A 57,671-nucleotide genomic window follows, 5' to 3' on the forward strand; every position below is an offset into this window, starting at 1 on the left:
GCCACCGCCTCCACCGCCTCCGCCACCTCCGCCGCCACCGGTTCCGGGGGCGCGGCCGCCGTAGCCTCCCTGGCTGCGGGTGACCGCGCCGCCGACCGATTTGACTGCGCGGGTTGCGCCCATGACCGCGGCGCTGGTCCCGCCGCTCATGGCAGCCATGCCCAGGGCTGCTCCACCCGCAGCCATGCCGGCCAGTGCCATCGGGCTACCGGACGACGCGCTCGAGACGTTCAGTACCCGCAGCAGGGCCGGAAGTGCCACTGCCGCAACGGTGAGCAGGATCAGGCCTTGGAGTTTGGTGACGTCGGAGCTCGGGTCTGCGGCCCAGAACGCGGTGGCCATGATCGCGGCAGATGCGGGCTTGAAGAGGATGAACGCGATCGCCCAGTTGCGCATCTTCTCGTACGACTGCGAACCCATCTCGGTTCCCGACGCCGCTGCGGCGACGGGCAGGACACCGACGATGACCATCAAGAACGCCATACGGACCACCAGCAGCACGACCTGGACCAGTGCGCCGAGCATTCCGAACAGGGCGATCAGCAGAACCCAGCCCGGCCCCCAGGTCGAGGTGTCGTCGATCATCATCGCCTGGACCTTCGCGCCGAGGTCGTTGCCGCCGGATTCGCTGAGCAACCACAAGCTGATGCCGTCCGAGACCTGGATGGCCAGGCCGATGGCAACTCCGAACAGCGTCATCGAAGTGATCGTCCGGACGAAGGTACGCACGAGATCCATCGCCGCGGCGTTCTCGTTTCCGGACTGCGCGAGGGCGACGCGGATGCAGGCGACGAATATCGAAATCACCAGCACTGCACCCTGAATGGGGAGCATGTAGGTCTGCAGCACCGTGAGGTAGTTCGCGTCCGACAACGCCGGCGAGGGGGTGGTGAACCACCAGTTGATCATCGTGCCCCAGCCGTCGGCGACGCCGGCGATGAGGGACTTGACGTTCTTGCCGAACGCGGAGTCCCACATCTTCTGCAGCGCATCGCCGGGATGAGAGACGACGTTGGCGAGCTTGCAGACCTGCTCGCCCGGGTTGGCGAAGATCTTGCGCAGTGCGCCCGAGACGCTGGCCCACGATCCGGTGTCCTGAGTCATCGACTCGCACTGCTCGTCGAACCCGAACGTTCCTTCTCCTGGTGCGCCGTTGCCGATTTCGGGCAGTGCCGGTGCCTGCGGGGCTTCGGTGGGTCCGCCCTCGGGGACGGCGTAGGTCACCGTGGGGCACGACTTCGTCGACTGTCCGCCGCCCAGTGGAACGGTGATGCAGGTCAGCTCGCGTTGGACCATCGTGTAGCCCGGAGGCAACGGCTTCGGTGTCGTCCCTTCGAGACCGCCGAGGGTGATCGATCCTGCGGGCAGGTTGTTCGAAGCCAGATCGTCCGCGCCGACGAGCTCGTAGCCCTGCGGTGCCGCCGGGATCGCGGGGGCGGTGGTGTCCTGCGCGGAGGCAGGCGACGCGAGCGCGCCAACGAAAGAGGCGGTCGCGATGAGGACGACCAGCGCGGCGAGAACCGCATGCACGATTCGTCCGGCGCGTAGCCGCATCGTCACCATGGAGTCCACCCGCTCAGTGACGTTGCGGTGCCGGAGAGGTCACCGAGCTGCTCGGGGAAGGTCAGCTTCCAGTCACCGTCGACCCAGGTGGCAGTCAACCTGGTGGTCAACCACTGGGCGGTGCCGTTGTCCGCTTTCTCTGCGGGACTGGCGGTTTCGATGACGGCGAGATCTTGGTCGTAGTCGAGGATCCGGAAGGCGTCGGATTTGGTTTGGTAGCTCAGGGCGGCGTCGGTGGCCCCGCGATGGAACGGGCCTTCGGCGTCGAGTTGTGCGTACAGCTCGCTACGTTGCGCTGCGGTCATGACGGTCTGGTTGTCGTAGATTCCGCGTGCGGTCTCGTTGTTCGCCGACCCCAGGCGCAGTGCGATCTGCACGGCCGCCAGGGCCGCGCCTTGAGGGGTGTGGGCGAACCCGGTCGCGGTCAGACCTTGCACGGTGGACGGGCCGTCGGAGGTGGAGAACGGGACGATCGCGCCGTCGTTGACTTTCTGCCAGCTCACCCCAGCCGGGGCGGGAACCGGTACGGCCGGGTTGTAGGGGCCGTAGTCGATCGGCGATTGGGGCAGTGCCCACCCGCCGGGCCATTTCGGGATGTCGACCCGTCGGCCGAGGCGGTCGACGGTCGGTGTGCCGAGCCCCTGCATCGCGCCGTCGGTGTTCGGAACGGCCGTGGGGCCGGTGGAGGGAAGCGCTGTCACCGACGGACGGGGCGTCTCGGTAGCCGGCGAGCTGTCGTCGGAGTCACCGCTGAATCGCAGGACGACCGCGACGACGGCGCAGATCACGATGATCGCCACGACGAGCATCGCCGCGCCGGTCACCACCGGGTTGCGTTCCTTGGCGGGCTTGTCGCCCTCGCCCTGTCCGGTGCTCATGATGCCGCCGCGAAGTCGGTGAAACCGGTCGTGTCGGTGAGTGTTTCCGGCTCCGGGATGTCGTCGGGTGCAGGCAGGAGCAGCTTCCAGTCCTCTCCGGACCAGACGAGGGTGTGGGTGGTGGCCACCAGCGCGCCGTCCGGGCGCTCGACGGCCAGCCGGACCGCCGCTCGGGCGTCGGTGAAGTCGGTGACCTCGAAGCCCTGCAGGCGTGCTTCGGTTCCTTCCGGCGCCGGATCGGTGATGGAGACCTGCGCGCGGTTGATGGCGTAGGTGTCGCGGCCGACGCCGGGAGCTGCGACCGCATTGACCACATCGGGCCACGAATTGTCCGGTGCCAGGCGCAGTCTGGTGATTCCCTGCGCTGCGGCCAGGACCGCGCCCTGCGGCGTCGGGGTGTATCCGGTGGCGACGTCGCCGGCCACCTCCAGCGGCCCGTCCGTGCTCGAGGTCGGCAAGGACGCTCCCCGCCAGGTCTCCCACTGCACGTCTGCCGGCGCGGCCGAGGTGTCGACGGCTGCACTCGTCGAGCTCGTTGTGGTGTCGGCTGTGGGTTCGTCGGATCCGCATCCGGCCAGGGCGAGGACCACGGATGCAGTTGCGACGGCGATGAGGTGGCGTTTCATATGAAGGGTCTCCGATTCGGATTGCGTTATGAGAGAGCGAAGCCCGCGAGTGCGCCCGCCGAGCTGGCGGCGATCGCGGCGGCGAGGATCCACAGGATTTTGCGCACGGTCCGGGTGAGGGGTGTCGAGGTGGCGAAGTGCCACCACAACACGCCGCCCGCGGTGATCAGTGATGTCACCAGCACGGCTCCGACGATCCACATCCCGTAGCCGAGGAGCTGGTCGAGCGGTTCGGTGACTTCGGGTGGTAGTGGTTGCGAGGGCGGTGCCGGTTGAGCGAGCACTGTTGCTCTCATGTCATCACCCAGGTGATCCACGACGCTGCGAGCGACATGATCAACGCGCCGATCAGAGCGCCGATGACGATTTTGATGCCTTTACCGGCCATGGCCCCGTTGCCGGCCGCGTGGTCGAACCACATCACGCCGCCGCCGACGATGACTCCCAGGACAGCGCCGCCGGTGAGGATCCAGAGGACGACGCCGACCATGCGCCAGATTCGGTCCCCGCCCGGTGGCACGACGGCATCGGGCTGCGGGACGGCGAGGATCGTGGTGTGGAGTGCGTCGATTGTGTTGATCAGCATGGTGTTTCGCTCTCTAAGGGTTGGTGTGGAGGATCGAGACGATGGTGGTGCGGATGGCTTCGGCGACGTCGGCGACCTCGCGCGGTACGGCTTGGTCGGGTGGTTCTCGTTTGCGGCCGGTGGCGACGGGGTCTCCGGGTGTCCAGAACGGCAGTTCGTCGGGTGTCAGTTCGTTCCAGGCATCGATCCAGGGGATGCGCCAGTGGTGGTCGTCGACGAGCCCGGCAACCACTTCGAGGCGTTGGCGCAGATCGCTTTTGAGCCGACTCGGTGACGCTGCAACGGTGACGAGCCCGACCAGCGTCGCTGCGCCGCCGTATCCGGACAGATGTTGGGTGAGCAGGTCGTGAGCTCGGGTGATTCCCCACGCGGATTCACGGGCGACCACCACCACGAACGGCGATTCCTGCTCGAATCCGGCCGGGAACGCTCCCATCGCGTCGCCGGCGATCGACCATGACGCGGTCAGCATCGAGACCCCGGCACCTCCGTGGCCGCCGACGAGCCACCACGAGGGCACAGCCCGGTCAGCGGGGGCGTAGACCGGCTCGGGCCAGATGTCGATGCGGCGGTGTGGCGGCGGAGGGGTGATCAATCCGTGTGGTCGTCCCGGCTCGCGGGGGTCGTCTGCGGATGCCCACGCTGTGGCGTTCACAGCGTCGGCCCCTCTGCTCGGTTGCTGCTCTGCCATCCGGCGGCGAAGTCGGTGGCCACCAGTTGCGCGAGATCCCGATACGCCGAGCGTGTCGCCGGGAGCAGTCGATCCCAGTGAATTTCCGCGCCCTCGTCCAGATGCGGATCGAACGGAATGGTCACCACTGCGCGGACGCGGTCGCCGAAGTACTCCTGGAGCTGCTGGTCGGTCAATGGTGTCTTCGAGCTGCTCGACATACGCGAGACGACGATCACGCACCGCCGCACCAGATGCGAGTAGTGATGGGCGTCCAACCAATCCAACAGCGCGTTGGTTCTGGTGACCGCCGAGACGTCGAGCTTGGTGGGCGCGATCAGCGAGTCGGTCAGATCGAGTACTCCAGCCATCGCGGGGTGGGTGATGCCGGTGCCGCAATCGGAGAGCAGCACCTGGAAGTGGTCCTGGAGTATCTCGATCACGCGCCGGTAGTCGTCCTCGCTCAGCGCTTCCGAACGCTCCGGATCGTCGTGCGAGGCGAGAACTTGCAGACCGGTCTCGGCTTCGAGGGTGTGTTCACGTACGTCCGCGTAGCGTTCGGTGTGGGGGGCAGCGAGCAGGTCGTAGATCGTCGGTGGATGCTCGGTGCGGGGCGCGATCGCGGCGATGCGTTCGGCGAGGACACCGGCATCGGGGTTGGCATCTATGGCCAACACCCGATCGGTGCGCACGTTCGCGAAGGCGTGGCCCAGCACGACCGACACGGTCGACTTTCCGACCCCGCCCTTGAGTCCTGCCACGGTGATCTTGTGGTCGGTGCGTATCGGTGCGGCGATCTGAGCGTCGAGCGCGCGTGCGCGCTTGTCCGCGGGTGATTCACCGGCGTTGATCGTGCGCAGAGACAACGCGTAGAGGGCGCGTCGCCATCCCGATGCAGGAGCGGCTCGGACACCGTCGATCTCCAACGCGGACGCCGACGGGGGGCGCGGCGACGGCGTTCTGTCGCCGCGCCCCAACATCACCACCGCGGTGGTGTTGCGGTCCAGATCGATCTGCCCGAACGCCGGTCGTGGCCCGACCGGTGTGGACGACGTGTCGACGTCGTCGATGTCGGGACTCGTCCGATCGGCCATCAGGCCGTCTTTCCAGTCGGTGCTCATCGGGTGGTCCTTACCGGGTTCGACATCAGTTGGACGGGGTCAGCCACGAGGAGTCGTCGGGTGCGGCAGCGGGGGCCTGCATCGGGAACGCATCGCCTGCCGGGGCCGCCGAGGTGGTCGCAGTGCTCGTGCCGCCGGCGTCGGTAGCCGGCTGCGGGGTATAGGTCGGAGTCGCCAGCGTCGACGAGGACTCGGCCCAGGGGTCGAAGGCGGTGGCGGTCGTCGACGGCTGTGCGCCGACCTGGAACTGCAGACCGGGAAGGCCTTGGTAGGAGCCCTGCCCGTCGACGGGAACGGTGCGGGCGAAGGCGTCCGTGTCCGCTGCGGGGGCGGTCGATCCGGTCTCGAGGTCCTTGACCAGCGCGGTGATCCAGTCCGATGCGAAGCTCAGCCAGGTTCCGCCCGACGGTGTGACCGCATCACGTTGGTAGGACTCGTGATTGGCGCGCACCGCCCAGTACTTGACGTCGGTGGCCATCTTGATCAGGCCCTTGTTGTCGGTCAGTTCGTTCTGCACGATCTTCGACACGGCCGTGGTGGTCTTGTCGGTGATGTTCGCCGGAACCAGCTGTAGGGCAGCCTCTGTCGCTTTGGCTCCGAGCAGAGCCAGTGCTGCCGGCGGATTGGTCAGGCCGACGGTGGCCAGTTGCGCGATGTTGTCCATGGTGAGGACCTTCTTGGCGAACGTGACCGCGGTGTTGATTCCGATTCCGAGGACTTTGTCGATCGCGGCGAAAGCATCGACCTGGTGTGTCGGGTTGGAGGCGTCGGCGGCGCGGTTGCTCAGGGAATCTCCCGGCCGGTAGTCCAGGCCGCGGGTTGTGCCGTCGCTGCTGGTGATGTCGTTGTTGACGACGTCGACGCCCATCTTGAGAGCTGTGGTGCCCATGACCTGCGCGGCCGACCACAGGACCCCGATGGGGTCTTGGGTGTTGAGGTTCATCTGGCCGCTGACGTTGGTCACCAGACGGGCCAGCGGGGCGTCGGCGGGTGTGTCGCAAGCGATGTCGCCGCTCGCGCATGCCGATGCGACTCGGCCGGTAAGGGTCCCGAAGGAGGCAGGGGTCTGTGCGGCGAGAGGTGCGATTCCGCCGCCGTCGGACGGCGGGGACGGCAGCGTTTCGAGCTTGGTCACTTCTGCGCCGCGAGTGCCGGGAGCGGGTGCGGGGTGTTCCTGGGAGGGCGCGCCGGGGAAGATGCCGTCGCCCTGCTTGCGGGTGGGATCGGAGTAGAGCATTCCCATCGCGACCCGTGCGGGCGGGATCGGGCCTTGGCCTGCGCCGATCAGCCGCAGTACCTCCGAGGCAGCTCCCGCGCCCTGCGAGTACCCCAGCAGCCCGAACTTGGTGTCCGGGCAGCGGGCGGCTTCGTCGGCGATGATCTTCGAGCCGTTCTGCACCCCTCGCGCGGCCGAGTCCTTGTAGGGGGTTCCGGTGAAGCCGTAGTCGGCCGGGTACGGCACGTAGGTGCGGTCGAACTTGTCCGAGGTGGTTCCCCCGAACTCGGCCAGGACCGGAAGGATCGCCGCCGACAGCGTGCCCGAGTCCTGCTTCGGCATGGACCCTTCGGTGGACTCGGTGGTTCCCTGAAAGACGACGACGTGCAGCAGCGCGCACGGGGCAGTGCTCGAATCAGCTGCGGCGGAGGTGGTGTCGGGAGGTGTAGTGGTCGGTTGCGCTGCAGCTTGGGTGCCGGCGCTGACCGTGATCGCGGCGGACCCCAGTACGGCCATGGCGGCGTAGGTGAATCGGTTGGCCTTCATCAGTTCTCCGTTTCGGTGATGTCGACGATCGAGGTGATGAGGGTCCGATCACCGTCGGTTCGTGTTCGTACGATCTGGGTCCACGTCACCGGTTCAGCGCCCGGGACGGCATGGGTGAGGTAGACGGTGTATTCGTCGGGTCCTCTCGGGGTGATGCGCAGGCAGTGCGTGGTCTCGGACGGGAAGGTGTCGATTCCGGCGCTCTGCAACAACTCTGGGCTGCCGACCGCGGCGTCGGGGGTGGTGAACGCACGCGCTGCGGCTCCGCTGCGCGTGACGTAGTAGGCGTAGTCGAATCCGAGGATCGCGTCCGGGCCCGAACCGAATCCGCCCGGCCCGGCACCGGTGACGACGCCACCGGTCCTGGACTCGACACAGGGTGGCGGCGAGGCCAGTGCCGGGGTGGTGGTGGGCGAGGGAGCTGCGGTTGTGGTCGCGGGTGCTGCTGGTGTTGTGAGCATCGACGACATCCCGGCCGCGAACGACGCATCGTTCGCGGAGTCATCGGACAGAGCCAATGTCACGGCACCGATGGCCGCCCCTGCCACCAGGCTGGCCGCTGCGAGGGAGCCCCAGATCGCCAGCCGAGAACGCCGTCCGCGCTTGTTCTGTGGGATCGGACGCGGTACCGGTTTCGGCACCGGCTTCGGTGAGAGACCGGCGACCGCAGCCTCCCGGCTGGTGAGAACCGGTGGGGCTGCGGTCGCCGGCCGCGGAGCGGCGGCAGGGGTACGCGGGTGAGGCGTGCTCGGTGTGTCGGTCAGTGCGGCCCGCTCCCACGGTTTGCTTCCGGGCCGGGAGGTGCCGGGACTGCGATCAGACAGCGATGCCATAGCTGCTGCTCACTCCTTCTGGTCGACGAAATGCTGGTACACCGAGCACGCCCGCTCCTCTAGACGGGCTGGCTGGTGGTCAGGGCCTGCCACGCCGCATTGGCCTGCTCGAGGGCCGGTCCCGCAGCGGCGACTGCGTCCGCGACGGCTGGCTGTTCGACCACCGTCGAGGCGAAGCCCGCCGCCGCGGTAGCGGCCGGTTCGATCCATGTGTTCGCGTCGTTGACGGCCTGTTCGACGACCGGAGCAGCATTCTGAACGGCGGTGTTCGCCTGAGCGAGCAGATCAGCCCCCGCCTCCGTGGCCAGTGGTGCCGGGGTCACCGGAACCGGGCTGGCGGCAGGCGGTGCGGGTGCAGCATCGACTGCGGGGGCGGGAGCGGGTGCCGGCTCCTCGATGGTCGCTGCTTCGCCGCCTGCGGCTGCGCCGCCGATCAGAGCACCGGCTGCAGCACCGACCGCGGTGGTGGCTGCAACGAGCGGTGTCGCGACAGCCGCTCCCACACCAGCTCCAGCGAGTGCCGCTGCGCCGGGTACGAAGATGAAGCCGAGTGGACCGGCCGGCAGGATCGCCGGAGTCAGGGCGGGGGTTGCGGCCACGCCGAGACCGGCACCGATGGCCGCGCCGCCGACGGTGATCGCCGCGCCGGGCACGAGACCGACACCGAGTCCGACCAGGCCGCCCGTCACGGCACCGGCAGCGGTACCGGCGGCGATACGGTCTGCTCGCGGAGCGTCCGCAAGGCCGTTGTCGACGAGCAGGTTTCCGCCGTCAGCCTGGATGGCCTGGAAGGTGTTCGAGACCTGGCGGGCAAGCACACGGTCGACGCCGTCGGGGATTCGATACGGGGTCGCCCCGATCAGGACGGAGTCGTCATCGACCTCGATCGGCACGATCGTCGGCCGCTTGACCGTCGGCACCGGTGCTGGCGGTGGTGCCGGTGCGGGAGTGACGGTTTCGGGACCATCGCTGATAGCCGGGCCTTGGATCGGTGCGGGGCTGCTCTCGTAGACGACCGGTTCGGAGTAGTAGGTGGTGTCGTAGGAGGGCCGCTGTCGACCTGCGTTGTAGTCGTCGACGGTGCGCGTCTCGGAGTAGTCGTAGATCGGGGTGAAACCGGGGACGTACGAGTCCTCGGGAGCGGGCGGGGCGGGTGCCGGAGCTGGCTGGGTCACACCAGGCTGCTGGCCTGGCGCAACAGACACACCCGGCTGACCCGGTGCAGCCTGAGCAACACCGGCGCACGCGATGCACAGTGCAATGGGGATGGCGCACGCAGCAGCGATCCGCGTCGTGGTGCGTCGGCGCCGACCTCCACTACCAGTCGATCTGAACATTTCTTCACCTTTCATTGACGAACAATGCGTTTGGGTTACAGCGGGTAGATCCAAGAAGGAAGCTGGTGCTCTCGGCCCGTCCCCGATTGGTTGTCAACCAATCATGCTGAACAGCAGTGTGATTCAGGTTCTAACCTCGTAGCTCCGCCGACGTGCAATTGGGAGTGCGGGTGATGCCGAAGGTTTGCGGGTCCGATCACCCGCACCCACCAAGTGCACTCGGCTTATGCGAACAAAGACGAGAGGGAGTTCACGAAGAGAATCCACTGAAGGAAGAGCGGCACCTGTCTAAAATCCTTTCTCTGAGAGGGAGTTACGGGGTTCTGTCGATGTCCCGGCGGGGACGCGTAGGTCGGCACACGATGAGGTCGAAGCGTCACCATGCGGCCCTCGCGCCGGTCCATCTGATGAGACGGAGGCGAAAACCCTCAAGTCAGGCAATCGCCGGGCTCCGTCTCACGGCTTTTCAACGGTGGCGGGGAGTCCGATCTGTACGTGAGGTCCGGTTCGGGTTCCCCGCCACTCGCTGTGAACGTGATTGGCCTGCCCTGGGCGGCTGCTTACCGCCGGGAACGGCACCGCCGAATGCCGCCGGGTACGGCACGTACGCGCGGTCGAGTGAGGAACCGATAATCTGAGCTGCCTCGAGCGCCGGGCCGAGGACCGTTCCGAGCATTCCGGTGTCGGCCTTGATCGGCGCATCAGGCGAGGACTGTCCGGTCCCCTGGACCGCGAGTGTGTAGAGGGCGGGGCGGTCGGTGACCAGTTCGTCGAGCAACGGCTGCTCTGGGCTGGCCGAGGCAGTCGGCGGCGTCACCAACAGGTGTGCCGCGGTGACCGACAGCGTGCACGCTGCGACGGCCATCATCGCGGCGATGGATCTGAAACGAGTTCTGTCGGACAATATTTAGACTCCTGTCAAAACCGAGAGAAACTGCGGGATGCGCCGTCGACGACGCCGGAACGTGAAACTTCGGTGCGCTTCCTGGTGGGTGCCAGGTCGGTCGACAAACGTAGGCACCCACCGACATGGTTGAAGACGCGGTCAGCCCAGCAGGCCGAGCCAGTACCAGAGCTGCGAGAAAATCCACGGCATCGGGCGTATTCCTTTCTGTCAGTGGAGGTGTAGGAGTCCGGTGGATGTCCCGGCGGGGTCGCGCAGCGCTGAACATGATGAGATGCGCTCGCTGCGCGACCCTCGCGCCGGTCCACCAAGTAAGGGCTACGCGTCGACCTCAGTGCAGTGAGTCCGCCGCGTAGACCCTCGCGACTGATCGCCTTTTCAGGCGCCAGTCGAGATTGGGGGGATTAGGCCACGTGGCTGAAGAGCGGGGACCGTGAGAGTGGTTCCAGGAACGCCGCATCGGTGTCAGTCCATTCACCGATCGCAGAGCCCGTCTCTTCGCAGATCAGCCTGTGGTGGCTGTGGTGGGGCACGGCTGGGAGCGAACACACGGCCAGGCCCGCAGTACGGTCGTTGACCGAGGTGCAGAGGGCGGTGCCGGGATTGCAGGTGGAGCCCGGATGTAACGTTTGCGGTTGCGCGTCAGATTTCATAGGTGTCTCCGATCCGATTGCGGTCCTGCTAGATCCGCATAGGCTGGGAGAGCCCCTGCGGATACAAGTTGGGCCCGATATTTGGGCTTTGTTCTGTAGGTGGAGGGGACTCCGGATGCGTTTCGGGACGACCAATCACGGCGCATCTGGAGTCTGCTAATTCGAGTTACTCTGTGCCAGTCGGTTTCTCGCTTTCTGTGGCGTATCAGTGATGTGTAGACGCTGCGGTTGATGCGGCGTGCGCCTGTAGGCCGAATCTTGCGCTCTCGACACTCAGGGACGAACCTGTAGGGCATTGTCTAAACAACTGGATCTATACACTAGCATCCAAACATGCTTTATGTGCTACCGAATTGGGACAAGTGGCATCGTGTCCTCTCGTGAGGTTCCATCGGTGAGGCGTCGGTTGCGTGGTTTCGCACCTGACAAGCTGCGGGCACGACGAATTGAACTCAAACTGAGTGGTGCCGAGGTTGCGCGCGTTCTCGGAGTGGCTTTGACGACGTATTCACAGTGGGAGCGAGGCCAGTCCCATCCCCGTATAGACACTCTTGCGCGATGCGCTGAGGAATTTGGGAGCGAGATCAGCGACTTCGTCTCAGTGCCGCAGGACGAGGAATACCTCGGTGATCTGCGAATATCTAGGGGGCTGACCCAGGGGATGCTCGCGAGCGAAATCGGCGTCAGTAGCCAGTACATCGGGGCGCTCGAGCGCGGGCAGAGCAAGTTGAGCGCGCCGGCCGCCCGCCAGATAGCGGACGCGCTGGGGTACCCGACGCAACGGGTCAGCGAGGCATACGAGCGTGTGCGGAAGCGGCCACGGGGCGAACCGGCCTGACTGCGAATTTGACTCTGAGTCGACATTCTGGCTCCAAGACGCATGCTTGTTAGCCACGTGAAATGTGTTCCACGTGGTGCTCAAAGGCTGCGTCTGAGGGCCATGCGGCCGACAGGAAGTCTTCAACTCTTCGGGAGAGTGGAAGATGCCGAGGGCGAAGCTATCACGATCTGTTAGGGAGTGGGAACCTCGAGCGCCTGCTCGGAAGGTTGCAGCGCGGGGAGCACCGCAAGGATCAGACGGTCACCAAGTTGTCCAGGGTAGGGCCGTAGCTCGAGTCGGGTTTGCTGCCACTTCCAGCCGGTCGCGTCGCCGCCGTCGATTGCACGGATGCGTACATCAGCTGACACAGGAGACGTATTGTGGGTCCACTTTTCGAGAGCATCTGACAGTGTCGCCCGGTCGTCGTCGTGTAACACGCCGCAACCGCTTGTGAGATCACGCCATTTCACCCAGGTTGGAGCTTCCGGTAACCACATTGTCAAAATCCCGGTTCGGCCGTCGAATACAGCGATGCGTGTTCCACCGCTCACGAGGCCGCTCGGCATTCCCAGCTCAGCCAATGTCGGTTTGTCGGGTTCCGTTGTGTCTGTCACGTCGTGCCATAGCAGCCTGAGGCCGACGTTGGGAGGGTCAGTTCTCCCTCTGCCCCAGCAGTGCCAACGCATGATTCGGCCATCTGCGTGGAGAACGGACATCGGGTCTTCCCACTTCCGACCGTGTGTAGGGACCAGCGCCTGGGCGAACAACTCCTCGGACCCATCGAATTTGACGGCCTTGGCGTTGTACTCAGCCGGGGTTCGTTCCGGTACGTGATCAGCCGCAGAGACGCCGGACATCATGGAAGCCTCGACTGTCTGCTCGATGACGGTGCGTTCGAGTAGCCAGGCTATTCCGGAAACGGTCCGCACAGGATCGGGTTCGACCTCCGGGTCCCCCACCCAGAGCTGTATGCCGTGGGTTTCCCCTGACGGCCCCAGAACTGGTACTGCGCGAATGCGAGCTTGACGCCTACGGCCTTTGAAGATCACATCTTGCTCGGAGCAAGAACTGCGTGTGAGTTCCAGAAAACCATGCAGATCGAACTCAGGCCCAGGTGACAAACGATCGATTTTGGTCCAATCTCGGACCTTCCCCCCAGTACTGATGACTGTCATCTGTCCTGGAACCAAGGTTTCCACCAGGTGCCAGCTGTTCACGATGTCCACAGGTTCCCCTTCCTGATCGACCTAGACAGACGACGGTACAGTCACGACCGCCGCGAAACAGAAAGTCTGACGCCATGTGGCCTCATTGTCACGGCTTCTCGCACGTCGAGCTGGTAATCGGGGTCTGCTCGAATCTCGTACCGACGAGCGATGGACGCCAACGCAAGCACCGCCTCGTGTAGGGCGAATTGGCGGCCGATACATGCTCGCAGACCGGTGCCCCAAGGCTTGTAGATGCGGCGGTTGGTGTCGCTTGCCTGGCTTGTGGCGAACCGGTTGGGGTCGAAGGTGTGTGCCTCTGGCCCCCATTCCGGTGAGCGGTGCAGCTGTGGCAGGAGAACAAAGACCCATCCCTCGGGTACCTCGTATCCGCCCAGCGAAGTTGCTCCGCGCTCACGTGCCTTGCGGAAGTAACCGGGTGCAGCGGGCCACAGCCGGAGGGTTTCGTCGACGACGTGTCGTGTCCGTCGTAGCTTGGGTACGTTTTCGAACTCGATGTCGGTGCCATCAGGAGCGACGGCGTCGACTTCGGCGCGTATCCGCTGCATCTCATCGGGTCGGGTGCTCAGGAAATGCAGCGCGAAGGCGATAGTTGATGCGGTTGTTTCGTTTCCCGCGATCAGGAAAGTGATGATCTGGTTGCGGATGTTCTCCAGTGTCAGTTTGTCGCCCGTATGGGGGTCTGGCGTGTTGAGCATGTGTTCGAGCAGATCCGGAGCCGTTTTGTTGGAGTCGGGCTGGGCCATCCGCTGTTCGATCAGGGAGTCGACAGTGTGGCGTATGAACTGCAGGTCCTCATCGTGCTGCCTCGTCGCTTTTCGTCCTAGGACAGAGCGGACGATCGGCACATCGTTCGATGACTTGTTGACATATTGAAGGACGCGAGCGATGGCGTCCGCAAAGGGTACGGGCTGGCGAAACGAGCCGAAATCATGCGACAAGGCGCAACGCCCGATCACGTCGAAGGCTAGTTTTGAGCACTCGTCGTATGCGTCTACCGGACCCGATCCGCCGTCCCATGAGGTCAGAAGTTCGTTGACTGATTCCTGCATGGCTTCGTGGTAACCGCGCATGGCCCCTTTGCTGAACGCCGGCCCCAGCACAGCATGCGCGCGATGCCAGTTCGGCTCCGAGTTGAACGCGGTGAACAGACCGTCTTCGCCGATGGCGCGTAGCTTTCGATGTGGCAGTGCAAGAAATTTAGCCCAGTACTTCTCGTCGTTCACCTCCGCGACAAGCTCCGGTTCCGAGACCACGACGAGTCGGTGGCCAAAAATCTTGCGTTCGTAGATCCCCCCGAGCTCAGCGGCCATTGCCATCTCTTTTTGAACAGGCTTGGCGGTATCGAGGCCAACGATGTCTCCGGCAAACGGCAGTCGGTAGCGCGGGTGAGGCAGAGTCTTCGAGATGGTTTGGGCGATCTCCATGCCCGATAGTGTCCCCCACGTCTACAGACACTGGTCGGCGACCATGTCTGACGCACGAGTGAATGCGGTGCGGGCAACGCGTGTCACGTTGATCGAAGACGTCATAACAACCGGCGGAGCCGTCCCAGCCGCCGCTGAAGCGCTGCGTGAGCGGCCCGCCGAGGTAACTACGGTCGTGTGTGCGATCGACCGCAGCAGCAACGAGGGACGACTCGAAGCCGCGGGCGTGTCCGTGCGCTCAGTGCTTACACTTGCCGACCTTGATCGCGCGCACAGGTCATAAAGGGTCGTGTTCATATGTACGTAAACAGCTGTGAGGCAACGGCTTTACTCTTCCCGATTTGTTACCGATAATTTAGATTATGTCGGGTAAAGTGCTGCATGTTGCATCTGATGAATCAGTCAGCTCCGGCAACTAACTGCGACTCCCACCACGACGGCCTCGACCGCATCGATTCCGAAGCCGGCACACCCGTCTTGGCCATCACCACGCCCCAGGGCAACCAGCGTGCATTCTTCGGACCAGTTCTCAGCAACGCCATTGACCGCGATGACGCGATCCTCCTTTGGGAAGCCCTACTGCGCCTGCTGTCAGTTCACGCCTTCCAAGAGCTCAAAGGTTGAGCGTCGCAACGCGCATGCCTGCGTCGGGGCGTGGAGCAATACGACCACTCTTGATATGCCCGGTTACCGGTAACCCGATATTGCACCTAACGCACGAAAATAAGAGAAAATCGCTCCAAAGTTGCGCCGTCAGCTTAGAAATGTAGGCCTAGATGCGGATTAGTTGGCTTGCAGCACCCAAGCGATACCCGAAAAATCGGATATTGTTGCACAGCTCCGTGTTTCGCTTGAGCACGTTCCATTGGCTGCCGCTACGTTGCACGGCTTGATAAAATCTCGGTTGAGATTTTCTCAAATACAGACATCTTGGCTTGGTATGGATGATCGGCTCGTGGCCAATGCGAGACTATGTCAGTGAACCCGATCTCGGACAGTTGTCCGCACGCGTCCCTATACGATTCAAGCGATTCGACCTCTCCCCCGATCCTCGCGCCGGTCACCAGCATGCGCCGCACCTTCGTGGGGTCGCGACCTTCCGCCAGACAGCCCTCGTCGAGTTTGTCGATCTGTCTACGCAGAGCAGGAATTGCAGCGTCGTACTGGGTCAGGTCGCCGTGCCCACCCCAGCCGGTGGTCACCCAGATGTCAGCATGCTTAGCAGCTTCTCGAATGCTTTTTGGACCAGTCGCGGCAACAGCGAGGGGGACAGGCATGTCGCGTTGGACCCCTGGATAGGTATACGCATCGGTGGTGCTAAAGTAGTCCCCCGAGTACGTAGTAACTGGTTGATGCAACAAAAGGCTCGTTAGCTCAACGAACTCCCTGAAACGATTCAAGCTCTCCGTGTTGGATAATTCAGTCTTGCCTAGGATTACATCGTCAGCGCCACCTCTAGCGCCAGAGCCGATGCCGCAAACAATACGGCCTCCAGATATATCGTTCAAAGTCAACATGTCTTTGACTAGAGCGACGGGGTGGCGGACACTAGGACTGGCGACGAGGGTTCCTAAATGTAGAGTCTTAGTGGCCATAGCGGCTGCTGTCAATGTTGGAATAGTCGCATGCCAGGTTTTCTCTTTAAACCAACGCCACACCAAATGATCGTAAGTCCAAGCGTGATGGAATCCAAGCTCCTCGACACGAGTCCACTGCTCTCGTGCCGCAGTCCAGCTATGCTCAGGTAGAACAATGACCCCGTGTCTAAATTCGCTGCACATAATATACCTTTGCTTTCAACGCGCCTTAGCTTTGTGAGGACAGCTGCGTTACGCAAAGAGGGACGCTGAACGCGTCTCTTTAGGCCGCCACTGAATGAACTCTTCGTAGGGAAATGCCCCGTGCATGTCGGCGGCGGACAACGCGAACCAGCCCGAGTCGGCGGCCACCTGGCTTGCATGGCAGCGGAGCGCAGCGTTACGTCGAGTGAAGTCGACGAGGTCCAGGGGCACCCGCGTCGTGATCTGCGCGTCGTCGAATCCATCAGGTCCGAAAGCAATCCCGGATGCGTAGGGATCAACTACTTCACGTTCAGTGCACCTGCGAGATAGTGCCCGGTGCCGCTGCAACGAGAACGCCACCCAAAACACCGCAATGTCGGCCCGCCCTACGATGTCCAACGCTGCCAGCAGCACTACGTGCGAGCGTAGATGATCCGGGTGCGGATCGCGGGCATGCTTAGGACCATAGCCCACGATTACATCGGGCCGTTCTTGCCGAATCACCGCGGCAAGTGCCCGCGCGCTATCCGCAAGTGGGGCATGCGCGAAGGCCCGCGACCCACCGGCGGTCCCATCGGGACCCGAGTCCCCGAACGGTAGACGATGCGTCCTCACATATCCTAAGGTTCTTGCGCTGCATTCCAACTCAGTGCTACGTATGTTTGCCATGTCGATCGGGGACGAAAGATCATAATCAGGGGGTGGGACAAATCGTGGATTCAGCACGCGGCCAGCCGCGCCGTCCGTGCAAGTGACTAGTACGGACTCAATACCCCTCGCGGCATAGTGCGCGATGGTGGCACCGCCACGAGACACCTCGTCGTCGGGGTGCGGGTGTACTGCTAAGAGACGGGCAGTCATCAATGCTTCTTTCGGCGCGCTGGGGATTGGCGGCGCACCCGAACCCCGCGGCGCGATTCGCCAATGTGCTGGATACTCTTCGAAAGGTGTAACGCCACCCAGTCGGAAGTGCTCAAATCCTTGACTCGAGTATGTTCCGAAACTCCAGCCCTACCCGGCCACGAATTGGTGCGGGATACGGCTGCACATGCCTCCCGCACCTGCGCATGACCGGTCGAAAATAGCGCCCGCACCGTTTCCTGATAAATAACCCGGTCTGCCCAAGGCAGCATCGGTCCGCTTAGCGGATCGACAAATAAAGTGGCTGTGTCGGTCGCCGGTGCTGGTTTGAATTTTCGACGCGAGAACTGTTCTCCCAAGGAAAATGAAAACCACGGTGCCCATTGTGCGTTGAAAAGATTCCCTCCCCACCGTCCGCAACGCTTTTCAGCGAACTCGCGCTGTGTTAGCAGAACCATGCCTCGTAGCCGAGTAGGCCCTACCTGTAGGCAGTGCCGCACAATGCTGGTAGAAGAGCCAAAAGGGATGTTGCCGACAAACAATAACGCTCCCAAGGGCATCTGCCAGTCAAGAAAATCGGCAGTATGCACTCGGACGCCAACTAGCTCGCGTTCGGCCAAACGTTTGGCCCACTCGGGGTCGATCTCCACGGCTTCGACACTGCGGCCAGCTGCCGATAAAGCGCTGGTGATCATACCCGAGCCTGCGCCAATTTCAACTACCGTTGCAGTGGAGTCTTCTTGCACTTGCCTGACGAATCGGCAGGCATCGGTTGGTGATCTAAAAAAGTTCTGGCCTAGCGCTTTGCGCCGCTCGACCGCCGGCGCTGTACGGGCCCACTGGGCACTGGGTGGCGGCAAAGATCCGCGCGGGTTAGACATGTACCTCACCTTCCGCTGACGGGTCCGTAGCTCACAGCGTCAAACAACGCCGGTGCCGCACCGTGCCCCACTCTGGCACGCTGGCGCGGGTCGCCCTTCACACAGAATGTTACCGAATGCGTTTGCCACTCTGCCGCGCCGGCGACCTTTACGCATGATCGCCAGAAAGGCAGGGTGCTCCCCTGGTACCCGGGTGCTCTCAGCATCTCTACTCGCTGGCCATTTGAGATCCGCCAGGCTCCCTCGCAGGCGAAGTGAAATCTTCGCCGATCTGCGTCAATGGAGAACGACCGGTTGCCCAATAGCAGCAGACCTGACCCCATCTCGGTTAAGAGGTCGTCAGTGCTACCTTCCCCTGGTTGCAGATCGACATTCGCCATTCGCACCAGCGGCAACGCGGCCCCGTCAGAGCGACTCGCAGAAGACTGAGCTATGCCGGGACTCTGTTCGGAGTCCACGGACTTTGAGGCTCCGATCAGCCCAGTTAGCACCCCCCCGGTTATAAGCGCACCCGAACTGACCGCGTATCCGTCGTCGTCCCAGCCCAGTGTTCCAACACCAAGGCCCGATGCAGATCCAAAGACGTTGACCACAGGCGATCCATATTGCAACCGGCCCACATCAGATGGCTGCACAAAAGAGCCCCCTGCATAGTCTGCTTCTCGTCCGTGGATCCGGTCAATTTCGAGAGGGTGACCAATCGATTCGTGGATCTGCATGGCAAGCTGCGAAGAATCGAGCACTACTGGTCCGACCCCCTCCGGACAATACCGTGCAGCAGCCAAGGCAACCGCCTCATTCGCACACTGGAGCGCGTGCCCAGGCAGATCAAGGTTGATGATGTGCTCCCAACCGCCGGAGGCGGCGGAGCCCGGTCCCGCCGGATAGTTTCGCCACGCTTGCCCGTCACGGCCATCGGCCCGGACACGCAGTACGGCATCGGTGTGCACCAGCTCACGGAACCGGCGACCTCCGCTAGAGCTGAAGAGATCGGTCGTACGACGGTAGACTACTGCTTCGGCGCTGGCGGTTACGCCCGGCACCGATTCGGCCACTGCCACGGCCGCTTGCAGCAGTTCGACACGTTCCGATTGGGAGACATCTGAAGGATCGCATGCCGTAACTGTGCGTTCCGCGCGGTCATCGTCGAAATCAGCAAGGGGGCGCGGTAGCGCACAAGCGCCAGTACCTGGCTCCGCGAGATTGCATGCCCGCTCGGCTAGTCGGCGGGCTCCGGAGACGTCCGATCTTGGTCCCCACGTTGCACCAAAGTTGCCGCGGCGGTCCACCCGCACACCAATCTGATCAGATTCGCGCACGTGGGACTGTGCCCCCGCAGCGGTAACTCTGGTTACCTCCTCGATAGTATTATCCATGTGCACAATCACAGAATCGACCTCGCGGCCCGTCAAAGCGTCAAAAACGCCGGCTCTCAAACCATGAAGACGCTGGGTCATGGTGTCCGCAGATGATCGGGGCGGTGCTGTTCGACCGCGACGGGGTTCTGGTGCGATCCAGGGTAGTTAATGGTCGCCCGGTTCCAGCTAGCGATCCTGTCGCCGCGCTCGACCCTCAAGCCCCTCGCCTGGTAGCCCGTTTGCGCTCGCTTGGTTGGGCAGTCGCGGTGGTGACCAATCAGCCGGATGTCGCCCGAGGGCTTACGACAGCTGAGTACGTTACTGAATGCCACCGAACCCTCGCGAGGAAACTGGCACTCGATCCGGCCGCCTTCTTTGTGTGCTTCCACGATAATGCCGACCGTTGCAGTTGCAGAAAGCCGTTGCCTGCATTGCTGACCGAGGCGGCTTCGTGGTGTGACGTACCGATCACCAACACAGTAATGATCGGCGACCGCTGGCGCGATATTGCCGCCGCTCAGGCAGCTGGTGCAGACTCTGTCTGGATTGATCGCGGATACGACGAACCCGTCCCGGAGCCACCTTTCCGTTGTCGGGTATCTTCCCTGTCCGAGGCTGTCGGGGCAGTGCTCGCTGGCTGAGGTGTGTTGAACACGATAGGTTGCCCAAGTGTCAAAGTATGCGGTCACGCAAAAACGGCCTTCATTACTGAGCCGTCCCGCACAGCGGCTAAGGCCTCTTCAGCACCCGCGTGTTCAAAGCGAGTGACCAGACTGGCCAAGTCGAAGTGGCGGACCATCGCAGGCAGCCGCTCGACATACCGCACTAGGTGGGCACCTGAAAAAGCCCAAGAACCAACAACGTTGAGTTGTCGATAGACGATTTGGTGAGGATTCATGGTGACGTCACCGCTATCGGTGTACTGGCCAACAATCAGGTACGAGCCCGATCGACGCACCATTCGTAGACCTTGGTCAAACGCAGCTGGAACACCGGCACATTCGACAACTAAATCGGCTCCCCGCCCCTGCGTGCGGGCCTGTATCTCTGAGAACGCCCGTTCAAGTGCCTCAGCCTGATCTACTCCGGTTCCGGCGACTTCCAAGTGGTCGTGACCAATACCAGCACGAGCGGCCAGCTCAAGACGTTCGGCGGGCCCCCCGAGCACAACTACGTGACGAGCACCAGACATCTGCGCGAAGGCAGCGGCGGCTAACCCTACGGGTCCACTGCCCTGAACTACTACGGTTTCACCCAACCTGACAGGCCGGCGTTCATATGCATGCACGAGTGTGGGACCAGCGCACGCCAGCGATATGGCCTCATCGTCGGTTACTTCAGCGGGAACTTTAACCACAGTTGTGCCAGCCTGTAGCGCAATGTGTGTGGCCCAGGATCCCGATAGGCCCGACCCCGCCGACAGCGGCCGGTTCACTCCATAGGTGTGTCGCTCATCGCATAACGTTGGCTCACCCCAAAGCCGACACGGTATGCAAATCCCACAAGCGATTGATGACGCCCACATCACCCTGTCACCAACCAAAAGCGGGGTGCCAGCGCTGTCGCACAACGGTTTGTCGCTAACCGACTGAACTCGCCCAAGTCCTTCGTGGCCGAGGACAAGCGGGGTCGGAATCGGCAGATGGCCCGCTTGCAGGTGAACGTCGGTGCCGCAAATGCCGCCCAGTAAGTTGTCGAGTACTACCCCGCCCTCTGGAGGATCGGGAATGGCAATCTCACGTGTCTCAACTGGCTGGCCAAAATGGTTCAGCACCACTGCGTTTGCAGTAGAAGTCATTGTCTGCCTTCCGTCGCATGCAGTAGCGGCCGGTGGTCGATCGCAAGCGCATCCGTGTCGTCGCCGACGAGATAATTTGGCCTAGCGGCACCGTTTGGCTTCGGCAAGTTACGTATATCGTTGTAGGTGATGATAGTCAGCCTGCGGGGATGAGGCGACATGTTACTGGCAGATCCGTGCACTACCTTCGGGTGAAAAAATACGACGCTACCGGCAGCTCCCTTCGGGCTGATCAGCGGATATTTTCCGACCAGTTCAACGAGCTCGTCACGGTCCAAGGTAATGCTGCGTGGGTCAAGATGTCGATGTTGTGCTTGCGCACCTGCTTTCGGTCGACTATCCGATTGATCCGCATGAGATCCGGCTGCGAATACGACCGGGCCATTGAACTCGGTTACATCATCAAGAAACAAGGCAATATTGACCAATCTGGCCTCCGGGAGCCCGTCTTCCAGTTGCCATGCGTGAAAATCTTGATGCCATGAGAATCCGCCGCCCGACAGTGCCGACTTGACGTTGGTTTTAAACTGATATACGTACGCGTCGCTGTTTAGCAGTTTCTGTACAGGTGCGAGTAGGCGTGGTGTGCGCACCAGATTGGCGAACAAGCTCTGCCGATGATGAGAAGCGTAGAGAGCGCGCATCTGATCCGACCCGTCTTCCAGAATGCGCTGTGGACCAGAAATTTTGGCATCGGTAGCCAAAGCGGCACGCATTGCAGCGACCTCATCGGAAGTGAAGAGTTTGTTTTTGCATACAAAACCGTCGCGCCAATAACTGTGGCTTTCAGCGTCCGTCAATTTCACTGAATGTCCCTCCTTCTGGGCTTGCGATAGTCCTGATTTGCCATCCCGCCTCGTGGATCTTCTCAGGATCAAGGCCGCTACATCCGTCGATAATTACGGCTTGCGCTGGTCGTTGCGCGGTCCAATCGAGGTTAATCACCTCGGTGAGAGCGGCCAAGACTAAGACAGCGTCAGCGTCGGTCACTGCTTCGGTCGCAGTGTCTACGCGCTCGACGCAGAGATCGGCCGACAACTGATCGGCAGCCGGATCGAAGACCACCGCGTGTGCGCCGGATTCAGTAAGCCTTTGTACAATGCGTAACGGGAGGGAATCACGCAGCGTTGCGACGCCCGGCTTGTATGTGAGTCCCATTACTGCGATGCGTTTGCCATCTAACCCGCCGACGGCCTCAGCAGTGGCCCTTAGCGACCAAAAAGCGTGCCGCTCGTTAAGATTGAGCACTGCCGCGAACAACTCTGATCGACCCGCACGTTGTCCTAGTGAAGTGAGTGCCAGCAAGTCTCTGCGTAAAGTCGCACCCGAAAAAGCTTCGCCTGGACGCAACGGTGCGTTTGGTGACACTCGAGGGTCAGCTTTAAGTCCTGTCGTCACGACTCGTGGGTTGGCCCCGAGGTGTGCTGCTAGTGCACCCAGCTCGTTCGCGAATGTAATACATAGAGCCAAGTAGGCATTAGTTGCGTGCTTGATTAGCTCTGCTTCGATCGGCAGGACGAGAGTGGGTTGCTGATCAGGAAAGAGCCGATTCACTGCGGCGAGAGCGGGCTGCTCTTCTGTTGCGCCAACGATCAACCGAGTGGGATTGGTGAAGTCGACAAGTGCCGACCCCAACCGAAGATTTTCCGGTACGTAAACGATCGTTCGTCGCTCAGGCAGCGTTGCCGACCACCGCTCATGGGTACCTGCCCGTAGCTGACTCATAACTATCAGCACAGCATCAGGAGGGGAATGGGTGCCGAATTTGTGCACGGCTTGCTCGAGACGCACATCCAGTCCAGCTTCGTCGGGCTGAGTGTCGTAAGCAAGGACGCATAACTTGTGCCCCGCCCAATTCTCAAGTGTTGTAGTGGAGTGCATCTGGTCAGCACCAGCGGCCAGTGCAGCCGAGACTCCTGGCTCCCCGGTCGGCGCGCGGCCATTCAGAGCGGCATTAAGCAGTTGCGAATCCTCGTCAAACAAAGCAAGAGTACAGCCGCGGTTCAAAAGACCCGCGCACACCGCGGTACCTAGGTGCCAGGTACCACATACGGCGATCACATTAGTCATCTGGGGTCGCCTAGCGCTCTCCCAGTAGCCTGCTGATCGCGATACGAACTGACGATTCGCAATCGGTCGGTGCTGCCCAACCCAAGTCCTGAGCTCTTCTGAGATCGTATTGAACTATGGGTACATCACCAGGCCAGCCGCGCTCACCGCCGCTGTGGTCCACATGGACGTCGGCCAGCCCCATGCGCTCTATAACCATCTGGGCAATGCGGTCGACACCGATCGTCCCCTCGTTGCCGAGATTAAGTACTTGGAAGCCAGCGCCGAGACGATCCGAACAGGCTAAAATTCCCGCCACGCATTCCTCTACTAGGAAATAGTTCTTTCGTTGCTTCCCGTCCCCCAGGACGAGCAGACGCGATGAATCTTTATTCAGCTTCTCAATGAAGTCGTATAGCACTCCATGGTTCATGCGACCACCGACAACGTTGCCAAATCGGAATGCATGCGCAGTGAATCCGTACAGGTGACAAAAGGCGCTCAGGATTCCTTCTGCAGCCAGTTTACCTGCACCATACAGCGAAATTGGTGCAGCAGGCCCGACGTTCTCGGGAGTCGGTACTAGTGCCGGTTCTCCATATACGGTTGAGCTTGAAGAAAATATAATTTTTCGGGATTCGCTCGTGCGCATCGCCATCAGCACTGAAAGCGTCCCGTCAGCACACTGCCGAAGGTCCCATTTCGGGTCGTCAAGTCCCTTACGCATGTCAACGCTTGATGCGAGGTGGACGACGACATCGTCCACACCCCAGTCGTTCACTGTAGAGGCGAGGAGATCAGTGTCGAGGACGTCGCCTTCGATGAAAGAGAACCTAGAATCGGCAAATGCCGGTTCTAGCCACTTAGTGTCACTGTTGCTTAGATTGTCAAAGGCAACTACGCGCTTAGTGTTGGGGTCGGCAAGTAACCGCTCAACGAAGTGGGACCCGATGAAGCCCGCGCCACCGGTGATCAGATAGCTCTTTCCCGTCATGATTGCTCCTGCTCGATTAGCTCGCGCACGGCTACGCACACTGCGTGGTGGACTAGGACGTGTAACGATTCGATCAACGGCGTAGCCAGTGGCTCGTCGTACTCAGGAACATTGATGTGCACGTCGGCCAAGTCGGCTAACCGTCCACCGTCAAATCCTGTTACCGCGATCAACGCTGCGCCTCGGTCGCGTGCCATTTCGGCAATACGCGGCAGGTTGGCCGACACCGAGGCATCCCGAGAACCGCCGTGCACGGAAAAGAGCACCACGGAGCTGTCTGAGCTTATCCAGGGCTCAGCCTGCTCGGCGTAAACTGAGGCAAAATCAGCATCATTTGTCCATGCTGTGAGTGCAGAAACGTTGTCGTTAAAGCATATTGTTTTTGCGCGTGGACGACCGGGAACGATGGTCAACTTGGCCAGGTCGGCTACAAAATGTGATGCGGTTGAAGCAGATCCACCGTTGCCGCACGAGATGGTCACCCCGCCCTGCGTGTGAGTGCGATAAATCAGGTTGGCTGCGTCGCTGATCGCCGTTGCGTCTAGTTGACCTAGGCGCAAAGCTGTGCGTTCTAGAAGGTCGTGTCCGATTGGCATGCCTAAGCTCCCTCGCTCGATGTTGTGCTTTGATGATTCGCTTCAGACTTGGCGTTATACACGGTGGCGGAAATGGCCGCGGCGGTGTCAAAGGCTGCTAGTCGAAGTGCGGTTGGCGGCAATGCACACCAACGGTTTTCGATCTCGGCTTGTATTGATTCCAATGCGAGACTATCAAGTAGGCCACTGCTAAAGAGCGGAGTCGATGCCTCGATTTGATCATTTTCGGCTACTGAACGTACTAAGGCGAGTACTTGGCTCTGAAGATCGTCGGCATGTTCCTTGGTCATGGTGCCACCCAACAACCTTCGTCCGCGGCCGAGTAAAGGGCTTCAACAACGGCGACCGCCTGCTTTCCGTCATAGGCAGTCCGGGACGTCGGTATTCGCTTATCGAGAAGGGCTACCATCGCCGCCCATTCATGCGCCCATGACTTGTCGGCACCTCGATATTCGCGTACGTCCGCAGAGAATGGACCGGTGGTCCTGCGCCAAACGGATAACCGCATCGGGCCGTAAGAGCCAGCTAACCCCTCGACCACAGCGGTTGCCTTGCTTCCGCCGACTTCAAGGCGAAAGAGGTTGACCCACTGAGTCAGTGAGGAATGCACGGTGCAGGTGGCACCGCTTTCGTGCAGCAGCAACGCCATAGCGTCGTCTTCCAGCGGAGCCATTGCGGGCCACTGCATAGTTTGACGCGTGCCGGTGACGGCCTTCACCTCACCAAATATCTGGCGCGCGAGGTCAACGACGTGTATACCCTGCTCCATGAGGTGTCCGCCGGCCACTACACTTGCGTCTCCACGCCATTCATCGGTATAGCCGTCCCGGCCACCAATGCCATACACTGCGCGTCCCCACAGTAGTTTACCAAGGTCTCCTTCGTCTGCCAGCCGCAACAGCTCGGCGATTGCGGCGTGATAGCGGTGGTTAAACCCACATATAAGGGGAACACCAGCGGCGTCGGATGCGGAACACATTTGTGCTGCCTCATCAGATGTGAGCCCTAACGGTTTTTCGCAGAGAACTGGTTTACGAGCGGCAAGAGCTGCGATCGTTATCTCGGCGTGGCTGCTTGGCGGGGTGCACACAAAGATGACGTCCACGTCGTCCGCAGCAACTAAAGACTCCCACGTCGCTTCCACTCGTATTCGGTGGCGGGCGGCAAATTTGACCGTAGCTGCATCGTCTACGCCCGCAACGGCGACAATTTTTCCGGAATCATCGTCCTGTAGTGCCGCTGCTCTCCGAGCGGCTTGCAACCCTGTCCCCACTATGCCGACTCGGTAAGCCGATGGCACCTGAGAACTCCCCTCGCCGATTCACGCATCAATGTTTCGTGGTTCAACGGATCCCACCGTAGCAGGAATTTCAACGCTGCCAAGGGAACGGGAGTGCCAGGGGATCCAAAGATTGGGTTCGGACTTACTGAAGCGATGGTCACCGCACTGCCGACGTCTTGACGACGCCTGTTCGGCCGCTGTCGAACAGGAGGCTACGACAGTGCCTGGGTTAGCGAGGGAGCCATCCCCGACATGGATACCTAGTCGAACGTCATGCTCGTGGCTATCCGAAAAGAACGCCCGAACTCCGATGCAGTAGATGTCCCGAACTCCGATGCAGTAGATGTCCAGCGATCCCGACGGTCTTCGATTGACTGCTGCGTTCGTCACCGGTACCGTACGAAATCTAACCGCCGGTTCCGTAAATGCGCCTTCTGCGAAGATCGCATAGACGCTGTTGAAGTCACTAGTCTGAGCGTTTCTCTGCATGATTTCGGTGAGAACCCGCTGGTTGCCGACGTACAGCTCGCTCTAGACTTGGCTGCATGGACTCAGATGCTCTCAGCGCGCCCCGGCCATGCCTTCCAGACCTGTATCGCTTGATCAAAACCGGCGTATTGTCGATGCTGATCGTCACCGTACTGACCTAATTGGCATCGATACCTTGCCTCCAAGATCCGCGCACGGCGAGATGAGCGGGAGCTGCGGAGGCCTGCCCGACTCCTGCACAATAGATGCTATGCCAACAGCCAACGAGATCAAAGCCGTCGACAGCGATGCCCTAGCATTCGTGCTTACAAGATATCGTCGAGAAATTAGTCAATTCCACGCTGAATTTCTCGACGAAACCGGAATAATGCAGATTAACAATTTTCCCGAATGGATTCCGCCCCGGTTTATTGTCAAATCGCTCGTCGACAAGTATCTCAACGTCAGCATTATCGGGTCCCTGTCGGTAATTGAAATTCAGCCGCCCGATAGTTGCCAAATCATTGAGTTTCACCTTTCAGTTGGTGCGCACCATAGGCTTCTAAATTCGCAGAGCCGCGTACCTGAAATGGACGCTCTAGCGTGGGCTGCCGCTATCTTTGGGCCGTGGGCAGAGGAATCGTACTTCGTCGGTCCCGAAGTGGTCACCGCTGCAGGGCTATCGCAGGTTCTTGGTTTCAGTTTATACATCTCTGATAAAGGGCTACCCTGCCATCCCCCCCAGTTGGTAGCGCTGCATCGATTGCTCCAAATAGTAGGGAAGAAAGCAACTTAGAATTTGTTTTGCAACCATCGGTCTCAGGCTGGTCCGAAATCGAATCGGGCTGGACGTCGGCTATTCCTCGATGTCGGTGTAGCATGCGAGACCGACGAAGTCGCCACCGAGCTGCGTCTCCTTTAGTCGGACCACGCTGACAGTGTTGAGGGTAGGTGTGTCAGCGATGAGGCGATGCGTCGCGAAATTGCGTGCGACGTTGGATTCGCTTTCTCTTGAATATCGGACGGCTAGAGATTGGTCAGCTTCTCCCGAGTCATCGTCGGTTGGCACGCCTCGACGGTCGGCAAAGGCACCGCTGTGGTCACCATGAACTGTCCCGGGTTTCTTGCCGCTCCTACGCTTGCAACATCTCCGGGTGGAGAGCCAATTCTTGACCGTAGACCATCTTGAATTCGTCGGGTGTGAGGTAGTCGAGGGTGCTGTGGAGTCGGCGTTGGTTGAACCAATCGACCCCCATAGTGGCGAACTCGACATCGCCGATGGTTCTTCATCGGACCGTTCAGGAATGGGCTACTCTTCGATACCGCCTCGGTCTCGAACAACCCAATTGTGCTCTTCGCCAACGCATTGCCGTAGGCGTCTCCGACACTTCCGATCAATGCTGCAATCCCCTCGAGCACCGGCGTTTCCTCGAATGCGATCGACGTGTTGAATCCGCCCTGGCTGCCGGCGCGCCGCTGTGATGAATGAAGCCCGAGCCGACGCTGCTCTTGCACTGATCCCGACTGCATGGGCGGCGTCCTTGACCGTCACGCCACTGCTATGCAGGTGACGAAAACGTCATCTGAAGCTGATACGGGAAACCCGTGTGAACGACCTCAGGTATCGTCTTTGCAAGCAGCAGTCCCTCGTTATGTTTCGAGATATCGTGCTGAACTCCCGCCATGAAGCATGAATGTGGCGCTAGAGGAGTGCACATTGTGTCTACTGCATACGCATCCGCAGTGCGGACGCGTATGCGGCGTCGGTAGCGACGGCGGTGCGGATCGCATCACTGGCGAGGTCGATCCGGTCCTGTCGGATGTTGCGTTCGAGAGCTTGCATGGCTCGCCAGGCGGCAGTCCAAGCTTCTCCCGGCAGTAAGGTGACGGGCACGTCGATTCCAAGCTTGGCGGCCAGCGTGTGCGTCCCTTGTCGTGCCTGAACGATGAAAGCCAGCTCCTGGCGCAGGCCCAGAAGCAAGTATCGTCCGAAATGGAGATCGCGTTCCTCGTCGGTAGTCGGGTCGGGCTTAGTGGCCAAGTCTGCTAGGTAGGACCAGCCCTGTAGGGCACCAGCCAGTTCCTCTCCTGCCGCCGGTCCAGGATGCATTCGGATTTTCCCAGCTGGCGTGTTCAGGTGGCTGGGAGCGCCTTCCAGGTAGCGATCCAGGCTGTCTCGCAGTTCGTGCTCGGCCGATACGGTGAGTTCGTGTTCGCTGGGTGGTGCTTCGAACAAGATCGATAGCACTCGTCCGCTGCATCCATGCGGATTTTGGTTGGTGTAGATGCCCGCGCGCAGCTCTTCAGTTCTCATCAAGTAGCGACCGGCCCACCAAGATTGTCCTTCGAGGACCTCCCAACTGTCTACGTGCTCGGCAACTGGCACGATTGTGTGTGGCAGTAGGCCCGGATTTGACGTGGCTAGCCATGGGCAGTGGCTGTCCGGCACGAAAAGGATTGAGCCACCAGTACGTAGATCATCATGCAGCACCCCAAACAAATGCTCTGGTTCGATGACCCGATCAGTCACCTGGGCACCGGCTAGGTCCTGCAGGAGGGTTAGCCAGCCTCGGTCATGACCCGATACGGTCAGCTGAGAACGGTCAAGCAACGGAGCCGGAAACTCGCCAGTCTGGCGGACGGTCAAGGTCGCAGCAAATTGGGTCCCAAGGATGTGACTATCTAGCTCGATGCCAGCACGCACCGCTATATTGGCGGCACAGCCGATTTCGCAATGAGTTGAATGCAGTACGGGAGGGGTGGGCGCGTTGGCGTCAGACATATCGAGAACTCCCTTGTTGTCCGCTGTACTCGCCGAGGCAGCCCATCGTGACCCCGGCCGGGTGGCGGTTGGTACCCCATCCGGTGCCACCAATTACCGGCAACTGGCCGAGATTGCCGGCCGTGTTCAATCAGCGATTGTCCAGCTGGGGGTGCGTCATGGTGATCGCGTCGCAATTATAGGCGCGCCGGTGACCGAACATACGATCGCCGCGATTCATGGTGTGCTGGCGGCGGGCGCTATTTGGGTGCCAATCGACCCTGGTTCGCCACCAGCGCGGTGGGCGTCCATCGTGGCCATGGCGGATCCGGCAGCGGTGGTGGCTTACGCCGGTGCCCTTGACTTGTTCACCGCAGTAGCGCCAAACATTCCTGCGGTCGTAATTGATAAACCAGCCAAGAAACTCCTAGATGAGGTGCCCGCGACTGGGAAACGGATCTGGCTTGGTGATATCGGTCCAGCGGAATTGAGACCTCATGGCGGCGATCAGGCTGATATTGCGTATATTTTGCCGACTTCGGGCACCACCGGCGTGCCTAAGGGTGTGGCCCTAAGTCATCAGGCCGGTCTAGCGTTTGCTGATTGGATGGTGTCGCAGTTTGCGGTGTCAGCCGATGATGTTGTAGCTGCGCATGCACCATTACATTTTGACATGTCAGTATTCAGTCTCTTTGGTACCGCCCGGGCTGGGGCATCAATTGTTCCGGTACCGTTGCAGTTGTCATCCTTTCCCGCCGAGCTGGCCGACTGGATTGCTAACCAGCGAATTTCAGTGTGGTTTTCGGTCCCGTATCCCCTGATTCGACTGGCGCGGCTCGGCGTTGACGGCTTGCTCCAAGTACGCAACACACTGCGAACTGTACTTTTTGGCGGTGAAGTATTTGCTCATGAGCAGTTGGCAGTGTTGATGCGTGCACTACCTGATACCCAGTTCGCCAATTTGTTTGGTCCTACCGAGACGAATGCTTGTACGGCCGAAGTATTGACTGAGATACCCAGCGAGCCTGTACCGATTGGCCGCGCTACCGCCGGTGCCCACTGCTGGGTAGAGGATCATCAGGGCAGGGTGCTGACTGCGGATGGTTCTGTTGGTGAGTTGGTTGTCGCCGGTCCGACGGTGGCTAGTGGCTACTGGGGACAAATGGAGGCAGGAGCCGGCGGTTTTCGAGTCGGTCCCGAGCTGTGGGCGGGACGAGGGTTTGCGACCGGCGATTGGGTGGAAATTTACTCAGGACGTCGTTTCTTGTATCGGGGCCGCCGCGACCACATGGTTAAGATTAACGGGCAACGACTCGAACTTGGTGAGGTTGAATCGGTTATTGCCGAACTTCGAGAGGTACGCGGTTGCTGTGTCTTGCCTCTCGGCGGACATGAGGATCCCCGACTGGGGGCTGTGATTGCTAGCGAAGCGCTCGGAGAGGAAGACATCCGCGAGCACTGCAGGGCGCGGCTTCCACGGTGGGCAGTACCGGCTCGGATTGTCCTCGTCGAGGAGTTGCCGCTAGGATCGACTGGGAAATTGGACCGACTCGCGGCGGCGACATTGTTTACGTAGATTGGCAAATTTTGTCATTCGCTTTCGACTCGCACTCCGTGCTCGTCACAGCTGACCATCCACCGTTGCAAACCGAGCTCCGCGGCCGTCGAGCCAACGTTATGTTGCGTGGTGTCAGGTGACGCCACTAACAGATAACCGCCAGCCCCAGCGCCAATTACCTTGGCACCCAACGCCCCCGCTTCCCGTAATTGCTCATACCACCGGTCAAGCTGCAGATTGCTTGTGCTCGGGTTGAAGGCCCGTTTGGCCTGCCAATGCCGATCAAGCAAAGCGCCAATTTTTGGCGTGTTTTGCGCGCAGAATGCCGAATAGAATTCGTCCACCAGCGACGTCACGCCACCAAATGCGCGGCCCCCACTCAAAATGCTTGCCTGAGCGTTGAGTGGTGCGGCCGACGAACGAGTGATTGGGGTGCGCAACAACATCAGCGCGCCCTGTTCGAGCAAGCTGTCGATGGCTGCCTGTAAGGCAGGTAGGCTTCGGGTGCGGGCAACGCCTGCTGGATCAATGACGAGTTCAAGCGCCCCGCCAATTGCAGCCGCCCAATGATCTTGCTGACCTACTGGCCGACCGCATTGGATTCGCTCTAAAATAAACGCGGTGCGCGCAGCTTGTGCGGCAGCGACCCGCTCTCCCAGGCCAGCGGCGAGCGCGGTTACTAAAGCAACGAGCATCGCGCTTGAACCTCCGAGGCCGCTACCTCCGCTGACCGGCGACGTGATTTCAATTCGCTGGGGTTCGGTGATCGCAAACCAGTCAAGAGCTGCCTGGATAGGACCAGTATCAGGGTTGGTCGAAGCGATAAGCTCAGTACGACGGTCCGGCCAGCACACCACACTGGCACTACCGCTTGATTCTGCGGTGACTCGTACTTGTACCCGGGCGGCAAGAGCCACCGTGAGCAGTCGACATCCATGCTTGTGATAGTGCTCAGGGAGATCAGATCCCCCACCTGCCAACGAGAGTCGTAACGGTGCGCTAGCAACAGTCATAGCTTCTCCGCCTGCGCGACCACCTGGTCGTAGTGCTTCCGGGTTCCGATGTGATCCTCTGGCGTAGTGACGGGTATGGCAGTCAGGTCACCTGCGGCCGCCAGTGCAGCGTAGAATGAACACTCATCGTCACCCCTGTACCGGTCCAAAGCGCTACGTTCGAATGCCAATAGCCCGCGGTCTGCCAATAAGGCCCCCGGCGGCGAGGGCTTGGCGTAGGAGACGACCAGTTTTTCTCTGACGATTACGTTCGCATTTATCGGGTCGACGGGCATTCCTACGGCCATTGCTGCCGCGGTCGGCGTGCTTCGTGATTGCTCAGCGAACCAGTCGGCGGGGATCCGGGGCACCACATCGCAGTAGGTCAGCAGGAAAGAATCCGGTAGCCGGGGACCTGCCCGGCGTAGCGCGCCAATTGTGCCGAGCGGGACAGGCTCGACTTCGTGAGCCACGGCCAAACCCAAATGCGCCCCGTCGCCTATCGTGTCGATGATATCGGCGGCGCGGTACCCGGTACAGAGGACCACGTCGGTAGTGCCGGCCTCGGCGAATTGGCGCAGTAGACGGACGAGGAAAGGTTCTCCGCCAACCGGCAGCAATGCCTTGGGAGTGCTGCCGGTAAGAGAACCCATCCGGGCCCCACGCCCGCCCGCGAGGACAACCAAAGTGGGAGGATCGGCAAGTTTGACCATGATTAGGCTGCCGCGTCGCTAAGTACATTGCCGACTGCCTCAACCACGTACTGAATGTCATCGGCGGTCATAGTCGGATAGATCGGGAGAGACACCAATTGAGGGAAAGCTTCGTCAGCATTCGGAAATCGTTGCCATGCACGAACGACGTTGGACGCATACCAGGTAAAAGTATGCAGTGGCTGGAAGTGGATGCTAGTGCCTACACCGGCCTCGCCGAGGCGATCTCGAATATCGTCACGGTCAAGGCGGAGTTGGTCTGTACGCAGTCGAATGGGGAACAGGTACCAGGAGCTTCTATCTGTCGAGGTGTCCGCGCGAGGTAGCTCTAGACCCGGCACCGCCGATAGATGTCGTATGTAGAGGTCAGCGATCGCCCTGCGACTGTCCATCAATTCGCCACTGCGTTGCAGTTGAGCTCGGCCTAGTGAGGCGGCAAGGTCAGACATGTTGTACTTGAAGCCAGGGCGGTCTACATCGTAATGTGAGCGACCCCTCGGCCGGTACCGGTCAGCCGCGCCTCGACTGAGACCGTGGAGGCTCCAACACCGGGCTTCGTCAGCGATCCTAGCGTTGTTGGTGGCGAGCATTCCACCTTCGGCGGTTGTAATTGGTTTGGTCGCGAAAAACGAAAACGCTGAAACATCTCCGACCGTGCCGGCGTTCGCACCGTCCCGTGTGGCTGGCAGCGTGTGTGCTGCGTCCTCGATGAGCAACAGTGAGTGAGCTTCGCACAAGGCGCGTAACTTCGCCATGTCGGCCATCCGGCCAGCGAAGTGCACAGCAATAACCGCCTTAGTCCGTTCGGTTCGTACTGCGTCGACCTGGTCAGGTCCTAATGTGAGGTCGCTAGGTTCGACATCGGCGAGCACTGGCGTCGCCCCTGCATGCACAACCGCTGCAGCGGTTGCTGTGAACGTAACTGTTGGAACAATGACTTCGTCGCCGACGCCGATGTTGGCGGCGACCAACGCGAGATGGAGTGCGGCCGTGCATGAATTCAGTGCAACGGCATGGGTGACACCAAGCATTTCCGCGAATTCGGTCTCGAATGCCGCCGCCTCTTCGCCGGTGGACAACCACCCGCTTGAGATAACCCTGTTTACCGCAGCCCGCTCAGAATCTCCCAGCGTCGGCACTGCGAAGGGTACGAACCGCGCGCCAGTCACTGTACGTTCTTGGCGTCGATCTGGAACTGGGCTACCGTCGCCCGGCTGTAGTGGTGATCCAGCCAGCGGCTCAGCACAGACGGCGGAACCGTCACTACATCGGCGCGTGCTCGCAACGCACCTGTGAGATCGCCTGCGCTGCGAACACTACCAACCAGTACTTTCGTGGGGAAGTTGTAATGCTCCAGCAACCCCACAGCCTCCGACACCAAAGTGCCGGCGTCGGCACCTTCATCTGCGGCCCGGCCCCAAAGCAGGCTGGCATACCGTGCACCAGCCTTGGCAACTGACACAACCTGCGCCAGTGACAGACACGCCGTTGCATTCACGGGGATCTTTTCCTCAGTGAGGGTGGCGATCGTGTCTAGATTTGGTCGGCCCGACTCGGAGATCACCGGGATCTTGACAACTATATTACTGGCGATTTCCGCCAACTGACGCGCATCATCAGCCATCGCGGCCGGATCAGAGTGCTGAACCTGCACTGAAACATCTCTCGGTGCGACGAGCGCGGCAAGATCCGCAGCACATTCCCGACGGTTGGTGTTACCGGAGCGAGCGAGAAGAGTCGGATTGGTGGTCACTCCGTCTATAAGGCCATGAGGCAGCCATTCCCTGATTGCATCCAGATCGGTCGTGTCGAGGAAAATCTGCACTGACTATGCCTCTCGGTGAGTTCTGCGGTTAGCGCAGTGGAATTAGCCTGCATGGCTAAAAGTTCATTCCACAGCCGGCTATCGGATCTCTACTTACAGACTTACCCCTTCGCATACAACAAAGGGGCACCGGACAACCACTCCGCCCCAGCTCACCGGCACCGTTTCTGAGCTGCCGGGAAGCGTCCCGACAATCCCGGAAAGCAAGTCCGGCATTGCTACAGTTATTCGCATATCGCCAACTGCTGCCGCAGGCTTTCCAGGGCGGTAAAGCCAAACAGTGTCGCGGGTTGAGGCGGTTAAGATTCCCCGGTGCGCATCTATTACACTTACATAGTGTACACGACCTATATGTAAGGTTGGTGCTGTTTCGAGGCCGCAAGGCTTATTTTGCGAAAAAGACATCACTAGATCGGCCGGGTAAGCTGCAAGCTCGGGAATGTCGCTCCGGGCACCCGGTGCTCCTCCCTCTTTAACTGCGGTAACTGCGCCGATCGCGACGCCGCGTTCGACGAGCGGAACGTGAGAGCGGTACCGGCCATGTAGATCTATCGGCCATCCTCCTGTTGCCGCCGGATCGTCGACCACAGAAAGGCCGGGTGGGCCAAGCTTCTCTCCTAACCATCGTTCTTCGCGCCTATAGACGTCAGGTGCATCCTGCACCGAGAAGGCAACTGCCGCGAATTCTGCAAGGAGTTCCGCAAACGCTAGTGGCGAGAACATGATCCGGTCGGGAAGCGTCGGAGTCATTTCTTGTTCTGGCGCGAGTCTGGTTGCGACGGGTAGGCAGTCGGCCACCTTGATAGAGTCTGCTGTGCCAACTGTGGCGCGGGTGGTAGCGATACCGCCATGCGTACGCGTTAGCAGCACCGACCGCCGGTGCATTCTCCGTAGTTGATTTTTGTCATCGTACTGGACACCGTCGACATCTACGACCCGTCCCGAGATCGATGCATCAATAACTTTATTGATGCTGCCGAAAAGTTTTCGCCGGGACAATGCAGAGTGCACTGTCGCAGAATCTAAAGCGCCGATGTCCACATCGCGATCCTTCAGTCTAGAAGAATGGTGAACGTCGGCCTCTACATGGCTGGTAATTTGCCCGCCGGAGAACCTCAACACACCGTGTCTCTCAACTCTGGCAGACGGGGTCATTCGATCGCCCGCTGCAGACACTCGTCGATAAATCTGCGGATATTGAGCCTCACGTCGCCGTCTGTCCGCACCATTGCCGCAGCTGCGGAGCGCATGGAGGCGCGCTCACCTGACGTCATTGCCAACGCCCGCTGCAATGCGGCGGCGACCGAATCTGTTGTACGTTCAGTGACTATCGCCGCACGTCCGCCGTCAGCGAGTTCAGGCAGGTTGCCAACATTCGCCACCACGACGGGGGCTCCTCGTTCTCTGCTGGTCCACATTGCCTCCAATGGTGACACGGCACCCGGTTCAGCGGCACCGAGAAATAGCGATGCAACTGTCATCGGATGCTGCAGCAGCGCAGAAATAGTATGAAACGGTTGTTCGTGAAGGAGGACTGCAGGGCCCAGCGGAGCCGCAAGATGTGCTAGTTCACGTGAAGGCTCTCGAGTTGCGATTATTGGCGTTACTGTTCCGAGCTGAGCTGCAGCCTGTAGCAGTAGGCGGTACCCCTTGTCTAGACCCGGAAACTCGGCGCGACCCCACATCACGGCCAACGGACCATCCGGCACCCCCATTGACCGCGCGACGGTAATGCACTCGTCGGTGTCTAATGGCCTAAAACGCGGATCTGTCAACGGAATGCCGCTCCGATTGAGTAACAGAGACGCATCAGGAATTGCCCACTGTTCACGATACAGACGCGCCGTGTAGTCCGAAATGGGAGCTAAACAGACTCGCTGACTCTGCTTAACCCAAAATGCAAGATCTCCGTCGGAATCAATCTCGGCACCAGATGGCAGCCCTCCCGACCCATTAACTGCCATCCCAAAGGTATGGACTATTAGCAGCCGCTCTGCGACTTCCGGACCGAGGCGGTGCAGCATCCCTGCTACCCGAGAGAAAAGGCTGGTTCCGGTAACCACAACGACTACATCGTAGTCGGCTGAACGCTCAAGAACTGACTGCGCGGCCGCCGCCGAAAGCGCGTGAAACATTCGATCTTCGCCCCAGCCACGGAGACCGTCGTCATCGTTCACGAGTCGGACGAACTGGTGGTCGAACAGATCGGCGACTCTTTGGCATCGGGCTGGATCCACTCCGGGCGCGTCGGATCGAAGCCACGGCTCGGCCAAAGCGAAGTCGACGGACCATCCTAGAGCCGACCAGCGGTGACGAGTTTCGGGGAGCGCATTGCCAACATTCTCGACAAACCGGGAGACCCCGCCACGGTCGACTTGGGCACCCTCGGGCATCACCCACATAATGAGGGCGCTGCGGTTAGCTTTGTGCGCGTTAGTCATAAAAGGGCTCTCAACAATCGGACGAGGTATTCCTGATTTGGCGACATCCCGGCGACTGGGAGTCGAGCACTAACCGCAGCAACGAAGTCTTCGGCACTCAGTGACATGTCCTCTCCGCGCTCACTGAGGACGCGAGTGTAGCCGTGATCGGCCGGTGTTAATCGGACATCAATACCTCTCTCTATTACAGCAAAGCGTGAAAAATTTAGCCGCCATTTCATTCTGGCCAACTGCTGTTCTGTAGGTACCGGCACGCCCATATCGTCGTTGTGAGTGGCATACTCGGACGCAATATGCCAGCACTGCATCCCGACCAGATAATCGCCGTAACTAGTGGCCAGTGCGGCGTCCTGGGGCATAGACCGCCACAACCGGTGCACTTCGTCACTGCGCGTCAGCCATTCGCGATGAATCTCTTCGTGGTTTAGGTGTCGCCGGCGCATTACATGAACAGTATTATATTCCTCGTCGTCTACCCAGGCTCCGAGTTCACCAATGGCGTTGCGAAGACAAGCCTGGTTATACAGTTCGCCGCTCGCTAGATGGGCAACCACGTCGTGGACGTCCCACAGCTCGCATCGTGTGGGCGCGCTCCAACGTTCATCGTCCGCACTGATCAGCCAGTCGGCAAGGCGCTGACGCTCTTGGTCGAGCGCGTCTATACCTGAGCCGAGTTTCGCTAAACCCTGGCGCTGGATCTCGATTTCATACATCAGTCGACTACCCGCAGGTCGATCCGGCTATCGAGGCGATTACCAAAGTCCAGCACGTGATCGAGCAGTGTAAGGTATGTGGCGCGGTAATCGAATCCCTGCGGGGCATCCAGCTTCGCAGTAACCCCGGGCAGATTCTTCAAAGCCTGTACCCGGATGGAGTTTGGAGCGGAGACGTAGACAAGCGAGCCCGCGATTACCTCCGAAACGACTTTGAAACCCGCCGCACGCATCGCATCAGGAGGCAGTAAGCAGGTGTGCAGCGCGGCGGCAAGTACTGCGTATTCGTTGAGGGGTAACGGATCTGAGTCGATTGCCGCTTGTTCTCGTTCCTCCGCGACATCATCCAGGTCCAACAGGTGCGTTGCCACCGGCGTACTGATGATGATCCGTTCCCGGGCCACCCGGGCGAGTTCTGCAACTGTCTCGGCTACCTGATGCGGATAGAGATGCTCAAGTACCTCAAGACAGTAAACAGTATCGACCGCGTCATCGGGTAGCGGCACTGAAGGAAGGGAGCAGACGGATAACTCGTCAAATATTCGATGTCGCTTGGCCAGGGCGAGCGCCGCGTCGGTTGCGTCAAGCCCGATTAAGGTGTCCGGGGCATCTATCCCCTGAATTAGGTAGCTTTCGGTTTGTACCCATCCGCATCGGAGCAGGTAGCCATAGGCACCAGATCCGCAGGCAACATCGGCTACCTGGCTCCCCCGGACCTGTCGTAAAGCCGACCAAGCCAGCTGCGGGTCACTGATCTGCCCAGATAGGCGCTGCAGCTCTCGGTATGCGCGCATAAGAACCCCTCCTCCCATTGACTGTAGCAAGTGATGGTGGATGCGTTCATTGAGGCAAAAGATCACGCCCCGGATTCCACGCAGACAAGGCATTCTGGAACAGGCTCCGACTGCGTCCCAACCAGACCTTGAGCCAACTCTGCCCGTCCCGCTCTGTCACAGTTCCAAAGAGCACCCCGCATTGGTCGAATATGGCCTGAGACAGTACCGGTGCTGCCGTCTCAAGATCACAGCGCACCAACAGGTAAGGGGCACCCCCATGGGTGACAATGCGGTCGGGTTCGATTCCAATTGAAGTGAGCGCAGCCTTGGCCGCCTTCTCGTTGGCGGCGATCTCCTGCCTGCGTACCTCGCTGAACTGATCGCAATCTGGCGTTGCGATCCACGCCGCCATTGCCGCTTGAGTGCGCATCCCTGCCGGAGGGTCGCGTACTAGCCGAAACCGCCGGGAGTAGTCAGCGAGGGCCCGCTCCGGCCCCGCGACCGCCCCCAAAGTCCAACTGTTGCAAGCAAATTGTTTGCTCAATGACCGCACATAGAATAACTGGTCGGTGGCAATCAACGACGATAGTTCGGTGACAGCGTTCGTAGGTGTGTGCCCGGGCAAGGTCATCCCATGGAACGCGTTATCAATGATAGCAATCATATTGTATTGCATGCACAGCTCGCCAATATCGGTAATTGCACCTGGTGCCCAATTTGCACCGGTCGGGTTGTGCTGTGGGTTCACTACCACTGCAGCGAGGTCGACTCCGAGTTCGCTGCACTGGGCGATGGCCTCTCTAAGATCTGCAACGGTTGGGCCGTCGCGATTGTCGACCCGCACGCGAAAGCCAATTGGCACAACCCCTGCAGCGAGGGCAAGCTGTCGGTACATCCATCCAGGTTCCGGATGCAACACTGCGGCAGGCTTCGTCGACCGCTCGGCGGCGAGACGGAACAAATCCGCCAACGCGGCACCAGTACCGGTCCAGGTCACCGATGTAGTCCAGTTCGGCACATCGGGCCAGCTCTCTTGCACAGCAAGCCAGTCGTGAAGCCGTGTACGCAACTCCGGCATGCCAAACATCGAGTAGACGAATCCGTCTAAAGGTTGACTGAGCTGGTCTCTCAAAGCATCCAGCAAGGATTCTGGCGCCCCCTCGGGACGGTCCGCGACGTTGAGAAGATAGACGGGATCTCCTCGGCGGGCCCGGCTGATAACGGCCATAGCTGCGGTGTCATCGCCGACGTTAACGCGGTCAAGGGCGCTTCGGCGCACGAGCCAAAGATCATTGTCGAGAGGATCATCCTGCCACATGAAGGGCTCCTGAATCGGGGCGAACGGTATGCTAGAACATCACACTACGGTAGTGTTGGGCATCAGTTCAGGCGACGTAGGCAGGAGGGCGAACTGAATGCTAGATGGCCGTTTCGAGTGGGCATGCAGTGAAATCGGCACCTTTGGGGTGCGGGCAGCCGAGCTTGTTCCGCTGGGCTCAATAGTGTGGTTCCCGTGCCCTAAGTGCCCGCGGTGGACAGTCTCGGAACGTCAAGATCTTTCTACTGGTGTTGATTCGCGACTGGACTCGTGGGGATACCCGCTATTTGATGGTTCGTTATTGGTGCCTTGCTCTGGTGCGCAGATGATAAATCATAGCTGCGATCCTACCGTGCTGAATGTCGGACTGGATTTCGGGATTGCGGTGCGTGATATTGAGGCAGGGCAAGAGGTCACTGTCGACTACAGCGCATTTGATACTAATGAGACGCGTTCGATGCATTGTTCCTGTCGTGCCTCGGCGTGCCGCATCGAAATATCCACGCTCGACGCGACCAATCCGGCGATGTTGCGGAAATGGAGCGAACAACTCAAACCCGCCGTCGATGCTATGAGAAAAGTCGACCAGCCTCTGGGGTCGTATCTTTCTCGATGGAGTCAATGTTTTCGGGATTTGCGTGCTGGGTCGTCATTGTCGGAGCTGTCGTGCGGAGATTCTGTGGTCCGGCCAGGTTTTTGTAGCTGATACCTGACATCATCCGGCTAGGGTGGGGCCGGTTAACAGACGATAGAAAGGGTAAATCTAGATTATGGCTAACGGAACGTATGAACACCAGGAAGTTCTCTCGAATTTAATCTTCGGTACACTTCGCGCCCAGGTGTTCCGCGCCGCCGCTCAACTGGAACTGGCCGACTATCTCTCGAAGGAGACACTCACTAGCGCAGAACTCGCAGAGCGAGCGCAGCTGGACGTGGATGCATTGCGTCGTTTGCTGCTAGCTCTAGAGAAGATCGGCGCGGTCGTGTGTGATCAAGGTGGAAAATACGGACTTACTTCGTTGGGGCAGCGACTTCGCACCGATGTTCCTGATTCTGTTCGCGATCTTGTCCTCTGCTACAACGGTGAGGCAACTTGGCACTGCTGGAGCGATTTGGCGGGTACCGTTCGTACGGGGGTGAACATTCTCGAACGCGTGGACAAAAAGAATTACTTCGAGTACCTCAAGGAGGACCCGTTGGAGTACGAGCTCTTCAATGGGGCAATGGCGGACGACTCCCGCAACTCTGCCAAGAGCATCGCCGGGGGCTTCGATTTCTCTCGCTTTGGCACCTTGATGGATATTGGTGGTGGTAATGGCACCCTGATTGCCAGCATTGCGGCCGTCCACGACTCAGTTGAGGGCATAGTGTTTGATCTGCCGACAGCAGTCGGCTCAGCGCAACAGATTTTCGCCCTCAACGGCGTTGAGGGTCGCTGCAGGGCAGTCGGCGGCGACGTCTTCGTTGAGGTGCCTGGTGGTGCCGACGCATATATGATGAAGAGTTTTCTACATGACTGGGATGATGAACATGTCATTAGCATCCTCGCAAAAATCCGAAAGGTGATAGGTGAACATGGCCGAGTGCTCGTTATCGAGCCGCTGTTCCCAGACGACCCGCACAGCTTGCCGTCTTTTTCGGGCGTAATTACATCCGATCTTGATCTCCTGTCGGCTACCCAGGGCAGAATCCGTAGCAAAGCAGATTTTGAGGAGCTGTTTCGCGCCACCGGCTTCTTACTGTCTAATATTACGCCACTCGGCGCGTACGATTTTGCAAACTACGAGCACTACAACGTACTTGAAGCCACGCCAAGGTCCGAATTGTAAACCGTCCCCCCTTTTTTTGCAGCCCTAGACTTCCTTGAAGTGATGCAACGGTAGAGCGGGCGTTGTCGGCGTGACGGTTGAAGTTACACCGGGATCCACGCTTTGAAGTTGTGTAAAGGGCACTGTCTAGAGCTCAAAATCATTGACGTCGTCAGCCTCCGTTCGGCCTACAGGAGAACGCGCGTGCGTAGATGAGAAGTTCGATACCACTCAAGTGCGGCAGTACCATTCCCGCCACAAGCAAATCCGCGACACGCGTGTCCTTTGACGGTTCACGTCTCTGAGCCCTCGGATAGCAGACCGTTGCCCGTTGACGCCGAGCATCTCGTCGGTCGCCCGCTCGCTCGCTTCAGGGGCTTTCAACCGTGAAGAAGCTTTCGGAGTGTCGAGTGTCCTAGTGTTCAGCGTCTATGGGACAATAAGACTCGACCGGTATTCTGCAGTAGTCTTGTGTCTTGTGTCGAAAGTCTTATTAGCTTAGGCGAGATTAGTTGCTGGGCGTCGAGAGTGTGGCCCACTGGGTCAGGCTCAGGGTTAATGGAGGTGATCGTAGTGGACGCGTGTTCTGCCCACCAGTTGTCTATGACTTTGGCTATGGCTCTATTCGTGCTGGCGCTGACCGTCTACATGACTGCGCACGCGACTAAAGGGGAACAGGACCCCAACTCACTCATCGGCATTAGGACTCGTGCGACCAAGTCGAGCAAGGAAGCCTGGGTTGCCGGGCATCGTGTTGCGTACCCCTACTTGCTCGCAGGTGCAACCCATTGCTTGGGTTCGTCGGTGCTGATAGCGGCGTTCCTTGGATTCGATTTCGTGCCCGCCACGGCGCTGTTAATTTTCTCGATTGTGCTGGCGTTGGGGGCGGCCGTCATCTTGACGGCGAGTGGCATCAAGGCCGATCGCGAAGCGAAGAAGCATATACACGCCACCTAGATGGCACGTGGTTCAACAATGAGAGGGAATATGTTGGAACCTGAGTTCCTTCATAGCAATGATTACGGCGCGTGTCGAACCAGCGCCTGTTTGTTTGGCCGCGATGTCAGAGGTTGAACAGTCGCCATTGCGTTTCACAAGAATATCGACAACTGTAACCGGCATTCGATGCTGGTCGGTGGCCACAAGCGCTCCCCGCAGCTGCGTCGGAGCATGCATACGTAGCCAGCATGCCTGCTAGCGTGATCGGTAGCATACTCGGACTATCTGGCAGTGGCCGTTCGATCAAGGTTGCGAAATCAGCGAACGTGGTTGAAATCCGACCGAATCGAAGAGGGCTACAAGGATGCGCACTGACCTGGCTTAGCCCGGCTGAAACTGGAGGTGGGCAGTCGTCACCCTCGACGCACGGTACGTGCGGCGACATCCCGGGTTCGTCGTCAATCAGCTCTAAGGTGTCGCGTATGAGCGAGAACGAGTCGGTCGATGTGGCCGCAATTCCTGATCGTGTGCTCGATGACCTCGCCGAGGTTCTTATCGACGGGCTCGATCAACTTCTCGATCGGTTGACCGACCGGGCGTTTGATGCGCCGACACCGGGATCGGCTGTCTGGGAATTGGAATGGAGCGACCGAGAGTCGGCGATCGGCCAAGCTCGCGCCTTCGAGCGGAATTGGTGCGGCGAGCAGGTGCCGGCCTCGGGATGGTGGCCGCCGCTCCCCCTGCATCACTGCTAAACCAGGTGACTCAGCCGCCGCGCAGAGCGCGGGCCGGTCGTGTTCGTGTCGATGACGCTCTGGCAGGTCCCCGATAGTCGGGCCACCGTGTTCTAGAGCCTCGGTGTGATTGATTTCAGTCGATCTCGCAACCCTCGACCGGTTGGTGGTTGTGGGTGCATCGGGCAGCGTACTCGGCCGGCGTGAGGTAGCCGAGGGATGAGTGCCGGTGTCGATGGTTGTGGTCGTCTTTGAGGTCCTCGATCACCACCCTCGCTTCGAGCAGGCTCGTCCAGTGATTTCGGTTCAGGCACTCCTTCCGTAGCCGATTGTTGAACGATTCGATGTGTCCGTTGTTCCACGGCGTCCCCGGCGGGATGTAGGAGATACCGACACGATCTCGGCAGAATTGTTGCAGCACATGGGAAATGAACTCCGGACCGTTGTCCATTCGCAGCGCCAACGGCGGCCCGCCCCACAGCGCGAACGTCTTGTCGAGCTCGTCGGTCAGCCGCTGTGCGGTGATCGAGCGCTCCACGATATTCAACAGGGACTGCCGGGTGTGTTCGTCGATCATCGACGCGATTTTGATCGCCTTCCCGTCGACGGTCGACTCGAACTGAAAGTCCATAGCCCACACCACTTTCGGCGCATCGGCTTCGATTTGCGGGCGGGAGCTGATGCCGGCGCGTTTGCGTGGATGGTAGATCCGAACCTGCAGGCCCTCCTCTTTCCAGAGCCGGTGCACCTTCTTCTTGTTCACCGACATGCCCTGGTCGTGCCTCAGATGCGCCCAGGCGCGACGGAAGCCGTGCATCGGATGCGAGCCTGCGTACTTCCGCAACGACGCCCTCAAAACCGCGTCGGGGTCCGCGGGCGTTTCGGCGATCGGTGTTCGTGCGTAGGTGGAGCGGGCAAGTCCAACTGCTCTGCACGCCAGACGTTTCGACACACTCATCGTGTTGACGAGCATGTCGACGGCGCGGCGCTTGGCGGCTGGGCTCAGAATTTTCCCTTCGCTACCTCCCGCAGTGCATCCTTCTCCAGCTCGGCCTCGGCGAGCAGGCGTTTGAGCTTGCCGTTCTGCTCGCGCAACTCTTTGAGTTCCTTCGCGGCATCGGTGTCCATCCCGCCGTACTGACGACGCCAGTTGTACAACGTCGCCGCCGACACCTCGAGCTCCGCCGCGATCTCCTCCTGCGTCTTGCCCGCAGCAGTGAGCTCATCAGCACGTCGCAGCTTGCGCACGATTTCCTCGGCAGAGTTCCGCTTCCGTCCAGCCATGTTCTCCATCGTCCTATCCGCCCAGCTCATGGGCAACAAGACTCTAAAACGAGATGGCTCCGTTCACTGGGGACACGCCACTATCAGTGCTGACCCAGCTACGCGATTCGGGACTGCCCCGAGTTCAGTTGACTGTCGGGGTTGAGTGATTCAGGCCGCGTGTGCGGTCCGGTTGATTGTCTCAAACTCGATCGGAGTGAGCTTGCCGAGGCGTCGTTGACGGCGTTTGCGGTGATAGGTCTTTTCGATCCAGGTCACGATCGCCAGCCGTAGTTGCTCGCGGGTCGACCACCGCTGGCGGTCGAGGACGTTGCGCTGCACGAGTGCGAAGAACGACTCCATCGCGGCGTTGTCACCGCACGCCCCGACCCGCCCCATAGAACCTCGTAACCCGTTGCGCGACAGCGCTTGTACGAACTTCCTGGACCGGAATTGGCTACCGCGATCCGAGTGAACGATAGTCCCCACCGAGCCTCTTTGCGCCACAGCATTATCCAATGCGGACACCGCTAACGAGGCCTTCATCCTGGAGTCGATCGAGTAGCCGACGATCCTGTTCGACCAGACGTCCTTGATCGCGCAGAGATACAGTTTGCCCTCGTCGGTGCGGTGTTCGGTGATGTCGGTCAGCCACAGCTCGTCCGCGGCCTGTGCGGTGAACTGACGGTCGACGAGGTCATCGTGGACCGGCGGGCCGGCCTTCCTGTTCAGGCCTCGCTTCTTCGAGAACACCGACCAGATGCGTTCTTGTGAGCACAACCGCGCGACCCGGTTCTCGCTGGCGGTGATGCCGCGGTCGGGTAGCTCATCTGCGATGAAGCGATAACCGAATGCGGGGTCGTCGGCGTGGATCTCACGAGCAATGTTGATCAGATGCGCATCATCCCAATCTCATTGCGTGACTGGCTGTTTCTTCCACTTGTAGAACGCTTGGGTGGAGAAACCGAGAACCCGGCAGGTCACTGTGACGGGGACTCCGTCGCCAGCAAGGTCGAGGACCAGCGGGTAGATCATTTTGGGTTGACGTCCCGGGACAAGTAGGCAACCGCGCGACGCATGACCTCGGCTTCCTGCTCGAGCAGCTTGATCCGTTTGCGGGCTTCTCGCAGCTCGGCGGACTCGTCGAGGCCTGTCTTCGTGGCGGTGCCGCGTTCGACTCCGTCGTCGCGGTCGGCGATTTTGAGCCAGCGGTGCAGGCAACCTTCGGAGATTCCGAAGTCCTTCGCGATCTGACGCAGCGGGGCCTCGCCTTTGCGTGCGACGGCGATGACGTCGCGGCGGAACTCCTCGGGAAATGCTTTCGGCATGATGAACATCCTTCCACCGTGAGGAGCGATCCTCACAGATCAGATGTCAACACTAATAATGGTTGTAGCGTCGAGCAGCGACGTCTGACTCGAATGTCAACTGACTGAACGATGTCTTTCTTTGGATTTGTCGGCGGCCGTTGCTCGACGCTCCCGCCTCGCCACCGCGGCCGAGTCGGGGCGTCGCCGAGTCTCGGTTGTGTGACCTCATAGGAGCCTTGAGCTCATCGTTAGTGTTTTGTCCACTAACCCCATTCGGCGACCACACGATAGGACGGCAGGACGTCCACCGAGTACGGGATGGGGTAGAAATTGTCCGAGAAATCAGTCACCCACGCGGTCTATGCGGGAATCGACACGCACAAGGATTTTCATGTCGTCGCGGTCGTCGACCATCTGGGTCGACTGCTCGATACATTCACAGCCGCAACGACAAGGGCCGGTTATCATGCTCTACTGCAGTGGATTACGTCATTCCACGACATCGCTCGGATCGGAGTCGAGGGCACCGGCTCGTACGGAGTTGCCATCACCCGACTCCTTCGCGACCGAGGATTCGAGGTCGTCGAGGTGAACCGGCCCAACCGGCAAATGCGGAGACTGCGCGGCAAAACCGATGCGATCGATGCCGAAGCTGCGGCGCGGGCTGCTCTCGCCGGCACCGCCGCGGCCGTCCCAAAGTCGCATGATGGAACAATCGAATCGATCCGTCTTCTCCGTGTGACACTGACTGGACTGAGGAAATGCTCGACAGCACTGACTAATTCGCTACGCAACATCATCGTCAGCGCTCCACCCGACTTACGCGACAGGCTCGAGCCCATGACCACCGGCGCCTTGTTGCACCACTGCTCGAGCTTCCGCATCCCGGCCGGCGCGCCCGCGGACGCTCGGTTGGCCCTCAGATCGACGCTGCGTTCACTCTCACGGCAGATTCTGTCCCAGCAGCGCGAGCTGGATCGGCTCCGAAGTGAGTTGACGGACCTGGTGCGCCGAGTCAACCCCTCGTTGTTAGCGGCACCGGGCGTCGGCGTCGACAGTGCATCGACACTACTCGTCACCGCGGGCGACAATCCCGAAAGACTGTACAGTGAAGCATCATTCGCCGCTCTTTGTGGCGTTTCCCCGATCGAGGCATCTTCGGGGAAACACATCCGACACCGACTCAATCGCGGAGGAGATCGTCAAGCCAACAACGCACTCTGGCGCATAGCAATGATCCGGTCAACCAACGACGAACGCACCCGCGCCTACGTCGCGCGCAGAACCATCGAAGGAAAATCGCCGAGGGAAGTTCGGCGTTGCCTCAAACGGCACATCGCCCGAGAGATCTACTCGCTTCTGACCGACCCGAAACCCGTACAAGGGACCGACGACCTTCGGCCACTCCGCCACCGAGCCGGGCTGTCCATGCAGTCCTGCGCCGACCACTTCGCCGTTTCTCTCACCACGATATCGCGCACGGAACGAGCGATCAAACCGAACCACGACTTCGCCGCGCGCTACCGCGACTGGTTGACGGGACAACTCGCAGAAACCGCTTGACACCAATAGGAGCATCCAAAGCCGGGGCAGTCCCTTCCGGCGTTCAGCTACTTGCGATGCGCGACGGAGGCGCGATGAGCGCCGACGACCTCGTGAACATCTTCGAACAACTTCCTGACCAGCCCAAAGGCAGCGTCACGCGGGTTCGGGGTCCAAGGGCCTTTGTCAAGAACATCAGGCATGTCGAACTGCTGAACGGCCCGGGCCAACTCTCACCAGTCCCGACTGTCCAGTCGGATCACACTGATGTAATTCGCTGCAACACTCTCGGCGTGTCACAGCGCTTCGAAAATGATTCTGGTTCAGGATGGACTCCGGTTGGGACCGAAGACGAAGGAGGCCGTGCCATGCCGATGCCCAGTAAGGGTGACCGGACGTCGCTGACTGTCCGACTGCCGTCAGAGCTGATTGACACGCTCAAGGCACAGCGGAGCTCGGCTGGCGCTACGTCTTTGAGTCAGTACGTTGCCGATCTTATTGCGATTGCTAGCGACCGGGAAGATCTTGCGCGCGAGCTCAATCGCGCGCGAGAGCAGGGGGTGCTGCCGTTGACTGCGTAGCTGTCTTGACCCTAAACCGACATTTGGGTCATACGACCAACTAAATCTGCGCGGCACCTTGAGATGACAAAAACCCCCGGCGTGCGGGCCGAGGGTTTCTGAAGTCAGAGAAGCGAGTGACTAGCTCGCAACTCGTTCTGTGTTGCTCTTCCCCGAAGGGACTGTCTTGGCGGACATGTCTCAGGGTACATCGTGCCCTGAAGTAGGTACAAGATTGAATGCTCGTGTCGTCCATCCTGATGCGACTGCGGACCGGCTGTGGCATCGATTCGCACCGGCCATTGCTGCGCGCCGATCGATGAGGCTGTACGACCCGGCGACGCGTAAATACGTGTCCGCGGGGCCGTTGACGATCAAAAGGCCGGCGCTGCCAGCCGCTGTGCCGCTGTTCTCACGCGGGCGCGCCGGCATCGTTGCCTTGGACTTCGACACCAAACACCACGGCCACGCCTCCGTTGTCGCCGACGTGACGCGTCTGCTTGCGTGGTTGACCGAATGCGGTGGCCGCGCAGTAGTCGATCAATCGACCAGCGGCGGCAGACATGTGCTGATACCGCTGGCACCGGGAAAAACAGTCACTGCTGACGAGGTCCGGCCGTTGTTGCGCCTTCTCTCAGCGCGACTTCCCACGTTGGACATCACACCGATGACCAACGACGCTACCGGCTGCATCACCGTGCCGGGCTCGCAATGTAAAGAAGGTGGCTACCGCACCCTCGTCGACCTCGACCCGGCGGCAGCGTCCGACATCCTGACCGTCGGGTCCGATGCCGGCACACTCCAGCGGCTCGAAGCCCTGCTCGGAGGGACGGGGCGAGCGATCACCAGCCCGATCGACGCCCACATCCACGCCGAGACGTCGGCTGAACGCGTCCTCGGCAACAGTGACGATGCCCGGTTGCATCCGCGTTTCTGCCGCTCCGCCCCGCCGCCGCGCTGCGTCCTCGACTTCGCCCGTACCGGCCGTATCGACACCCGCCGCTGGCCCTCACGCTCGGAAGCACGCCAGTCCGTCATCACCCACGCCGTCCTCTCCGGTGCCAGCACCGCCGACATCCTTGCCCGCATCGCCGAACCCGCGTGGGCGGGTGTGCGGGCCGCGTACGCCCGCTACGCCCAACCCGAACGCGCCATCCGCCGCGACACTGCCCGCGCCCTCAGCTGGGCCGCATCAACTATCCCGGACCCAGTCCGGGATACCAGGCACAAGCAAAAGCACACAGGGGGTACCTACGATCCCGTACTTCGTTCTTGGCTTACCCACGCTCAAACCTGGGTCGCTTCCGAGTTTCTTCATCGGCGAGATCGGTGGACTACCCATGCAGTAGTTCAAGCACTGGCGTGGGCTGCGGCAGTGTCTGGGCAGATAGTGGAAGGTGTTCCCACTGTCGGTGTCGGTGGCCGTTCACTGTCTATCGCCGCGGGCATGCTGCCTGAATCGACGGTGTGGTCGGTCCTGGAGCGACTGCGGGACATGGAAGGCTCACCGCTGTTGTTGATCGAACGCGGGGTTGGCCAGAACCCCGACCGGTATGCGCTGGTACCCACCCATGCGGCACGGGGGACGGCAATCGAGACCTCGACAGGACCAGCAGAGGTCGAATCGGTACACCCGGCATGGAGTGTCATCGGATGGCGTCACCGCATCCTCTACGACGCAGTCCTCGCCGCAGCAGAACCGCAGACCCCGGAGGAGTTGTTCACCGCCATCGGGGTCGGACGCACGAGCGGGTACGAGGCGTTGCTGGATCTGCGCGTCGCCGGTCTGCTCACGGTCGAGAACGCCCACATCGGTATCGGGCCGGTCGAACTCGACGATATCGGCCATCGCCACGGCCTCACGTCGGCTGTGCGTGCCCGCATCGTGCGCCACCGCGCCGAACGCATCGTCTGGCGAGAATGGCTCGCAGCCCGCGAGGAGGCACGCACCCCGGCGGAGCCGGATCGGTCGGTATTCGCGATCGCCGATGACCACCTGGCCGATCCACCCGACCACGACTACATTCTGGCGGTGATGAACACTGGCCCACCAGATCCGTTCTGACGCACTGTGTACCGGCCACGAATCCAGGGCAGACGCGAGACCCGGTCTGAGTTTGCGTTGCTCGCCCGCCCCTCTACGCGGCTGGACACGGCAACGGTGGACCGAACTGGGTTTTCGCACTTCCGGTCATTGTGTGGCGACGCCGGGCTGTGTGAGCGGCCGACGTGCTCGATGTCGACCCAGATGACGTTCGTGGTGAGGTCAGATGGCTGGTGCGTTGGGCTGACGGCGGATGAAGTCCGCCATCCCGGGGACGGTGAACGCAACCAGGCCGCGCGCTGGAGACCAGATGAGTCCTTTGCGTATGCAGGAGTCACGGTGCGGTGCCATCGATTGCGGGTTCGATCCGAGGGCCTCGGCGAGGGTTGCCGTTCGCGGAGTGTCGGTTCCGCTGCGTGCGATGGCGACCAGATAGCGCTTTTCTGCCTCGGTGGCCCGTAGCCACCTCGAGCTGTAGAAGCCGGAATCGAGGGAGGCGTGGCCGGTGTCGACGGCGTCTTCGGCGTCGGCGAGGGTGAACGGGGATTGCTGGGCTGCTTGCCAGAGCTCGTGACCGAACACCTGAAGGAAGTACGGGTATCCATCGCTCGCCGCGACGATGTAGTCGGTTGCTTCGGTGTCGATGTTCTGGTTCAGCCGGGTGATGGGTGTGACGATCGCATCGCGGGCCTGATCGTCGGCAAGCGGACCGATGGTCCTGTAGTCGAACTGGCGCTCGGCGTACGACCGTGCATCTGCCAATGCCTGCGCGAGGTTCGGCAGGCCTGCGCCACACACGAAGAAGGCCCATTCACGCTGGGCTGCACGGTGCTGGGTCGCCAGGATCACTTGCAGTAGAGCCGGTTCGAGTTCCTGCATCTCGTCGATGAACAACCCCAGCGCGGTGCCGTCCTTGCGGAGTTCCTCGGTGAGATCTTCGACGAGGTCCTCGAATTCGACCCCCAGGGTTAACTTTTCGGTACCGGCTGAACGAGCGAGCTCGACCCCGACACCGAACGCAGTGGCAGACACCGAGAACTCTTCGGTCAACTGCCGGATCTTGTCTGCTACCGGGCCGGCGAACTGACGACGGCGGACAGCGCGAGAGATATCTTTCGCGATACGACGCCGCAAAGCTTCGGCACCTTCCACGCTGGTCTGGGCCTCGACCTCCACCACCACCCAGTTGTGGCGGCGAGCCTGGTCCGCCATCGTCGCCAGGAGCGTGGTCTTGCCTACCCCCCGGAGTCCCTGCAGCATCAACCCGCGGTCGTAACGCCGCTGCTTCGCCCGCGCGATCAACAAGTCGAACCGTTCGAGCTCGGCAGTACGCCCGACGAGTTCGGGCGGCCGGGTGCCAGATCCTGGTGTGAAGGGGTTCAATCCGTACTCCATAGTCTCAGACTATCGCATTGTATCTAGATGTATTAGATATTCTCTGATATTTGCGGATACAATCTGATAGGAGCGGCTTGGCGTAGATCCGGGCGCACTAGGTCGGCAAGATGTAGCTGGGGCGAAAGGGATACTGCGCCGCGTTTGCGGTGTAGATTTTGCCTGATGGGCGGGAAGCGCTACAGCACCGTCAAGGGATGTTGACAGTGTGCGGGGTTCGGCACTGAGCCCCTAGGCCACACGTCGTTTATCGCCCGTTCTGCGTTGAGGTGCTGGGCCCACGTTGAAGCAATGAGGGTGGTGTCCGGCTGCTGTGCTCGATGAGGTGTACTACGGCGGGGGTCCCGGCGTGTCGAATCTTGTGGAGCCCACCATGTCAGGTGCTACCACCGCTGGCAGGTGACTCAAGGAGTTGCAGGGTGCGGTTCAGGAGCTGTTCGATGCGGTCCTCCACGTCATCGACCATGTCCGGTACATCGGCCAGCGCCGTGTGGGCGCGGCGACGTGCCTCGACACCCGAGCGGTAGTACCCGGAGTCGAGCTCCGCGGCGACCGGCTCCGGAGCGCCGATCGGGTCACTCTGATCGCTGCTGTCGGACGGTCTGATGATGGGGCGAGGTGGGGTGTGCAGTGGAGAAACGCCGGTGCGGTGCCCCGCGATCACCGCTCCGACCTCGGCTGCGGTCATTGCCGTGACCGGCAAGGGCATGTGGCCCCACCGGTCGATCGACACCGCGACCGGACCGCGGCGCTGCGGTAGTCCGGCCATATCGGGAAACGTGTTGCGCTGCAGATGTTCTGCCAACAGTGTCGTCGAGGGATAGTGCTCGGAGAACTGCAGAACCGTGTGCCACCGATCCCATATCGTGGCCGGCTCGAAACCGGCGGCGGCGTTGTGGGCGATGCGGATTCGGTGGCGGCCGCCGATCCACACACTGTCGCCCCTGGTGGTGATGTCTGTGCGGTCGAGCTCGGCAATAGCCCTGTAGGACAAGCCCGCTCCGGCGAGAACGAGAAGAACGGCGTCGCGGCGGCCGAACAGTGCAGCCGTCGATCCAGAGGTCGTCAGACCGGCCGCGATCACCTGGTACTGCTCGGCACGTTGGATCATTCTGTCGCTACGGGCCGAGTCCAGTGCGATCCGAATCGACGTGACTCGTCCGGGAGCCGGCTGACCGGCGTCGAGGTGAGCGCGGTTGATCGCGGACACCCGGCGCAGCTGGACCGCGGCGCCGCCGGGGTTCTCGGCGAGGAACTCCGCCAGCGTGATCGGCGACGCGGGTAGCGCCTCGACGTCGGCCGCGGCGCACCAGTCGGCGAACAGCGACCACTGGTAGCTGTAATTGCTCACCATGCTCTGTCTCGGTGTCACAGGTACGACGGTACCGGGCTCAATGCCGCCCGATCAGAGACAGCCGCCGAGGGTCGCCCGCCACTAACGTGGGACGCATGCGCGTCGACGGCATCGCCCGCACGACACCGGCGAGCGCGAACTGCAACACCAGAGTGTTTCGCGGGGTGGCTCTCCAAGGCGGGGCGTCGCTGCCCGTACCGCCATCTCGGCGCTCTTGCCCTGCCGCACGGTCATTCGACGATGTCCCAGTCCAGCACCCGTTGTCGACCGTAGCGGTGTGCCAGCCGATCGATATCTGATCGGTCACGGCCAACCTGACGTCGCGGACAAATGCTTCCAAAGACGGCCAGGTTGGCACACCCAGGTGCCCGCCGTCGTCTGATCGGTACAACACGCTCCCCCGCATCTCTCCCGAACGGGTGTCGCAATACATCAGATTCGAATCCCATGCCGCGATAGGGACGTACCCCGGTAGGAACAGGTGGTCTTCTGCCTCGATACCCGCCTCGACCAGGTTGCCGACGATCTCGGGGTAGGTCCCGTCGTACATATCTGGTTCTGCTGCAACGATATCCGCCATGACCTCGACCATGTCGGAATGCCGTCGAGGTATCTCCACGACCTGCAGCAGACGTCCAGCCGGAACGACGAGTCCCGCGCCGCCGACCTCGTTCTGACCGTCGTGAAGGCCGAAGAACTCACGAAGCTCGTCCGGCCACGGAACCGTCGCTGCCTCGGCCCGCTTCGCCGCGCTCGTTGACGCACATGGCCTGAGCGTTCGCGCCGTCACCGGTGCCACGTCACTCAGCGCAGTCACGAGGAGGTTCCACTCATGAGTCAACGACATTGCCCGACCCTACTGCGCAGATGGATCATCCAGTTACCGCACCGTCAAGAAATATTGACGGCGCGCCGTACTAACCCGCTACCCAATTTCTCACGATTTTGGTGCAGACCCTAGAGGATTCTTGATGGAGTCGAGCAGCTCGTCCAGCTTCTTGGCGTCCTGCGATGCAGCTAAGTACTCTTCGTACTGGTTCAGGGCGTTCTTGATCAACTGGTCGTATAGTACATAACGCCCGTTAATGGTGCTCAAGGTCGTATCGATATAGTCTTTATCGGAAACCATAACTTTTGCAGTTACCCGCGGCCGCGCGCCAATGATAAATACCACCTCGATCTCAGGATCGCTAACACCCTGCGCGGCGAGCACATCACGCAACGCAACGGCATATCTACCGCCCTGCTGACGAAGATCGTCGACATCGGCTTTAACCGAGTAGCGTTTTAACTCTACAATGACGTGCCTACCGCTCGCAGTGGCATATCGAATGTCAATGCGACCCCGCTCCTCCATTTCTTCGTCGGTTAGATCAAAGTCCGCCTTAGCCATCTTCTTCAGGGACTGCTCCATACGCTCGCTCTTCGTGGCACGTTCCCAAGAAGCGTCGAGGAGCCATAGGTGTTCGAATAAATGTAGCTGAAGAACTTTCTCTTTTTCATCATTATTCGCGAGTTCCTCGAATGCAGAAATCGCTTCCACGCGCGAACGTAGGATATCTACCCATAACCCTGCCTCGTACTGGTCTTGCTGACCCATAAGGGGAAGAATGTCCTCAGCGGTTACACGTGACAACGCGTCCAAATCTTCAGTGGCCTTACGGAGCCCTACCCTTGCGAAAGCAAGGATTCCGGATCGGAACAAGTCGGCTCGCTGGGACTCCGACTTCGGTTCGAACTCCAAGCCGGCAATCGTGCCGATCATAGTTTCAGCGTAGGGTCTTTGGTAGGAATCAAGAGTCTGAATCCATTCTTTTAGACGGGGGTACTTTAATAGTGCGTCTGGAACCTCCTTTTTGGGTCGTCTCTCTGACCATGTCTCAGATGCCTTTACGAATGCCTGGCGTAGAAAGTCGCGAAGCTGTACGACACGGTCGTCGTCTTCGATCAACCGTTGCCGGTCGCTTGTCGCGATGTCGTCAGCATCGTTCGAGTCGAGGAAGTCTGCTTCGACTTGCCCCGTCACGTAATTTCCGAAGACACGACTAAAGTCGAGTTTTTCTATTATTCCTTCTTGTATGGGCCGCTTACGTGCGAGAACAATTATATTTTTGAGTGAGCCAGCCTCGTCATCATCGGTTAGGTCTGTTGGCTTACGCGCTGTTCCGAACCACCCGCGTACAGTCCAGCCTTCGACCCGGTTCACTGTTTCATCGATAACGAATCGTGTGATCCCAGGGGGTAGGGCGCTGGCAGGAAGTGTTTCTTTCCCGAATTCCCAGATGAACTGGAGCTTCTTCAATTCCTGTCTATCGGCCCAGTTTACGGCATTGCCGTTGACGACAATCCTAAAGCCGCCGTCCGAAGGAGGGGTCGGATCCATGACGTCGAACCGACGTGCCAATCGCTTACGTAAAGCGGAGGCTGTGAGGTCTGCGCGTTTGGATTTTAGGGAATCAAGTACTAATACTGTTCCCTGCTTGGCATATTCCGGCGGGACCGAGACCTCATCTGGCTCGTAATTTCCACCAGCGTCGATTCTGCTTCGCAGCGAATCGATATCGATCTTGAAACCGTTGCTCCGCCCATTCTTTGTCGAGTAGACGGTGATGACTTCCGCTATAGAGAAGACGGATAGCTTACCGATCCCTTTCCGGCCCATGTAAGGTCTGTTCCAGATTGTCGATGTGTCACCTTCAGTATCACGCTTTCTATATCCAACCTTCAGGAACCGGTCATTCATCTCGTCAACGGTCATGCCAACACCGTTGTCTTGGACGACAACTTGCTTTCCGCGGGTCCAAGTGATTGAAACTTCCGTCGAGTCCGCATCGTACGCATTGGCCACCAATTCCGACAAAACCGCGGCCGCATTGCTGTAAAGATTGATACCCAGGGAATCAAGCACAGACAAATCAACGCGCATTCTGTACTTGGTCATATTACGGCCTTCCGTTTGCGACGTCTCATTGGCTTGGTGCTGGCAACGTGATCTGAGAGATGGTTACCTGCCGACTGGGCAATTGGTGGCGGAACCGCGTTTCCGATCATCCGACCTACCCGGAGAAACGTGACGGGATCATTTGGATGTGTGAAGATATAGTCGCTTGGAAACCCTTGCAGGACAGCCGCTTCACGCAAGGTCAAGGCGCGGTCTTGTTCTGGGTGACCGAAACGGCCTGCTCCGAAGTTGTACGCAAGTGTTGTGATTGTTGGAGATGGTTGGTCCCATTGCATGCGCGCATAAACATTCCTGAATGACGCTCCGGATTTTTTGCGATGGCATGGTGCCCTCAGTGCTTCCGGCCATTCTAGCCAAGTGCCGCCGGGGGTGCTCTCTTGAATCCTTTTGATATTGATGTCGGATAATTTTCGCGCCACGTGAAGTGGATCGTCCCCGTGAACCTGACCTGCTTCAAGCGGCGGCAGATGGCCAATTGCGTTACGAACGGACGTTTGTCCGGGGTTTGAGTCTGGAAGTAAATCCTCCAGCGGGCCAAGCCGTGATGCAATTAGAACTAGTCGGCGGCGATGCTGAGGAAGTCCGAAGCTTGGCCCGTAGCATGACTGCCACGATACCCAGTAGTCAAGACTGCGAAGAGTCTGGACAAACCTCTCGAAGACTGGAGTTCCGCCCAATCGTGGCACGTTTTCCATGGTGATTAACTCTGGCAGAGTTTCTTTCGCGAGTCGCGCAAACTCGTCCAGCAGCGGCCACTTTTCGTCACCCGAGGTGTCTGCGCCTCGGCGATACGGCGAGAATGGTTGGCAGGGAGCACATCCAGCGAGGAGTCGGACGGTGCCCGGCTTCCAGGTCTGTTTGAGCATGGCAGCCGTCACATCTCGGACATCCATTTCGATGAACGGTGCCTCTATGTTTTGCTCGAAGGCGTACCTGCAGGATGTGTCATTGTCGATTCCAGCAGCAATCTCGATGCCAGCCTGCCTAAGGCCAAGCGACAACCCTCCAGCGCCACAGAATAAATCGATAGCTGATATTTGCCGCTGGTCAGATGCGTCGCTCACTCGGTAACAGTATCGGGCGCGCGGAGCCTTGGGAATAGCAGGATGGTGTATTGGCAGGCGCGCTGACGCTGGGATGACAGTCGCGCATATTCGGTTTGAGCTAGTCAGGTGGCCGTGGACAGAGGTATCGGCCTACAGGCCAATGCTGGTGACGGCGTTGCCGATAAGGGGTGTATGTTCCCTGCGGTACACCTCGACGGAGTCCAGGCTGGCGTGGCCGGTCTGCCGGGCGATCGCAGAGCCGTCCGCACCGTTGCGGGTGCCCTGCGTAACGAACCCAGCGCGGAGTGAATGACCGCCTAGCTTTGTCAGCACCGAGGGGTCGTATCCGGCGTGTTCTGCGCGGCGACGGATGGTCTGGTGGATCGCGGCTCCGGATAGGGCCGTAGTTCCGAGGTTGCCGTTCTTCGCAATTGACCTCAGTAGGGGTGCCCGAGCGGCGGTGCGGGGTACTCCCCCGCGGCAGACGTGCCCGTCGAACGGCTCCCGCTTGCGGAGTAGCCGAATGACCGAGGGCCTGCCGCCGGCGTCGAATGCGGCGACCACCTGCGCCCAGCGGACGTACGCGCAGGGTGGGCAGGTGTCGTGGGAGTCGGTGTACGGCAGGGCTTTCACTGCTCCCCTGCCCTCTTGGTCGGTCTTCGACTTGCGTAGCCGGATGTGGAGGCCGTCGTGCCGATGTACGGTGACGTCCCCGCACACCATCTCCGACAACTCGCTGCGGCGATACGCGCCGGCAAACCCGAGCAGCAGGATCGCGGAATCGCGGCGTTCGAGCACTTCGTCGGCCCAGCCTCGGCACCCTTCCCTCGCGGTCGCGACGAGCAATTTGATGTCGTCGACCAACAGCGGGTCCCGCGGGGTGCGGGGTCGGTCCCCGGCCGCGGCGTACTCGCGTCGTATCCCCGAGAGTGACGCGGTGACGAGTTCGTGTGCTGTCGGGGACAGGTGTCCGGTGGTGCGGTGGTGGTGGTTGATCGCGGCGATCCAGGTAGCGAAGGTGGCGACGGCGTATGCGCGCTCCCCTGTTTCGGTTCGAGTGTCGGCGGCATCGACAAGGTAGGCAGCGATCGTGATCGGGTGCGCCGGCAATGTCACGTGACCATTCGCCTCGCACCAACTGGT

Annotated in this window: 54 protein-coding genes and 1 pseudogene (1 of these 55 running past the window's edge); 13 read left to right on the forward strand and 42 right to left on the reverse strand. The window is 60.5% G+C overall.

Annotation, left to right across the window (positions count from 1 at the left end; genetic code table 11):
- The 11 genes from CH275_RS29510 to CH275_RS16420 all read right to left on the reverse strand — a co-directional run.
- The coding region (locus tag CH275_RS29510) for a hypothetical protein (protein WP_179276180.1) at positions 1-1,563 on the reverse strand (1,563 nt) is incomplete at its 3' end.
- Entirely contained in the window at positions 1,557-2,441 is an 885-nt protein-coding gene (locus CH275_RS16375; protein ID WP_094679407.1) for a hypothetical protein, read from the reverse strand. The genes CH275_RS29510 and CH275_RS16375, both read right to left, overlap by 7 nt.
- Positions 2,438-3,067 (reverse strand): hypothetical protein, encoded by a 630-nt coding sequence (locus CH275_RS16380; RefSeq protein ID WP_094679408.1) that lies wholly within the window; start codon positions 3,065-3,067, stop codon positions 2,438-2,440. The genes CH275_RS16375 and CH275_RS16380 overlap by 4 nt, the downstream gene beginning before the upstream one ends.
- Before the next feature lie 26 nt (positions 3,068-3,093).
- Positions 3,094-3,363 (reverse strand): hypothetical protein, encoded by a 270-nt coding sequence (locus CH275_RS16385; protein WP_143546790.1) that lies wholly within the window; start codon positions 3,361-3,363, stop codon positions 3,094-3,096.
- On the reverse strand, positions 3,360-3,653 hold the full coding sequence (locus CH275_RS16390) for a hypothetical protein (RefSeq protein ID WP_241259766.1): 294 nt from the start codon (positions 3,651-3,653) through the stop codon (positions 3,360-3,362). Before CH275_RS16390 ends, CH275_RS16385 begins: the two co-directional genes overlap by 4 nt.
- Before the next feature lie 13 nt (positions 3,654-3,666).
- On the reverse strand, positions 3,667-4,308 hold the full coding sequence (locus tag CH275_RS16395) for a hypothetical protein (RefSeq protein WP_094679410.1): 642 nt from the start codon (positions 4,306-4,308) through the stop codon (positions 3,667-3,669).
- Positions 4,305-5,444 carry a MinD/ParA family ATP-binding protein gene (locus tag CH275_RS16400; RefSeq protein ID WP_094679411.1) on the reverse strand — a complete coding sequence of 380 codons (1,140 nt, stop codon included), beginning with the start codon at positions 5,442-5,444 and terminating at the stop codon, positions 4,305-4,307. The genes CH275_RS16395 and CH275_RS16400 overlap by 4 nt, the downstream gene beginning before the upstream one ends.
- A 25-nt stretch (positions 5,445-5,469) precedes the next feature.
- Positions 5,470-7,206 carry a cutinase family protein gene (locus tag CH275_RS16405; RefSeq protein WP_094679412.1) on the reverse strand — a complete coding sequence of 579 codons (1,737 nt, stop codon included), beginning with the start codon at positions 7,204-7,206 and terminating at the stop codon, positions 5,470-5,472.
- Complete coding sequence (locus CH275_RS16410) at positions 7,206-8,039, reverse strand: hypothetical protein (RefSeq protein ID WP_094679413.1); 834 nt, start codon at positions 8,037-8,039, stop codon at positions 7,206-7,208. The genes CH275_RS16405 and CH275_RS16410 overlap by 1 nt, the downstream gene beginning before the upstream one ends.
- A 59-nt stretch (positions 8,040-8,098) precedes the next feature.
- On the reverse strand, positions 8,099-9,376 hold the full coding sequence (locus CH275_RS16415) for a hypothetical protein (protein WP_094679414.1): 1,278 nt from the start codon (positions 9,374-9,376) through the stop codon (positions 8,099-8,101).
- A gap of 466 nt (positions 9,377-9,842) precedes the next feature.
- Entirely contained in the window at positions 9,843-10,280 is a 438-nt protein-coding gene (locus tag CH275_RS16420; RefSeq protein WP_179276181.1) for a hypothetical protein, read from the reverse strand.
- Between the two features lie 993 nt (positions 10,281-11,273).
- Here CH275_RS16420 and CH275_RS16425 point away from each other — a divergent pair.
- The gene (locus CH275_RS16425) at positions 11,274-11,771 is read left to right on the forward strand and encodes a helix-turn-helix transcriptional regulator (protein WP_143546791.1); all 498 of its coding nucleotides are present in this window, start codon (positions 11,274-11,276) and stop codon (positions 11,769-11,771) included.
- A gap of 173 nt (positions 11,772-11,944) precedes the next feature.
- Here CH275_RS16425 and CH275_RS16430 read toward each other — a convergent pair whose 3' ends face one another.
- Positions 11,945-12,979 carry a GAF domain-containing protein gene (locus tag CH275_RS16430; RefSeq protein ID WP_256991066.1) on the reverse strand — a complete coding sequence of 345 codons (1,035 nt, stop codon included), beginning with the start codon at positions 12,977-12,979 and terminating at the stop codon, positions 11,945-11,947.
- Positions 12,980-13,020: 41 nt separating this feature from the next.
- A complete protein-coding gene (locus CH275_RS16435) occupies positions 13,021-14,406 on the reverse strand; it encodes a cytochrome P450 (RefSeq protein ID WP_179276183.1) in 1,386 nt (461 codons plus the stop codon).
- A gap of 381 nt (positions 14,407-14,787) precedes the next feature.
- Between CH275_RS16435 and CH275_RS16445 the strand changes: the two genes are divergently transcribed.
- Entirely contained in the window at positions 14,788-15,030 is a 243-nt protein-coding gene (locus CH275_RS16445; protein ID WP_094679417.1) for a mycothiol-dependent nitroreductase Rv2466c family protein, read from the forward strand.
- Positions 15,031-15,281: 251 nt separating this feature from the next.
- On the opposite strand, the gene CH275_RS16450 is transcribed toward CH275_RS16445, so the two are convergent.
- From CH275_RS16450 to CH275_RS30405, 4 genes are read right to left on the reverse strand one after another with little or no spacing between them, the layout of a single operon-like run.
- On the reverse strand, positions 15,282-16,187 hold the full coding sequence (locus tag CH275_RS16450; RefSeq protein ID WP_094679418.1) for an LLM class flavin-dependent oxidoreductase: 906 nt from the start codon (positions 16,185-16,187) through the stop codon (positions 15,282-15,284).
- Positions 16,188-16,235: 48 nt separating this feature from the next.
- Positions 16,236-17,048: a PIG-L deacetylase family protein gene (locus tag CH275_RS16455; protein ID WP_094679419.1), complete on the reverse strand. Its 813-nt coding sequence runs from the start codon at positions 17,046-17,048 to the stop codon at positions 16,236-16,238.
- A complete protein-coding gene (locus CH275_RS16460) occupies positions 17,048-17,929 on the reverse strand; it encodes a ribosomal RNA small subunit methyltransferase A (RefSeq protein ID WP_143546793.1) in 882 nt (293 codons plus the stop codon). The genes CH275_RS16455 and CH275_RS16460 overlap by 1 nt, the downstream gene beginning before the upstream one ends.
- Positions 17,930-17,934: 5 nt before the next feature.
- Positions 17,935-18,648, reverse strand: a complete 714-nt coding sequence (locus CH275_RS30405; protein ID WP_373453720.1) for a metallopeptidase TldD-related protein — start codon at positions 18,646-18,648, stop codon at positions 17,935-17,937.
- Here CH275_RS30405 and CH275_RS30020 point away from each other — a divergent pair.
- Positions 18,598-19,035, forward strand: a complete 438-nt coding sequence (locus CH275_RS30020; RefSeq protein ID WP_256991067.1) for a hypothetical protein — start codon at positions 18,598-18,600, stop codon at positions 19,033-19,035. The two genes, CH275_RS30405 and CH275_RS30020, sit on opposite strands and share 51 nt — an antisense overlap.
- A gap of 362 nt (positions 19,036-19,397) precedes the next feature.
- Positions 19,398-19,928 carry an HAD-IIIA family hydrolase gene (locus CH275_RS30410; protein ID WP_094679422.1) on the forward strand — a complete coding sequence of 177 codons (531 nt, stop codon included), beginning with the start codon at positions 19,398-19,400 and terminating at the stop codon, positions 19,926-19,928.
- 44 nt (positions 19,929-19,972) lie between these two features.
- On the opposite strand, the gene CH275_RS30280 is transcribed toward CH275_RS30410, so the two are convergent.
- The 7 genes from CH275_RS30280 to CH275_RS16500 are packed head-to-tail and all read right to left on the reverse strand — an operon-like array spanning position 19,973 to position 26,024.
- Positions 19,973-21,085 (reverse strand): zinc-binding dehydrogenase, encoded by a 1,113-nt coding sequence (locus CH275_RS30280; RefSeq protein WP_094679423.1) that lies wholly within the window; start codon positions 21,083-21,085, stop codon positions 19,973-19,975.
- Complete coding sequence (locus CH275_RS16480) at positions 21,082-21,891, reverse strand: phytanoyl-CoA dioxygenase family protein (RefSeq protein WP_179276184.1); 810 nt, start codon at positions 21,889-21,891, stop codon at positions 21,082-21,084. The genes CH275_RS30280 and CH275_RS16480 overlap by 4 nt, the downstream gene beginning before the upstream one ends.
- A complete protein-coding gene (locus tag CH275_RS16485) occupies positions 21,872-23,155 on the reverse strand; it encodes a nucleotide sugar dehydrogenase (RefSeq protein ID WP_094679425.1) in 1,284 nt (427 codons plus the stop codon). The genes CH275_RS16480 and CH275_RS16485 overlap by 20 nt, the downstream gene beginning before the upstream one ends.
- A 10-nt stretch (positions 23,156-23,165) precedes the next feature.
- Complete coding sequence (locus CH275_RS16490; RefSeq protein ID WP_094679426.1) at positions 23,166-24,128, reverse strand: NAD-dependent epimerase/dehydratase family protein; 963 nt, start codon at positions 24,126-24,128, stop codon at positions 23,166-23,168.
- Positions 24,125-24,724, reverse strand: a complete 600-nt coding sequence (locus tag CH275_RS16495) for an SIS domain-containing protein (RefSeq protein WP_094679427.1) — start codon at positions 24,722-24,724, stop codon at positions 24,125-24,127. Before CH275_RS16495 ends, CH275_RS16490 begins: the two co-directional genes overlap by 4 nt.
- A 2-nt stretch (positions 24,725-24,726) precedes the next feature.
- Positions 24,727-25,014, reverse strand: coding sequence for a phosphopantetheine-binding protein (locus tag CH275_RS29215; RefSeq protein ID WP_143546794.1), 288 nt, complete (start codon positions 25,012-25,014; stop codon positions 24,727-24,729).
- A complete protein-coding gene (locus tag CH275_RS16500) occupies positions 25,011-26,024 on the reverse strand; it encodes a Gfo/Idh/MocA family protein (RefSeq protein ID WP_094679428.1) in 1,014 nt (337 codons plus the stop codon). The genes CH275_RS29215 and CH275_RS16500 overlap by 4 nt, the downstream gene beginning before the upstream one ends.
- Before the next feature lie 721 nt (positions 26,025-26,745).
- Between CH275_RS16500 and CH275_RS16505 the strand changes: the two genes are divergently transcribed.
- Entirely contained in the window at positions 26,746-27,270 is a 525-nt protein-coding gene (locus tag CH275_RS16505) for a hypothetical protein (RefSeq protein ID WP_143546796.1), read from the forward strand.
- Positions 27,271-28,197: 927 nt separating this feature from the next.
- Here CH275_RS16505 and CH275_RS29220 read toward each other — a convergent pair.
- Positions 28,198-29,256 carry a hypothetical protein gene (locus tag CH275_RS29220; protein ID WP_143546797.1) on the reverse strand — a complete coding sequence of 353 codons (1,059 nt, stop codon included), beginning with the start codon at positions 29,254-29,256 and terminating at the stop codon, positions 28,198-28,200.
- Between CH275_RS29220 and CH275_RS16525 the strand changes: the two genes are divergently transcribed.
- A complete protein-coding gene (locus CH275_RS16525; RefSeq protein WP_094679433.1) occupies positions 29,234-30,811 on the forward strand; it encodes an AMP-binding protein in 1,578 nt (525 codons plus the stop codon). The genes CH275_RS29220 and CH275_RS16525 overlap by 23 nt on opposite strands.
- 14 nt (positions 30,812-30,825) lie before the next feature.
- Here the strand turns inward: CH275_RS16525 and CH275_RS16530 are convergent, their stop codons facing one another.
- The 9 genes from CH275_RS16530 to CH275_RS16570 all read right to left on the reverse strand — a co-directional run bounded on the left by CH275_RS16530 (position 30,826) and on the right by CH275_RS16570 (position 39,571).
- On the reverse strand, positions 30,826-31,710 hold the full coding sequence (locus CH275_RS16530) for a GHMP family kinase ATP-binding protein (protein WP_179276186.1): 885 nt from the start codon (positions 31,708-31,710) through the stop codon (positions 30,826-30,828).
- Positions 31,711-31,802: 92 nt separating this feature from the next.
- A complete protein-coding gene (locus tag CH275_RS16535; RefSeq protein ID WP_094679435.1) occupies positions 31,803-32,498 on the reverse strand; it encodes an NTP transferase domain-containing protein in 696 nt (231 codons plus the stop codon).
- A 2-nt stretch (positions 32,499-32,500) separates the two neighbouring features.
- Positions 32,501-33,667, reverse strand: coding sequence for a DegT/DnrJ/EryC1/StrS family aminotransferase (locus CH275_RS16540; RefSeq protein ID WP_306436951.1), 1,167 nt, complete (start codon positions 33,665-33,667; stop codon positions 32,501-32,503).
- Positions 33,664-34,323: a transaldolase family protein gene (locus tag CH275_RS16545; RefSeq protein WP_094679437.1), complete on the reverse strand. Its 660-nt coding sequence runs from the start codon at positions 34,321-34,323 to the stop codon at positions 33,664-33,666. The genes CH275_RS16540 and CH275_RS16545 overlap by 4 nt, the downstream gene beginning before the upstream one ends.
- 93 nt (positions 34,324-34,416) lie before the next feature.
- Complete coding sequence (locus tag CH275_RS16550; protein WP_179276189.1) at positions 34,417-35,364, reverse strand: metallopeptidase TldD-related protein; 948 nt, start codon at positions 35,362-35,364, stop codon at positions 34,417-34,419.
- Positions 35,365-35,474: 110 nt separating this feature from the next.
- The gene (locus CH275_RS29225) at positions 35,475-36,500 is read right to left on the reverse strand and encodes a glycosyltransferase family 4 protein (protein WP_143546798.1); all 1,026 of its coding nucleotides are present in this window, start codon (positions 36,498-36,500) and stop codon (positions 35,475-35,477) included.
- 260 nt (positions 36,501-36,760) lie between these two features.
- Positions 36,761-37,477: a maleylpyruvate isomerase family mycothiol-dependent enzyme gene (locus CH275_RS16560; RefSeq protein WP_094679440.1), complete on the reverse strand. Its 717-nt coding sequence runs from the start codon at positions 37,475-37,477 to the stop codon at positions 36,761-36,763.
- Positions 37,477-38,271 carry a class I SAM-dependent methyltransferase gene (locus tag CH275_RS16565; RefSeq protein WP_179276190.1) on the reverse strand — a complete coding sequence of 265 codons (795 nt, stop codon included), beginning with the start codon at positions 38,269-38,271 and terminating at the stop codon, positions 37,477-37,479. Before CH275_RS16565 ends, CH275_RS16560 begins: the two co-directional genes overlap by 1 nt.
- Positions 38,272-38,317: 46 nt before the next feature.
- Positions 38,318-39,571 (reverse strand): pyridoxal phosphate-dependent aminotransferase, encoded by a 1,254-nt coding sequence (locus CH275_RS16570; protein WP_094679442.1) that lies wholly within the window; start codon positions 39,569-39,571, stop codon positions 38,318-38,320.
- A gap of 97 nt (positions 39,572-39,668) precedes the next feature.
- Between CH275_RS16570 and CH275_RS30415 the strand changes: the two genes are divergently transcribed.
- From CH275_RS30415 to CH275_RS16590, 4 genes are all read left to right on the forward strand, one after another.
- Positions 39,669-40,277 (forward strand): SET domain-containing protein-lysine N-methyltransferase, encoded by a 609-nt coding sequence (locus tag CH275_RS30415; protein ID WP_094679443.1) that lies wholly within the window; start codon positions 39,669-39,671, stop codon positions 40,275-40,277.
- Positions 40,278-40,341: 64 nt separating this feature from the next.
- On the forward strand, positions 40,342-41,400 hold the full coding sequence (locus tag CH275_RS16580; RefSeq protein WP_094679444.1) for a methyltransferase: 1,059 nt from the start codon (positions 40,342-40,344) through the stop codon (positions 41,398-41,400).
- Positions 41,401-41,943: 543 nt separating this feature from the next.
- Positions 41,944-42,336 (forward strand): SdpI family protein, encoded by a 393-nt coding sequence (locus CH275_RS16585; protein ID WP_179276191.1) that lies wholly within the window; start codon positions 41,944-41,946, stop codon positions 42,334-42,336.
- A gap of 464 nt (positions 42,337-42,800) precedes the next feature.
- On the forward strand, positions 42,801-43,073 hold the full coding sequence (locus CH275_RS16590) for a hypothetical protein (RefSeq protein WP_094679446.1): 273 nt from the start codon (positions 42,801-42,803) through the stop codon (positions 43,071-43,073).
- A 115-nt stretch (positions 43,074-43,188) separates the two neighbouring features.
- Here the strand turns inward: CH275_RS16590 and CH275_RS16595 are convergent.
- Together CH275_RS16595 and CH275_RS16600 are read right to left on the reverse strand one after the other, a co-directional pair.
- Positions 43,189-44,336 (reverse strand): IS3 family transposase gene (locus CH275_RS16595; protein ID WP_373453719.1). Its coding sequence is split into 2 segments (ribosomal slippage): positions 43,189-44,069 and positions 44,069-44,336, totalling 1,149 coding nucleotides; the frame shifts between segments, so codons are not numbered across the junction.
- Positions 44,337-44,486: 150 nt separating this feature from the next.
- Positions 44,487-45,643, reverse strand: a pseudogene (locus CH275_RS16600) (IS3 family transposase).
- A gap of 312 nt (positions 45,644-45,955) precedes the next feature.
- Between CH275_RS16600 and CH275_RS16605 the strand changes: the two are divergent.
- From CH275_RS16605 to CH275_RS16615, 3 genes are all read left to right on the forward strand, one after another.
- Positions 45,956-47,188 carry an IS110 family transposase gene (locus CH275_RS16605; protein WP_218828801.1) on the forward strand — a complete coding sequence of 411 codons (1,233 nt, stop codon included), beginning with the start codon at positions 45,956-45,958 and terminating at the stop codon, positions 47,186-47,188.
- Between the two features lie 74 nt (positions 47,189-47,262).
- Positions 47,263-47,748 (forward strand): hypothetical protein, encoded by a 486-nt coding sequence (locus CH275_RS16610; RefSeq protein ID WP_143546799.1) that lies wholly within the window; start codon positions 47,263-47,265, stop codon positions 47,746-47,748.
- Between the two features lie 214 nt (positions 47,749-47,962).
- Complete coding sequence (locus CH275_RS16615; RefSeq protein WP_143546800.1) at positions 47,963-49,792, forward strand: hypothetical protein; 1,830 nt, start codon at positions 47,963-47,965, stop codon at positions 49,790-49,792.
- 201 nt (positions 49,793-49,993) lie between these two features.
- Here CH275_RS16615 and CH275_RS16620 read toward each other — a convergent pair whose 3' ends face one another.
- From CH275_RS16620 to CH275_RS16645, 6 genes are all read right to left on the reverse strand, one after another.
- Complete coding sequence (locus CH275_RS16620; protein WP_094679450.1) at positions 49,994-51,166, reverse strand: ATP-binding protein; 1,173 nt, start codon at positions 51,164-51,166, stop codon at positions 49,994-49,996.
- Between the two features lie 376 nt (positions 51,167-51,542).
- Entirely contained in the window at positions 51,543-52,538 is a 996-nt protein-coding gene (locus CH275_RS16625) for a hypothetical protein (protein ID WP_256991069.1), read from the reverse strand.
- Positions 52,539-52,557: 19 nt separating this feature from the next.
- Positions 52,558-53,367 (reverse strand): SMI1/KNR4 family protein, encoded by an 810-nt coding sequence (locus CH275_RS16630; protein WP_094679451.1) that lies wholly within the window; start codon positions 53,365-53,367, stop codon positions 52,558-52,560.
- 90 nt (positions 53,368-53,457) lie between these two features.
- Positions 53,458-55,461 carry a BbrUII/HgiDII family restriction enzyme gene (locus CH275_RS16635; RefSeq protein ID WP_094679452.1) on the reverse strand — a complete coding sequence of 668 codons (2,004 nt, stop codon included), beginning with the start codon at positions 55,459-55,461 and terminating at the stop codon, positions 53,458-53,460.
- Positions 55,458-56,546 (reverse strand): DNA cytosine methyltransferase, encoded by a 1,089-nt coding sequence (locus CH275_RS16640; protein WP_094679453.1) that lies wholly within the window; start codon positions 56,544-56,546, stop codon positions 55,458-55,460. Before CH275_RS16640 ends, CH275_RS16635 begins: the two co-directional genes overlap by 4 nt.
- A 132-nt stretch (positions 56,547-56,678) precedes the next feature.
- Positions 56,679-57,671, reverse strand: partial view of a site-specific integrase gene (locus tag CH275_RS16645; RefSeq protein WP_094679454.1) — the 3' portion only. It continues 183 nt past the right edge of the window; 993 of the gene's 1,176 nt are visible here — the last part of the coding sequence; its start codon lies off the right edge, out of view; it ends in the stop codon at positions 56,679-56,681.

Origin of the sequence: Rhodococcus sp. 06-235-1A (genome assembly GCF_002258785.1) — a bacterium.
In the GTDB taxonomy this organism is placed as follows: Bacteria; Actinomycetota; Actinomycetes; order Mycobacteriales; family Mycobacteriaceae; genus Rhodococcoides.

What these genes read in the sequence shown, in the direction of transcription:
- CH275_RS16375 (WP_094679407.1), bottom strand. Translation starts at nt 2,441, where the DNA reads ATGAGCACCGGACAGGGCGAGGGCGACAAGCCCGCCAAGGAACGCAAC.
- CH275_RS16380 (WP_094679408.1), bottom strand. Translation starts at nt 3,067, where the DNA reads ATGAAACGCCACCTCATCGCCGTCGCAACTGCATCCGTGGTCCTCGCC.
- CH275_RS16385 (WP_143546790.1), bottom strand. Translation starts at nt 3,363, where the DNA reads ATGAGAGCAACAGTGCTCGCTCAACCGGCACCGCCCTCGCAACCACTA.
- CH275_RS16390 (WP_241259766.1), bottom strand. Translation starts at nt 3,653, where the DNA reads ATGCTGATCAACACAATCGACGCACTCCACACCACGATCCTCGCCGTC.
- CH275_RS16400 (WP_094679411.1), bottom strand. Translation starts at nt 5,444, where the DNA reads ATGAGCACCGACTGGAAAGACGGCCTGATGGCCGATCGGACGAGTCCC.
- CH275_RS16405 (WP_094679412.1), bottom strand. Translation starts at nt 7,206, where the DNA reads ATGAAGGCCAACCGATTCACCTACGCCGCCATGGCCGTACTGGGGTCC.
- CH275_RS16410 (WP_094679413.1), bottom strand. Translation starts at nt 8,039, where the DNA reads ATGGCATCGCTGTCTGATCGCAGTCCCGGCACCTCCCGGCCCGGAAGC.
- CH275_RS16415 (WP_094679414.1), bottom strand. Translation starts at nt 9,376, where the DNA reads ATGTTCAGATCGACTGGTAGTGGAGGTCGGCGCCGACGCACCACGACG.
- CH275_RS16425 (WP_143546791.1), top strand. Translation starts at nt 11,274, where the DNA reads ATGTGCTACCGAATTGGGACAAGTGGCATCGTGTCCTCTCGTGAGGTT.
- CH275_RS16435 (WP_179276183.1), bottom strand. Translation starts at nt 14,406, where the DNA reads ATGGAGATCGCCCAAACCATCTCGAAGACTCTGCCTCACCCGCGCTAC.
- CH275_RS16445 (WP_094679417.1), top strand. Translation starts at nt 14,788, where the DNA reads ATGTTGCATCTGATGAATCAGTCAGCTCCGGCAACTAACTGCGACTCC.
- CH275_RS16450 (WP_094679418.1), bottom strand. Translation starts at nt 16,187, where the DNA reads ATGTGCAGCGAATTTAGACACGGGGTCATTGTTCTACCTGAGCATAGC.
- CH275_RS16455 (WP_094679419.1), bottom strand. Translation starts at nt 17,048, where the DNA reads ATGACTGCCCGTCTCTTAGCAGTACACCCGCACCCCGACGACGAGGTG.
- CH275_RS16460 (WP_143546793.1), bottom strand. Translation starts at nt 17,929, where the DNA reads ATGTCTAACCCGCGCGGATCTTTGCCGCCACCCAGTGCCCAGTGGGCC.
- CH275_RS30405 (WP_373453720.1), bottom strand. Translation starts at nt 18,648, where the DNA reads ATGCAGATCCACGAATCGATTGGTCACCCTCTCGAAATTGACCGGATC.
- CH275_RS30410 (WP_094679422.1), top strand. Translation starts at nt 19,398, where the DNA reads ATGATCGGGGCGGTGCTGTTCGACCGCGACGGGGTTCTGGTGCGATCC.
- CH275_RS30280 (WP_094679423.1), bottom strand. Translation starts at nt 21,085, where the DNA reads ATGACTTCTACTGCAAACGCAGTGGTGCTGAACCATTTTGGCCAGCCA.
- CH275_RS16485 (WP_094679425.1), bottom strand. Translation starts at nt 23,155, where the DNA reads ATGACTAATGTGATCGCCGTATGTGGTACCTGGCACCTAGGTACCGCG.
- CH275_RS16490 (WP_094679426.1), bottom strand. Translation starts at nt 24,128, where the DNA reads ATGACGGGAAAGAGCTATCTGATCACCGGTGGCGCGGGCTTCATCGGG.
- CH275_RS16495 (WP_094679427.1), bottom strand. Translation starts at nt 24,724, where the DNA reads ATGCCAATCGGACACGACCTTCTAGAACGCACAGCTTTGCGCCTAGGT.
- CH275_RS29215 (WP_143546794.1), bottom strand. Translation starts at nt 25,014, where the DNA reads ATGACCAAGGAACATGCCGACGATCTTCAGAGCCAAGTACTCGCCTTA.
- CH275_RS16505 (WP_143546796.1), top strand. Translation starts at nt 26,746, where the DNA reads ATGCCAACAGCCAACGAGATCAAAGCCGTCGACAGCGATGCCCTAGCA.
- CH275_RS29220 (WP_143546797.1), bottom strand. Translation starts at nt 29,256, where the DNA reads ATGTCTGACGCCAACGCGCCCACCCCTCCCGTACTGCATTCAACTCAT.
- CH275_RS16535 (WP_094679435.1), bottom strand. Translation starts at nt 32,498, where the DNA reads ATGGTCAAACTTGCCGATCCTCCCACTTTGGTTGTCCTCGCGGGCGGG.
- CH275_RS16560 (WP_094679440.1), bottom strand. Translation starts at nt 37,477, where the DNA reads ATGTATGAAATCGAGATCCAGCGCCAGGGTTTAGCGAAACTCGGCTCA.
- CH275_RS16565 (WP_179276190.1), bottom strand. Translation starts at nt 38,271, where the DNA reads ATGCGCGCATACCGAGAGCTGCAGCGCCTATCTGGGCAGATCAGTGAC.
- CH275_RS16570 (WP_094679442.1), bottom strand. Translation starts at nt 39,571, where the DNA reads ATGTGGCAGGATGATCCTCTCGACAATGATCTTTGGCTCGTGCGCCGA.
- CH275_RS30415 (WP_094679443.1), top strand. Translation starts at nt 39,669, where the DNA reads ATGCTAGATGGCCGTTTCGAGTGGGCATGCAGTGAAATCGGCACCTTT.
- CH275_RS16580 (WP_094679444.1), top strand. Translation starts at nt 40,342, where the DNA reads ATGGCTAACGGAACGTATGAACACCAGGAAGTTCTCTCGAATTTAATC.
- CH275_RS16590 (WP_094679446.1), top strand. Translation starts at nt 42,801, where the DNA reads ATGAGCGAGAACGAGTCGGTCGATGTGGCCGCAATTCCTGATCGTGTG.
- CH275_RS16610 (WP_143546799.1), top strand. Translation starts at nt 47,263, where the DNA reads ATGAGCGCCGACGACCTCGTGAACATCTTCGAACAACTTCCTGACCAG.
- CH275_RS16620 (WP_094679450.1), bottom strand. Translation starts at nt 51,166, where the DNA reads ATGGAGTACGGATTGAACCCCTTCACACCAGGATCTGGCACCCGGCCG.
- CH275_RS16630 (WP_094679451.1), bottom strand. Translation starts at nt 53,367, where the DNA reads ATGTCGTTGACTCATGAGTGGAACCTCCTCGTGACTGCGCTGAGTGAC.
- CH275_RS16635 (WP_094679452.1), bottom strand. Translation starts at nt 55,461, where the DNA reads ATGACCAAGTACAGAATGCGCGTTGATTTGTCTGTGCTTGATTCCCTG.